We start from the raw sequence: 57,671 nt of genomic DNA, 5'->3' as shown, positions 1-57,671 counted from the left end.
GGCCGGCCCGGCGCCGTGGCCCAGCGGAACGGCCTGCTTGACGAACTCGCCGGCGAGAAACGCCGCCCGGTAGCGGGGGCCGCCGGCGTCGTGGCCGGCGCCACGGACCAGCTGACGGATCGTCTCGCTCCAGCAAAACAGGGCCGCGATGACCGCGACGAACCCGAGCGAGAACACGCCGGCGTCGGCGCCCGCGATGTCCACGAGGACGCGCCGCCAGCCGATCAGCGAGAGGACGGCCCCGAGCACGAAAAGCGCGACGAGGAAGCCGACGGCCATCCGCACCCGGCGGGAACCCACGAGTGACACGACCGGGACGTGGCCCCCATGCCATATAAACACGAGTGACACGCCGGGGCACGATACGGCGTCCCGCCGACGACGGGGCGAGACGCGGGGACGCCACCGCCGGCCGGCGAGTTCCGGGTCGCTTATACGTGTGAGGGGCGTCCGGTTCGGCAAATGACTCGTATCGACGTGGTGGACAACCACGGCCAGTTCACCCACCTCGAACAGCGCGCGTTGCGGGACATGGGCGTCGACGTCGAACTCGTCGACAACGAGACGCCGCCCGAGGAGATTACGGCGGACGGGCTCGTCCTCTCCGGCGGCCCCGACATCGACGACATCGGGCGCTGTCCCGACTACCTCGATCTCGACGTGCCGGTGTTCGGCATCTGTCTCGGGATGCAGCTCATCGCGGACGAACTCGACGGCCGCATCGGCGGCGGCGATTACGGCGGCTACGCCGACGTGACCGTCGATATCACCGAGCCCGAGGACCCCCTCGTGGGCTCTTTGGCCCCCGAGACCCGCGTCTGGGCCAGTCACGCCGACGAAGTCAAGGAAGTCCCGTCGGGCTTCACCCGGACGGCCACATCCGACGTCTGTGGCGTCGAGGCCATGAGCGACACCGACCGGGACCTCTACGGCGTCCAGTGGCACCCCGAGGTCTCACACACTGCCGAGGGCGAGGAGGTCTTCGAGAACTTCCTATCGCTCTGTAGGTGATCGCGCGTGCCACGCGACGCGCGAGCGTCCGACGGCCGGCAGACCGTTATCAACAGTTATAGGCCTGAACAGCCTGGGTATCGGGTACGATGACGGCCACGCAGGGAGACCTGGCGGATCTGTCGAGGTTCATCTTCCGTGCGCCGAACTGGTACTCGAGTCTCGTCTTCGCCCTCGTCATCGGCGCCATCACCGGCGTCGCCGCGTTCGACTCCCAGTTCGTCCTCGGTGACGCCTGGGAGGGGGTGTTCTTCGTCGGCCTCCCGACGGTCGCCGCGAGCGTCCTCACGCCCTACGTCGACCGGCGGCTCGGCGGCCAGCTCACGCCCAACCGGGCCTCGCTGCTCGCGCTCCTCTGTGAGCTCATCACCATCGCCTTCCTCGTCGTCGCCGGCCTGCTCGTGGTCCTGACGACCAGCGGCCAGGACCTGCTGCTCGCCGAGCCGATGGTCGAGCCGCTCGGCCAGCAGTTCGTCTTCGACGCCCTGATCGTCGCGCTGGCGTCCATCTTCGCCTTCCGCCTGTTCGTCATCATGGCCGTCTCCCGGCACTCCGTCACCGTCGCGGCCATCCCGGCCAGCATCCAGACCGTCTCCGCCGCCGTCCTGCTTTTCATCTACAGCGGGACGATGCGCTTTTTCGAGATTCGGGGGCCGCTCCTGCGGTCGTACCTCTCGCGGCCACAGGAGGCCCCGCCGGAGCTGCTGATCATCACGCCCGACGACTTCGTCATCCTCGCGGCCACCTCGCTGCTGTACGCCGGCGCAGTCTGGCTGTTCCTGACCGTCATCGACTACCCCTGGCAACGCAGCCTCGACGTGTCGGTCCTCGATTTCATCCAGGGCTTCATCGGCCACATCGCCGAGGGGACCCGCGAACTGGAGGACTTCTTCGAGGAAATCGGCGAGGACGCGATGGTGCCGGTCACCGTTACCTCCTTTCGCCGGTCCGACGGCTCCGAGAAGGCGCGGTTCGTGCTGCCGATGATCCACCCGGGGCCGATGGGCGAGATCGGCGGCGGGAACCTCCCCGAGCGCGTCGCCGGACAGGCCGAGGGGCTGGCCTTCCCGCCCCACGCCACCGCCGGCCACGACTTCAACCTCGTGACCGAACGCGAGGTCGACACCATCATCGACGCCGCCGAGACCGCACACGAGAACATCGACTTCGGCACGGAGGCGAGCGTCAGCATCCGCACAACCGAGGGTGACGCCAAGCTCCTCGGACAGTTACTCGGCGACGACGCCTTCGTCGTCACCACCTACTCCCCGGGCTTCGCCGACGACGTGGAGTACGCGGTCGGCCTCTCGGCGGCCGCCGAGGCCCGCTCCGCGGGCATCGACGACGTGATGCTCGTCGACGCGCACAACTGCAACAACGGGCTGGAGGGCGACGACCTCGGCCACGTCAGTCCCGGGAGCAAACGATCCTTCGACATGATCCAGGGGGCCCGGAAGCTCGCCGACGAACTCGACGCGGCCGAGCGGGGTCAGTTGCGAATGGGCGTCGCCTGGGAGGAGACGGACTGGGAGCCACAGGACGGCATCGGCCCGCTGGGCGTCCGCGTTGCCGTGTTCGAGGTCGCGGACCAGCGGACCGCCTACGTCCTCGTCGACGGGAACAACATGGAGCCGGGCCTGCGCGAGAAGATCGTCGCCGCCATCCAGGGCGTCGACGAGGCCGAAGTGATGACCACCGACACCCACATCGTCAACACCATCGAAGCCGACAATCAGGTCGGCGCGGCCATCCCCGACGCGGACCTGGTCGCCATCGTCACGGACCTCGCCGACAGGGCCATCGAGGACCTCGAACCCGTCGAGGCGGGCATGGCGAGCGAGCGCGCCGAGGTGACCGTCTTCGGCAACGACCGCACCGAGACGCTGGCCTCCCACGCCAACGCCATGATCTCGATGGGATCGGCGCTCGCGGCCGTGTTCATCCTCGCAGTCTTCGCCGTCTCGATGCTCATCTTCTTCCTCGCGTGAGGACGGGGCCGCGGCCGGCGTCACAGGAGGACGAACAGGGCCCCGCCGAGGACGGCGAAAACCGCGTACAGCGCGACCATGAACTCCCGGATGAACGGCCGGCCGAACGGTCGCCCGAGCAGGTGTCGCGTCGGCGGGAGGATGACGAGGCCAGCCAGCAACAGCGGCACGCCCGCGGGGTCGGTGAGCACGGACAGCGCCAGGACGATGGTCACGAACCCGACGGCGTAGCCCGCACGGTCCCACAGCCGGTCGGTGTCGCCGGTCAGCTGTGCGAGCAGTTTCCCGCGGTCGCCGCCGCCCGGCAGGCCGCTCTCGTCGAGTTCCTCCTGGGCGAGGTCCGCGAACTGCGCCCGCGCCTCGTCGGTCTGGGGCGTGCCACAGTCCGGACAGAACTGTGCGGCGTCGTCGATGGCCGACCCGCACCGCCGACAGTCCTTCATACCCGTGGTGACGCAGGGGGCCGGATAAAAACTTGGCCTCGGATCGACCGCCAGCACCGGTATCGGGTTTGATAACTCGGGCGATGCGTTTTATTGGGCGTCGGGGGTAGGGCCGGCAACGGAGACCGCCAGCGGGCCCGCCGACATCGGCGCCGCGACGGCACCACCGCGACGATGACCGACACTGCCACCCTATCACGGACCGGTTCGACCCGCCCGACAGGCTGGAGTCTGTGCCGTCGGGCCGTGTGGGTCGCGCTCGTCGCGTGCTGTACCGTCGTGGTGTTCGGCGTCGCGGCCGCGGCGCCGGCGAGTGCGGCGCCTGCCCCGAGCGAGAGCACCGGAGCGAACGCCACGGGCGGGAACTGGACGGCGGTCGTCGAGGGCGGCGGGGTGACGGCGACCAACGGGACGACGACGGTGCGCCTCCGCACGCTCCAGGCGAACGACTGTTTCCCGAACGACGCCTACGAGGACGAGGCCGGCGGGCACGTCGAGGTGACGGTCAACTGTGGCGGCTACCTGCTGGTCGGCGGGGACAGACAGGAGGGGGAGACCTCGGTGACGAACTTCGTCGACGTGCTCTCCATCCCCGGAGGCGGGACGACGTTCACAATCAACACGCGGCTGCTCGGGACCGACGCGTCCTCGGGAGCGGTCTTTTCGAGCGGCGTCACGAGCTACGACCACGAACTGGGTGCGGCCAACCCGCCGACGGGCCCGTTCGACGGCCTCCGGTTCGAGGCGGCCAACGGCACCGAGATCGACACGCTCGCCGATCTCCGGGCCGAGATGGATGTCTCGCGGCCGCCCCGTCCGCTCCAGCCGAAACGGTACCGGCTGCTCATGACCAACGGGACCGTCGTCCTCGGTGACGACGGCATCGCCTACGCCGCGGACCCGGTCGACCGCTCGAACCTCCGGTTCGTCCAGCCCGAGATCGACTTCGAGGAACCGTCGACGTACATCGCGCCACGGGACGGTGCCGCGGCGACCGACGAACTCGGCCAGCTCCGGGCGGTCTGGACCGAGCGGGACCGCGTCGCGAAGGGTGACCGCATCATCGTCGGGGGGTTCAGCACCGACGGCCTCCACGGGACCATCGGCTCCCTCACCGAGACCGATGTCGGGACCATCGCCCCCGCAAGGACCGGCCCGGAGTTCCTCCAGGAACTGAACGGCATCGAGGAGGGCGTCAGCCTCACCATCGAGGAGACCGACCCCGGACCGAACACCGAGCCCGCGACGCTGTCGCTCGACGACGCCACCGAGGACGGCCTCTCGGTCGTGTTCTCCGGGGATCGCGACGAGTTCTACCTCGTGATCGACACGCGGAAGGGGTCGACGTTCGACCGGGAGTTCTCGCCCAACGCGACGTTCGAGGTGACCTACACCGTCGAGTCGACCGCGGGGGAGCGCTACGAGTTCGACCTGCCCGACGACGGGAGCGCCCCTGGTCCCTTCGCCGCGGCCCCGACGCCCAACGAGGCGGGGCAGTACCCCTACTTCGGCGTCGACGAGGAGCGGCGGACGGTCTCGACGGAGTTCACCCTCGTCGAACCGCGCATCAGGTACACGCGCCTGAGCCGCGACGGCGAGGTGATCGTCTCGAACGAGGCCGGCGAGCGCATCCCGGGGTACACCAACTACGCGCCCGGGACCGATATCGGCATCCAACTCATCTCCGAGGACGGCGAGCCGCCGACGACCATCGAGATAGAGGACGTCGTCATCGAGTCCGACGGAGTCTTCCGGCCCAGCGTCGACCTCTCGCCGCTCTCCCGGGAGTACCCCGTCGAAATCGAGACGTTCCTGCGCGAGCGGCTCCACGACCGCCGGCCCGTCGTTCTCGCCCGGAACCCCGAGAACCCGGTGCGGTTCGAGGTCGACGACGCCCCGGCGAACGTAACTGTCACCCAGGGCCGCCCGCTGTCGGCCCTGACCGCGACCATCGAAAACACCGGCGTCGACGACGGCGCGCAGTTCGTCACGCTCCGCGCCGGGGAGCGCCTGCTCGGGAACCGCTCGGTGTTCGTCCCGGCCGAGGAAAACCGGACCATCGACTACGAGTCGACCCTCGCGAACGTGCCGGTCGGGGAGTACGAGTACGTCCTCGCGACCGACGACGACGAGGCCAGCGGCTCCCTCGTCGTCCAGGCGACGCCGACGCCCACACCGACGACGACCGCCACGCCGACGCCCACGACGCCGCCGACCACGACAGCCCCACCGACGACGACGGCCCCCACGTCGGCGCCGACCTCACCGACCACGACCGCACCGCCCACGACGCGGGCACCGGCCGGGACGGCGACGGGAACCGCGACCGGGACGCCCGCACCGACCGGGGCCGGCGACGACGCCGGCTTCCTCGGCCAGCCGTTCCTCGGTCTCGGATTCGTCGCGGTCCGGGAAGTCCTCGCCGGGGCGGTCATCGTCGGCGCCGCTTACGTCGGCGGCTACTGGAAGTGAGGGAAAAGCGGCCGGCTACCGGGAAGAGGGCCGTCCCTGAAGCGAGTCCGAAACCGCGTCGCGTCAGGAGTCCGCAAAGAGGTCGTCGACGGCCGCCCGTGCCGCCAGCGCGGCATCGTCGGCCACCTGCTCGGGGTCGTGGCGGTCGTCGGGTGCGTTGAGGTACACGTCGACTTCGAGAACGCCGTCCTCGAACGAGACGGTCACGTCGAGGTCGGTGACCGCGGACTGTTTGTATCGCGAGAAGACCAGGCCTTCGGCGGCCTCGGCCGCGGCCTGTACGACCTCCTCGTCAGTCGGCTCGGACATTTAGTCGCCGGCGCCGGGACCCATCGGGCCGCCACCGCCGCCACCGCCGCCGAGCATCTGCTGGAGCTCCTGCTGGAGGTCCTCGAACTGCTCCTGGACGCGCTCTTCCTGCTTTTCGAGCGTGTCGACGCGCACTTCCAGGCTCTCGACTTTCTCCTCGAGGTCCTCGCGTGCCTCGCCGTAGCCGGTCTTGACGAGCAGTTCGCCGACCTCGCGGTACATCGTGGTGTCCTCGTCGACGTCGTCGAGCTCGTCGAGCGCCGTCTCGGACTCGGTCAGCTGTGTCTCTGCCTGCTGTTTCTGGGCTGCGACCTGCTGGGCCGTCTCCTGAAGGTCCTGCAGTTCCTCGATTTTCTCCTGTGCTTCCGGCGGTAGATTACCCTGCATACCCTGACCGTCGGCATCCGGAGTGAAAAACCCACGCATCTCGTGGGCACACCGGGCTCCCCCACCCGCGATCCAGCGCATGGAGCGGGTGTTGTTCGCGACGCCGGTAGTCGAACCCCGATCCGGGACCGACGACGAGGACTCGTCGGCCCGCGAACCTATGGTTCGGGTTCGGGCCGGTCGTCCACGTGTCGCGTGTGATCCAGCCACTTCTCGACGGTCGGCTGGCCCCAGTACCGCACCGCGTTGCTCCGCGGGTCGTACTCGATCAGGCCGGCCTCGTCCAGTTTCGGCAGGTGGCGGTGGTGGCAGTGGATCGCCAGCCGCTCCCGTTCGGTTTCGTGGTCGGTCAGTGCGTTCGCGATTTCGTCGACCGTCACGACACCGGGCGCCTCCGACACGAGGAAGCGACAGATGTCCCGTCGCTCCTCGTCTGCCAGCACCTCGAACACCGTCTCCAGGGACGGCGTGAGTGCGACCCCACCGTCACCCAGGGGACTCCCTCGGCTCAGTGAGTCCGTCGCTCCGTCTTGGGAGTGATCATCCATGCGTACCCATTGGTACCCGTTCCCCGTTCAAGAGATGTCTACCTACGTGTCTAGGTTCGGGCTACGGCCCCCGTCAATGAAGCTCGCTTCGAGGAGTTTTCGCTGTGCGTGCCGGAGATGCTGGTGGAGCGTCGCGGAGGAGATACCGAGCGCGTCGGCGACCTCCTCGGCAGTGCTGTCCCGGGGCCAGTCGAAGTAACCGCTGAAGTACGCGGCGTTGAGCGCCGCCGACTGCCGGTCGGTGAGACGGTCGGCGACCGCGACCGGCGTCCCGCGCCCGGCCCGCACGTCGGCGTCGATCTCGTGTTTCGCCAGGAGTTCGACCCCACCGTGTGTGGATTCGAGCGTCCCGAGCACCGTCCGAAAGTCGAGGTCCCGTGGCCCGCGAGCGACGAACTCGACGGTGCCGTCCTCGGCGACTGCCTCGGTGGTCTGGACGCCGGACTCCTGAAGTATCTCGGGGACGCTGCCGACAACCCGCGCCTCGACCAGACAGGTGTCCCCGTCGTCGCTGATGAGCCGAACGTCCCCGATTCGGTCCGATTCGGACTCGTTCAGGGCCGCCTCGATCTCGGCGGCCGTCGCCCCCTCGACCGCAACGTAGTGGAGCAGCCCCGGCTCGGCGGTCGATGCGAGTCCGAGCACGCGGTAGCGACAGTCGAGGTGCTCGGTCACGCCGGCCGCGACCGTATCCGATTCGTCGAGCCGGAACTCGAACTCCTGGACCTGGTCGGCCTGGATGAGTCGCCGGTTCTGGATGGCGCTGATCGCGAAGCCGATCATGTCGCCGAGGACGTCGAACGCCCGGAGTTCGCGCCCGCTGAAGGCGTTGGTCTCGTCGGCGTAGACCGCGAGGATGCCGTGGACCGTCTCGCCGTGCCGGAGCGGGACGACCGTGACCGACCAGAGGTCGTGGGCCAGCGCCGCCTCGCGCCAGGGCTCGAACCCCGGGTCCGCCGCGACGTTCTGACAGACCTGCACGTCACCGGTCCTGATCGCGCGGCCGCCCGGGCCCTGACCCGTCGCGTCGTCGGCCGACGTCACCGTCAGCGAGTCCAGGTAGTCGGTGCCGTCGCCGGCCCAGGAACTCGGCTCGACCACGCCGTCGGTGCGGTGGAGGTCGCCCGTCATCGCCAGCCGGTAGAACTCCGAGTCCGCCAGCCGCTCACAGACCGTCGTCTCGATCTCCTCGCGCGTCGCCGCCGATGCGAGCGCGTGAATCGTCTCCTGAATCAGCTCGTTGATGCGATTCAGCCGCGTGAGTTCCTCGTGGCTGCGCTTGAGCTGTTGTTCGCGCCGACGCCGTTCGGTCACGTCACGAACCACGCCGACGGTCCCCTCGCCCGGGAGCAGGGAGAGCCGGTTCTCGATGGGGAGGGAGCGCCCGTCCGCGGTCGCCAGCTCCGCCTCGTGAGTCGCGACCGATATGTCCCCAGAGAGAAGCTGTTCGACGAGGCCGTTCGCCCGCTCGAACGCGTCGGAATCGACGACCAGGTCGGGCGTCTCGCCGACGAGATCGTCACGGTCGTAGCCGAGCATCTCGGCGAGCGTGTCGTTCGCCATCGTGATTACCCCGTCCGTGTCCGTGGTGTAGATGCCGTCGCCCATCGTCTCGACCAGCGTCTCGTACCGTTCGAGTTCGTGTTTGCGCTCGCGCAACCGCCGCTCGCGGTCGAGCCGCTCGAAGGCCGCCTCCACGTCCGCCGCGAACACCCGGCCCAGTTCCAGGTCCGCCTCGTCGAACGCGCCGGGTTCGGTCGCGGCGAGGTTGATCATCCCGTGGCCCGGAATCGGGAGCAGCATCGCGCTCCGGGCGGGCCCGTAGTCGATTTCGGGGTCGAGATCGCGGAGGTCCTCGTAGCGGATCGGCTCCCCCCGCTCGTAGGCCGCGCCGACGAACCCTTCGCCCACCTCGTAGGGCGGGAGCCGTTCGTCGAGGCGCTCGTCGTCCGTCTCGACCGCAACCATCTCCAGTCGGCCGTCGACGAGCAGGCGAACGCCCGCGGTCGCACACTCGAAGTGGTCCTGTGCGATTTCGACCGCCGCGTCGGCGACCGCCTGTTCGCTCTCGGCCCCGAGCAGGACCCGCGACACCCTGTGGAGGTCACGAAGCAGCCCCTCCCGGCCACGCCGGGCCGACACCGCGCGGGCCGTGCCGGTCATCCCCCAGACCCGGCCGTCGTCGTCCGTCAGCGGCGACGCCGTGAACTCGTGGGGAACCCGGTCGCCGTCTGTCGTCACCAGCGGCGCTTCGACCGTGATCTCCCCGCCGTCGGCGACCGCCGCCAGCAGCCGGCGCGCCTCGGATTCGGCCTCGTCGGGGATGATATCGAACTGGTGCAAGTCGGCGATCTCGTCGTCCGTGTAGCCCGTCGCCTCGCGGAACCGCTCGTTCCACTCGACGAACTGCCCGCGCCGGTCGACGATGTAGAAGAGATCGGAAACGGCATCGAGGACGGTGTCGGCTGCGAAGTCCGTGGGCCAGTGGTCGCGGCTCTCCGCGTCTAGGAACCACCCGTCGCTCGATGTCTGCATGTTTCGTGTGACTCCTCAGTGTACCACCGATAGTGGAGACACGAGGAGATAAGCGTGTTGCCGCGGTCAGGCGACCCGTTCGGCGACGGAGACGAGCGTCGACCACGTGTTACATCCCGCGCGGAGCGCCACGAGGTCGCTCGCGGCGACTGCGACCGTGACCGTCCGGGCCGTTCGGTCGACGCTGGCACGGGTCCGGTCGCCGTCGATCTCGTCGACCTCCTGGCGAACGCTCTCGGTGACGATCCGTGCGCGGCGTTCGCTGTCGAACGCGAAGGAGAGTTCCGCGTCGTGGGCGGCCGGCACGCTACCGGACGCCGACTTCCTTGACGTCGCGGCTCCGCTCTTTCAGCAGGACGCGGTGTCCACAGTAGGGACAGCGGACGCCACCGTACTCGTCGAGTTCGACGTCACGCTTGCATCGGGAACACTTGTAGCTCATGTGTGTACGAAAGACGGCGAGTGATTTAGCTCTCGTCCTCTCCGAGCGCGGCCCGGATCGAGCGCCGGACGGTCTTCCCGCCCGGGGTCTCCGGCTTGTACGTGCCGCCGGTGAACTTGTAGCCGCAGTCGTCACACTCCCAGATGCCGGTCCCCTGGCGAGCGACACGCTTCTCGCCACACTCCGGGCACTCGTGGTCCTCGTTCATGTCCGCCTCGATATCGGCGACGCGACGACGGGCGACACGGCCGTAGCGGGCGCCGAATCGGCCCGCGCTACCCGTACTCGCTTTGTCACTGGCCATAGTACCGTACTATCGACACAGCGCGCAGATAAACCCTGCGAGTCGGGACGAGTTCCCCGGGACTGATGCCGACCTCGCCCCTATCGGTCGTCGTGTCCGACCACGGTCCCGTCCGGTCGCGGCTCGCCGCCCTCGCACCGTCCACGAGCGGCCGCCTCGGCAGCAGTGACTTCCTCCGGCTCGGTGCCGTCGTTGGCCTCGTGGGGTGGACTGCGACCGCCGTTCTCGAACTACTGGCACCCGTGGCAGACCTCGCGGCGCCGACGGCCGGCCTCGTCGCACTCGCCGTCTGGACGCCGCTCGTGGGCGTGATGGTCGGTGCGGGCCTGTGGCACGTCCCCGACGCGATGCGGTTCTCGCTGCCCCTGCTCGGCTTCGGGCTCCTGAACGGGCTCGCCACGACGGCGACGCTCTGGGCCGTCATCGTCGGCCTCCCGGCGACCGTCGGCGGCGACCCCTTCGTAACCGTCCCGCTCGGCCCCGTGGCCGACGCGGTGTGGTCGCTGTGGACGGTCGACCTCGCCATCGGCTACGCCTGGACCGCCGACGCCCTCCGTCGTGACGGGCAGCCCGGCCGCGCCGCCGGCTACAGCTACGCCGCCTTCCTCGGGTTCGGCCTCGTCGTCTACCACGCTGCCGGGGTCGACGCGATCAGGACGGTCCGCTACCCCACGCTCGCCGCACTCCACGCGCTCCCGCTCGCGCTCGACGCACGCGCCGACCTCGGCGGTCTCCGCCGGACGGCCGTCCTCTATCTCGTCGTCTTCGCGCTGGTCGGGGTCGGGGCGCTGCTGTGACCGTCCCGGTGCCGGCGGCGCGTGCCGTTACTGTCCGGCCGCGTTCCGGCGCCGCCTGCGGGAGACGAAGACAGCGACGACTGCGACGAGCGCGACCGCGGTGTAGACGGCGCCGGCGACCCAGAAGCCGACCACCGTCCCGAACCAGTAGAGGTACGGCACGACGAGCAGGGCGAGGATGAGGTACTGGCGGCGCTCGATCCTGTCGAGGCGAGCCTGGAGGGCTGACTCGTCCATACGCGACCGTCAGCGCTACCACGCACGAAAGTTTTTGGTGTCAGTCCTGCAGGTCCGCCTCGGTCAGCGCTTCGTTGAGGTCGGCCCGGACCCGCTCGCCGAGTTCGCGGTCGCCGGCGGTCGTGACGACGCGGTTCTCCTGGACGCTGGAGCCGTCCCGGATGAGCAGGCGGACGTTCCCCTTCGCGTCCGCCCGCGTCGCCTTCGCGCGGACGCCCGTCCGTGAGCCCGAACCGCCCGCGTCGATGGGGCCGGGGATGATCTTCTTGACGTGCGGGTGGCCTGCGACGGTCTCGATGGCGCGTTTGCCCGCCCGCTCGCCGATCAGCGTCGTGTGAGACCCACCGAGGATGTCGGCCGTCGACTCCTCGACGACCTCCAGGGCCGGCCGGCCGCGGCGCTCGACGACCGCCGGCACGGGGTCGTCGGCCGCGACCCGGTAGAACTCGTAGTGGAGTTGGCCCCGCACCTCCCTGAGCACATCGCGGTCGCCGGTCGCGTACACCTCCTCCGGGCGCTTGCGGTGGACCTCGTCGGCGATCAGACTCGCGAAGTTCCGGAGTTCGATCACGTCCGATTCGCCGTCGGGGTCCTCGGGCGTCGTCGTGACCGTCCGCTCGCCGATCACGTCGTCGTCGAGCAGCGTCGTCACGGTCGCGCGGTCGCGGTCGAGGTCGAGCACCGCGGTGTCGGCGTTTCGTGTCCGGCAGACCAGACAGTAGTCCCCGGGCCGCTCCAGCGCGGACGCACACTGCCGACACTCCATACCCCACAGTCGGCGACTGCGCCGGATAAGCGGGGCGGTTCGGTGCGGTCTCCGGGGAGTAGTCAGTCCAGCCCGTCCGGGTCGCCCTTCAGGTACTCCCGCAGGAGGACGGTCGCGTAGCTCCCCTTCGGCAGGCGAAACTCGAAGGTGAGCGGGTCACGCGTGACGGCGAGGTCCGTCCGCACGAGCACCGCCCGCCGCGTCCCGGTCGAGTGGAACTCCCCGGGGAGGTCGAAGTCGGCCGGTTCGATTCCGGCCTCGTTCAAGACGGTCCGTTCGATCTCGCCCGGCTCCGTATCCGCGGGCGCGAGCGTCGTCTCCGTCCCCACGAGCGGTGCGGTCACGAACGCCCGCCCGCGCTCGCAGTGGCGCGTGACGGTGTCGACCCGGTCCTCGTCCACGCGCTGTGTCCGGTCGGTGTCCGGCAGTGGGAGGTCGTCAGGGGCGTCCCGGTCGGCGAAACAGACGGCGTCGCCCGCCACCGGGCGGTCGAAGGGCAGGCCCCGCTCCAGTCGCGCCGAGAGCATCCGGTTGAACAGCGCGGACTGGGCGGCGTTGACGAACAGCCGCTGGAGGTTCGTCGGCGCCGTCTCCAGGGCCGCCCGGAAGTCGTCGGCGTCGCTCGACCCCCTCTCGGCGAGTTCGTGGAGCATCGCCCGCTCGTAGCCCAGCCACTCCGGCATCCGGTCGAGACCACCCTGCCAGTCGCGGGTCTCTTCGACGTACTCGCGGGCTTCGCGGGTCTCCGCGGGTTCGCGGTCCGAGGGGTTGCCAACGTAGGCGAGAACCGCGCCCTCCCAGTCGTCGCGGAGGACTGCCAGCCCGATCTCGTGGGTGACCGGGCGGCGACTGCCGAACCGCTGCTGGCCGAAGTAGTTGGGGACGCCGACGGTCGCGGCGTCCGCGGGGTCGTCGGCCCCATCGGCACCGCGCTCGCCCTCGCCCGCCACGCCCGCGAACGCCCGGAGGTCGGCGGTGACGGCGTCGACGTGCTCGGGCGCGTCCGGGTCGCGGACGACGATTTCGAAGGCGTTGCCCGCGAGGTCGCCGAAGAAGATGTCGCGGCCGGTCCGACCGAGGACCTCGATATCCGCGCCGCCGAGGTCCACGGCCGCGACGGCCTCGGGGTCGGCGTCGCGGACGGTGAACAACTGGGTGGTGACCGCTCGCTTGTCCTTGGTGCCGGCCCAGGAGACGCGCTCGCGGCTGGCCCCCAGGGCGTCCGACAGCGCGGCTGCGAAGTCGTTCGTGTCCCAGTCCCGGAGCGTGGCCCGCAGGAGGACGTGGTTGTACGCGCCGGGGTCGGCGTCGACCGGCTCCGACTCGAAGGCCTCGATCTCGGTGACGCGGAAGTCCTCGGGGTCGGCACGCAGGCGACCGCCGATTCCGTCGACGTCGCTGACGTAGTAGGCCATGCCCACGGCCCGCTCGACGGGGTGGGCCGCCCGGCAGTCGCGGTCGGCGTCTGCGTCGGTCATTGCCGACCGGTTCGCGCCGGCGAGTGATAAGCCCCGGCAGTCGCCGCCGCGAAGTCGCCGGGCGTCCGCCGTCCGCTCAGAACAGCGAGAGCTCGCCCGTCACGCGGTCCACGGCATCCTCGTCACCGGGGCCGATGGCCAGCGCCGTGACCGTCCCCGGCTCCAGCTGGGTGTGGCCCGCGTCGCGGACGACGGCGTTGGGCAGCCCCTCGCGCTCGGCTGCGTCCGCGAGCTCGAACAGTTGCTGTTCGCTCTCGCCTTTCAGGACGACCTTCTTCTGTCCCTCGCCCTTCCAGGCGCGTCTGGTCTTCGCGGACGCGTCCTCGTAGGCGGACAGCGAGGCGTGTGCGACCTGTGCGGCGAGTTTGCCCTGCCCCATCCCGATGTCGGTGCGGGCGACGATGGCCTGTTTCATGCCCGAGTCGAGCGGGGCCGCGACAAAAGGGATACCGGACCGCACCGCGCTTCGTCGGCCCATCTCGAAACTGGTCGAACGGGACCCGGGGAACTTTAGACGCGCGGCCCCGCTCGTTGGGATATGATCCTCTCGGACGCGGACATCCTGCGGCGGCTCGGGGACGGTGACCTCGTCATCGAGCCGCTGGAGGACGTCGATCTCCAGGTCCAGCCGGCCAGCGTCGACCTCCGGCTCGGCCGGGAGTTCCTGGAGTTCCAGCACGCCAACATCCCCTGTATCCACCCCAACAGCGAACAGGAAGTCGACGAGTACGTCGCCGAGACCCACGTCGACGAAGGCGGCGAGTTCATCCTCCACCCCGGCGACTTCGTCCTCGGGACGACCGTCGAGCGCGTCGAGATTCCGCCGGACCTCATCGCCCACGTCGAGGGGCGGTCGTCGCTCGGTCGGTTGGCAATCGTGGTGCATGCTACAGCCGGTTTGTGCGATCCCGGTTTTTCAGGCAAAATAACTTTGGAGCTGTCCAACCTCGGCACTGCGCCCGTCGCGCTCACGCCGGGGATGCGCATCTCACAGTTGACGTTCACGGAGCTGAAGACGCCGGCAGACCGGCCATACGGCGAGGAGCGTGGCTCGAAGTACCAGGACCAGTCCGGGCCGCAGGCCTCGAAGATACAGGGCGACCACGAGTTCGGCGGGGACCAGAAGTGAGCGGGGTGGCCTGATGCGATTCATCGAGGAGGTCATCGTCGAGGAGTTCCTGCCCACGTACCGCTCGCTGTTGGCCGAGGCGCTGCGCGAGCGGGGGCTGACACAGAGCGAAGTGGCGGACCTGCTCGGCCTCAGTCAGAGCGCGGTCTCGAAGTACGTCCACGGCGACGTGGCTACGAACGCGCGCCTGGAGACCGACGAGCGGGTGCTCGACCTCGTCGAGCGCCTCGCCGACGGGCTGGTCGACGGCTCGATGACGCCGGTGCAGGCGCTGGTCGAGACGGAGGTCCTCGTCCGCCAGCTCGAAGGGGGGGACGTGCTCGCACAGCTCCACCAGGAGGCGGTGCCGGAACTGGCCGACCACGGCGGCGCGTTCGACGTCCACGACCCGGACAGTTCGGTCCGGACGGCCGAGCGGGCGCTGGCGTCCGTCCGGCGCGGGCTGACGGTCCTGGAGAACACGGGCGGGTTCGCGCGGCACATCCCCGCGGTCGGGTCGAACCTCGTCGAGGCGCTGCCCGGCGCGGACGGCATCGACGACGTGGCGGCGGTCCCGGGGCGGCTCATCGACCTGAAAGGTCGGGTCGAGGTGCCCGCGGAGCCGGAGTTCGGCGCGAGCGAGCACGTCGCGAACGTCCTGCTGGCGGCGCGGGCTGCCGGCAGCGACGCCCGCGGCGCGATCAACGTCAGCTACGACCCGGTGCTGGTCGAGGGGCTCGAATCGGCCGGGCAGGTCGCCGTCGAGTTCGACGCCGAGGCCGACATCGCGGACGGTATCGCCGACGCGCTCTCGGCGCGGCCCGAGGCGACCGTCCTCTACCAGACCGGCGGGTTCGGTATCGAGCCGGTGGCGTACGTCCTCGGCACGGACGCCCACGCCACCGCGGAGTTGCTCCGGGACGTTCTATGAGCGTCGCCGCCGTCCAGTCGTTCTACGGTCGGTGGGCGCGGCTCTACGATCTGCTAGCGACCGCCCCCGGCGTGACCGCGTGGCGCCGCCGCGCCGTCGACGCTCTGGACCTGAAGCCGGGCGACACCGTCGTCGAGATGGGCTGTGGCACCGGCGCGAACCTCCCGTACCTCCGCGAAGCCGTCGGTCCGGAGGGAACCGTCGTCGGCCTCGACCTCGCGCCCGGTGTCCTCGCACGCGCTCGCGGTCGGATCGTCGACCGCGGCTGGCGGAACGTCCACGTCGCTCTCGCCGACGCGACCCGCCCGCCCGTCGACGGCCCCGTCGACGCCGTCCTCGGAACCTTCGTCGTCGGGATGTTCGCGGCCCCGGCGGCCGCCGTCGCCGACTGGCTCGACCGCTGTACCGGTCGGGTCGCGCTGCTGAACTTCCAGCGCAGCGACGCCCCGCTCGCGGCGCCGCTGAACCTCGCGTTCCAGGCGTTCGTCTGGGCCGCCTCCCCGGGACGGGGCATCCCCGCCGAGTCGCCGGCGGCCGCGCTGGAGCGGCGGGTCGCGGCCGCCCGCGAGACCCTGACCGCGCGAACCGCCGACCGACGCTTCGAGATCTTCGCCGGGGGCTACCTGGGACTGCTCAGCGGCCGGGTCGCGGACCGCTGACCCCGACGCTTTTGTCGCCACAGTCCTCAGCCGGGGGCATGAGACTCCGTGTGGCAGGAGTTATCACACTCGTCCTCCTGGCGGGGTGTGGCGCGTCGCCCGGTGGCACCGGGCCGACGACGACCGCTCCCGCGGACACGGCGACTGCCGGCCCGGGAACCGCGACGACAGCGGGACCGCCGACCGCCGACTCGCCGGCGACGACCGCGACGGCGGCGGACGGCACGGTCGCCTCGGCGGCCGTCGCGACCGCGACAGCGACACCGGGCGGCGAGCGGGTCGAAGTCGACGGCGACCTGGACGCCAACGCGACGCGTGTCTTCGAGCGCATCGAGCGGTCGACCGGTGAGGAGGTCGAACCGAGCAGGGTCGTCGTTCGACACGCAGTGTTCGGTGGGGGGCTTGGCTACGACGACCCCGTCAAACGGATATTCCACTTCACGGCGACGCGGCCGTACGTCGACAGCACGCGGGGGATGACACGGCGGGCCGGCAAAGTGTACGTCCACCCCGGCGACGGGACGCCGGACGAAGTCGAGCACACGCTCGCCCACGAGTTCGTCCACGTCGTCCAGTTCCGGACCGGGATGGTACCGTGGATCGACACGTCGCCGCCGCACCGCGACCGGTTCCAGGCCAACGCCATGCTCGCGGAGGGCGGTGCCGTCTACGTCGCCGACCGCTACGCGGAGCGGTACGGGCTGAACTCGACCGGCCACCGGGAGCGGGCACGCCAGCGGTACGAGGCCGGCCCGACCGGGACCCGATACATCTACAGCCTCTATTACTTCGGCGCCCGGTACGCCGCACGGGAGATAGACTCGCCCGACAACCTCTCGGCGCTGTACGAGAACCGACCGACGACGAGCGAGCAGGTCCTCCACGACCTGTCGCCGGCGGCGGAGCCGCCACGGAACCTGACGGTGAGCTACGAGCGACGCGGCTGGCGGGTCCCGCGGACCGACCGGATGGGCGAGCTGTTCGTCCGGGTGGCGCTTCGCGACCAGCTCCCCCGCTCGGTGGCCGCCCCGGCGGCCGCCGGCTGGGGGAACGACGAGATCGCCGTCTTCCGGAACGGGCAGGTGGCCGCCGTCGCGTGGACGCTCCGGTGGGACGACCCCGCGAATGCGACGGCGTTCGCCGACGCCTTCGAGACGTACCGGGAGCGGCGCTCGACCGCCTACGATTTCCGACTCGTCCGCGTCGACGCGGACACGACGGTCGTCTTCGGCGGTGACCCCTCGTTCGTCGCGAACGCGACCGCCAGCGCCGACGACGCCGCGGTCACCGTCACGGCACCGCCCGAGTGAGCGGCAGCCTGGCCCGCGAAGCGGAGACGCCGAGCGGCAAGGAATTAGTGAGACCTGTCAGACGTATCTGACATGCGCGCAGCCGACCGAGTGGCTCCCCTCGCCGTCGCCCTCCTCCTGCTGCTGGCGGGGTGTGGGAGCGGCCCTGGTGGGGGAACGGCGACCGAAGCGCCCGCGACAACGGACGGAGTGAGCCCGGAACCGACGGCCGCCGACGGAACCGGAACGACGACCGCCGACGAGTCCGAGACGGCCGAGTCACCGACGCCCGGGGATGGGACGCCGACGCCGGCGAGTACGGACACTGGCGCACCGAGCTACACCGTGACCGTCGAGAACGGGACGCTCCCAATCAACGCGACCCGGACCTATGCCCGCGTCCAGTCGTTGCTCGACAGCGACGCCGAACCCTGGCCGGTGCGGGTGCGAAACCTCAGCGAGTGGCGCCGGAGCGTCGGACGCGTCGGCGCGTCACCGCTGAACCGCGCGCTCGGCTTCGAGAACGTCTCCGTCGACTGGAGCGAGCCGACCGGCGTCACCCGGTTCGGCGCCGTCTACGTCCACCCCGGCGACGGCTCGGCCGGGAAGACCGAGCGCGTCCTCGCCCACGAGTTCGTCCACCTCGTCCAGTACCGGACGACGCTGCTCCCCTGGGCCGGACGGCTGACACAGCAGCGGCTGACGACCGACCGGCTCAAGACCCGCCGCTCGCTCGTCGAGGGCGGGGCGGTCTACGTCGCCGACGTCTACGCCCACCGGTATCTCGACGTGCAGAACAACTCCGCGTACGTCCGGAACCTCTACGAGTCGGGGTCGGCGACGTACCGCTCCGCGCTCGCCCAGTACCGCTTCGGCGCCCAGTACGTCGCCCACCGCATCGACGACCCCGCGAACCTCTCGCGGGCCTACGACGACCACCCTCGCACGACCGAACAGGTGATCCACAACTACAGCCGAAGCGAGGAGCCACCGGCGAACCTCTCGGTGGTCGTGGGGAACACGACCGACGAGTGGGCGTCGCTGGGGAACAACACGCTCGGTGAGATGACGACCCGGACCGCGCTGGGGACGGAACTCACTCCCGAGCGAGCGGCCGTCGCCGCGACCGGGTGGGGCACCGACCACCTCGCCGTCTTCCAGCACTCAACCAACGACAGCCGCTTCGGCTGGGCGTGGGTCCTGCGCTGGGACACCGCCGCCGAGGCGGGTGAACTCGAAACCGCGCTCGACGACTACGCGACCGCCCGCGACCGCGCCTCGCCCGCCGACTTCCGCGTCGTCTCCCTCGACGACCGGACGGTCGCGCTCGTGTTCGGCGACCCTGCCTTCGTCACCAACGCCACCGTGCGCGCCAACGGGAACGTGACGGTCGCCGTCGGCGAGTGACGGCGCGGCCCCTCACGGTCGGTACCGTTCGGCGTGGTCGGGGCAGAACTCGGGGTCGCGGAGTTGCGCCGCGACGACGCCGGGCTGGCGGTGGGGGTTCGCGAGCCGGCAGTCCCCGTCGTCACAGAAGGCCTCGCCCGTGTCGAGGTAGTGGTAGGCCTGGAGGACGTACCCCCGGAGCGCCTCCGTCGTCCGCGGGTCCGACTCGACGAGGAAGTCGCCCTCGACCTGCTCCTCCAGCACCTCCCGGGGCGGCGAACTCCCGGAGACCATCGCCGACTGCTGTTTCGCCTTGTAGTAGGCCTCCGGCTTCGCGGGCGCCTCGTAGAGGCCGGGCACGGAGACGAGACCCGGCTGACCGAGGACGTTCACGCGCTTGTGCCAGCGGCCGTCGTGGTCGCCCCAGGTCCCCAGCACGCGGTCGAGCAGGGGGACGTGGAGGTGGTCGAGGCCGCGCTCGTCGGCCGGGAGCCGCCGGCGGAGCGCCTCCTGAACCGCGAGGCCGTCGTAGATGACGCCGCCGGCGCGCTCGGGGTGCTCGAGAGCGCGCTCCTCGTAGCGGACGATGCCGAGCATCGTGTTGCCCGTCTCGCGGTCGTACGGCGAGAGGACTCGCGCCGCGGCGAACGCCTCCGCGAGTTCCCCGTCAGCGTAGATATCGAGAAACCAGTCCCGGACCCGAACCTCGGCGGCCACGCGCTCGGCGAGCCAGTCGGCGATGGCGTCGGCGTTGGCTTCCGTCGTCGGCGCGCGATAGAGCGTGACCCGGTCGACCATATTCGTCGGTGGTATCCCCGCGTGAAAACGTCTTGCGGTCGGCGGTGCTGTCGCTGTGCCGGCAAGCGTGTTGCACCGGACGCGAACGAAGTGAGCGTCCGGCTTTTTCGCCCACGTTTTTCGACGAGTGGTGGCCGGAGGCCACCCGAGGAGAAAAAGGTGGTCAGTCGTCCGCGGGCTCGGCGCGCGTCGTCATGTCCACGTCCTCGGCGTCGACGCCGAGTTCGTCGATGGCGGCCTGTGCGGCACGCTTTCCGGAGAGGAGCATGGCGCCGAACGTCGGCCCCATCCGCGGGAGACCGTAGGTCGTCGCGGTAGCCATCCCGGTGACGACGAGGCCGTCGTGGGCGAGACCGGTGTGCTCGACGACGGCGTCTTCGCTCTGACCGACCCACATGGAGTCGTGGCCGGGCGAGTCGTGACCGGGCGCGCCGTAGGAGTCGTCGCCGGTCTGGTCCATGCCGGTGTTGTGCTCGTCGGCGTGCTCGATGCCCGGCGCGTTCAGGACGCCCCGCTCCTGGAGTTTCGAGATGGCGACGGCGTCGTGGCCGGTCGCGTCGATGACGAGGTCCGCCTCGACCGCGATGGGGTCGACGCAGGTGATCTCGCGGGGGAGCGCGTGGACCGGCGTCCAGTTCATCACGATGCCGCCGACGCGGTGGTCCTCGCGGATGACGATGTCCGTGAACTCGGTCATGTTCTGCATCTTCGCGCCCGCGTCACAGGCGGCCTTGATGAGGCCGGAACAGGCCTCGGGCCCGTTGGCGACGTACAGCCCCTCGCTGTCCTGGGACTGCTTGTAGTCCACGTCGAGGTCGTCGAGCACCTGCTGGGCCGGGCTCCGGACGGTGACCTTGTTCATCAGGAAGCCGCCGAGCCAGAAGCCGCCACCGAGGTAGTTGTTCTTCTCGACCACCATCGTCTGAACCCCGCGCTCGGAGAGTTCCTTCGCCGCCATCAGCCCCGAGGGACCCCCACCGACGATGATCACGTCGCTGTCGCTGAAGTCCATGAACTCCTCGGTCCACTCCTGGCCGATGGCACGGGTCACTTCCGCTTCGCCGACGTCGCTGAACTGATCGAAATCGCGTTCGCTCATACCACTGGGTGTTAACACCCCGTGGTGTTATGCGTTGTGTTATAAATTACCGATACAAGCGGCTTATGACTGGCGTCGCGGAGCAGGTGGCGCAGTGAGAAGTGCCGAACCGGGCGGTCAGTCGTCGGCGCCGCTGACGGCGTCGACGAGATCGGCGAGGGCGATTGCGGCGTCCTCGGCGGTCTCGGCGAGGACGTAGGTGATCGGTTCGATGCCCATGGCGCCCTCGTGATAGACGACCGTCGGGACGCGACCGGCCTCGCGGAAGCGGGCTTCGAGGTGCACGGCACGGCCATCGTAGTCGGCATCGAAGGCGACGGGGTCGTAGCCGGCGTCGCGGGCGGCGTCGAGAATGGCGTTGGAGGTAGCGAGGTTGATGCCGCCACGGATCGAGTCGTCGACCCGCATCGCGGTGAGGATCGTCGTCGCGACGTGTTCGGAGGCCCCGAACTCGGGGTTCGAGGGGACGTTGACGCGGCCCCGGAGCGAGTGGATGCGGCCGGGGATCGCCGCCACGTCGAGCTGGTCTTCGGCGTTCGCGAGCGCCATGCCGACGTTCATCCCGACGTTCGGGATGTGATCGACGACGGCCGGCGTGTCGGCGATCCGGCGGGCGGCCTTCCGGACGGAGGCGAGCACCGCGCGCTCCTCGCTCACGTCGGCGTCGAGCCCGCGGATACAGAGGTCACAGCCCGTCCCCTGGAGGGCGGGCATCTCCTCCTCGTGGACCGCACAGATGGGACCGCGGTCCTCGAACTCCCGGACCAGCGCGAGGAGTTCGCCCAGCGCCTCGTAGTCGTCCATCGAGCCGTCGGCGAAGCCCGCGGCGATGCGCTCGACCGTGGCCTGCATCCGGGCGTCCTCCACGAAGCGGTCCTCGGTCGGAACGTCCTCGTTGAGGTACTTGCTCACCGCGGCCTGCGTGACGCCGAGACGGTCCGCGACGGCCTGCTGTGTGAACCCGCGGGCGTCGAGTTCCGCCGCGAGCATCGCCCGCGCCGTCGGCAGGAACCGCTCGACGACGATCTCGCTCGGTAACTGGAGTGCCATTGGCCCTGCGGGGGGTTCGGCGGTCCGGCGTTTAATTCCCCCGCCCCGTCCGGGACCGTCGCGGGGACCGTCCCGGGTTCGGCCGAGGGAAACGACGGAACCGCCAGCGGTTGCCCGTTTCGACTGCGAAGAAAAGCGAAAACTGATAAGTCGCGCTATTGAGAACCGTTGGGAAACGCCCGTATGGTCTGGCAGAACACCCCGTTTACTGCGCCGCTGCTCGTCGCCGCAGCGGCGGTGCTGCTCGCGGCGCTGTACGTCGTCCGCCAGCAGCGCGCCTACGAGCCGGTTCCCGGGGGCTATCTCTCGGTCTGTCTCTCGATTGCCGCCGCGACCGCACTGCTCGTCACCGCGGTCAGGGTCGGGGTCGTCGGGACCGACGCCGCGACGCTGTGGCTGAAAGCGACCTACGCCGTCGCCGCGCCGATACCCGGCCTGCTGTTCCTGTTCGCGCTCCGGTACACCGGGACCGACGACTATCTCACGCTCCCGACCGCCGCCGCGACGATGGCCGTCCCGGTGGCGTTCGCCGGCCTCTCGGCGACGAACGGGTTCCACCGGCTCGCCTGGACCGACGTGGCGGCCGCGACCAGCGGCTACGAGACGCTCATCGTCGAATACGGTCCGTTCACGGCCGTGTTCGCGCTCTACAGCGGCGTCGTCCTGCTGGTCAGCGTCGCCCTGCTTGGGCGACACGTCCTCGACTCGGAGGGCATCTACCGCAGACAGGCGACGATACTCGTGATGGGCGCCACGACCGCGCTGGCGGGCCTGGGCGTCGAGGCGGCCGCGCTCAACCCCGTCCCCGCGGTGAACGTCTCGCTGGTAGGCGCCGGCGTCGCCGCGTTCACCATCTCCTGGGGCATCGCCCGCCACGGCCTGTTCACGCTCGTCCCCGTCGCCTCCCAGACCGCCGTCCAGCAGATGGACGAGGCCGTCGTCGTGATCGACGTGCGCGGCCTCGTCGTCAACGTCAATCCGCAGGCCGAGCCGTTTCTCACCGTCCCCCTCGACGAGGCCACGGGCCAGTCGGTCGGCGACGTGCTCCGTCCCTTCGCCGTCCCGCCCGCGCCCGTCGACGCCTCCATGAGCCACCGCGAGGCCGTCACCGACGAGGAGACCGGGCGCCACTACCAGCGCGTCGGCACGCCCCTGACCGACGACGACGACATCCTGCTCGGCGAACTCATCGTCCTCCGGGACATCACCGAGCGAACCCGCCGGGAGGAGCGGCTCCGCCAGCAGAACGAACAGTTAGAGGAGTTCGCCAGCGTCGTCTCCCACGATCTGCGCAATCCGCTGAACGTCATCAGCGCCCGGACCCAACTGGCCCGCGAGACCGGCGATGCCGAACACTTCGACGCGCTCGAGGACGCCGCCGACCGCATGGACCGGCTCATCGACGACCTCCTCCAGCTCGCCCGGCAGGGCCAGACCGTCGGCGAGACCGAGGAGGTGCTCGTCCGCGAAGTCGCCGAAGACGCCTGGGCCACCGTCGAGGCACCCGCGGCCGACTTCGAGATCGTCGGCGACGAGGCCGTCGAGGCCGACCGCGACCGCCTCCAGCAGGCCTTCGAGAACCTCTTTCGGAACGCCATCGACCACGTCGGCGAGGACGTCGCCATCCGCGTCGAGACGATGGCGGACGGCTTCGCCGTCGAGGACGACGGCCCCGGCATCCCTCCCGAGGAGCGCGACGAGGTATTCGAGTACGGCCACACCACCGCCGACGACGGCACGGGGTTCGGCCTCTCCATCGTCTCCGAGATCGTCGACGCCCACGACTGGGACATCGGCGTCACCGACGGCGAACGGGGTGGCGCTCGCTTCGAGATCACCGGCATCGACACCGCTCGGCAGGTCTCGCTCGAAGCCGCCGAGAGCCCCTTCGAGTTCGAGTGAGCCGCTCTCAGCGCGCGCCGACCCAGTCGGCGATGCTCGATTCGGTCCCCGAGACGGCCCGTTTCAGGTGCGTCTGCTCGATGTCCGTGTCCTCGCGCATCGCCTGTCGGGCGGCGTTCTCCGCCAGCAGTTCGAGGTCGCTCGCCGCGTAGCCCTCGGTTGCATCGACGACCGGCCCCCAGTCGATGTCGTCGGCGACCGGCCGTCCCCGGAGGTGGATTTCGAGGATGGCCCGCCGCGCGTCGGCGTCCGGCGGCGGCACCTCCACGCGCTCGTCGAACCGGCCCGACCGCCGGATGGCACCGTCGATGTCCTCGACGAGGTTCGTCGCGGCCGCGACGACCACCTCCTCGCCCACGTCCTCCAGTTCGGCGAGCAGTTGGTTGACCATCTGCTGTTCGCTGGTGTTCATGCCGCCGGTCCGCGAACCGGCGATGGCGTCGATCTCGTCGATGAACAGCACACAGGGAGCGTTCGCCTCCGCGACGGCGAACAGGTCCGCGACGTTCTGTGCCGGCTGGCCCATCCACTTGCTCGTCAGATCGGCGGGGGTCGCTTCGAGAAAACCGTGGCCGAGTTCGCCCGCCAGCGCCCCCGCGAGGTACGTCTTCCCACACCCCGGCGGGCCGTAGAGCAGGAGGCCATTGAGCACGTCCAGCCCGTACTCGTCGTAGTCCTCGGGGTTCTCCAGCGGATCGATGACCGTCTCGCGAAGGCGGGCTTTCAGGTCGGCCATCCCGCCCACGTCGTCGAAGTCGCGGCTCGGGTCCGGTTCGACCAGCGACCGCGCTTCGAGGTCGACGCCGGCCGGCTGTTCGACGTGGTCGTCCTCGTCGGCCGGACCGTCCCACCCCGGGATCGAGGAGTCGGCCTCCTCGGCGGCCGCCACGAGGTGGTCGGTCCCGATGTCGACGCCCTCCCGCAGGGCCTTGCGGGCGGCGTTCTCAGCGATCAGTTCGAGATCGCTGGCCGCGTAGCCCACCGTCTCCTCGACGACGGGTTCGAGGTCGATGTCGTCGGCGACCGGCCGGCCGGCGAGATGGATGTCGACGATTTCGCGGCGTGCGTCGGCGTCCGGCGGCGGCACCTCCACGCGCTCGTCGAACCGGCCCGACCGCCTGATCGCCGGGTCCACGTCCGCGACGAGGTTCGTCGCCCCCATCACGACCACGTCGTCGTCCGTCGACTCCTCCAGTTCCGTCAGCAGTTGGTTGACCATCTGCTGTTCGCTTGAGTTCATGTTACTCTCGCCGTCGCGGGCGCCCGCGACCGCGTCGATCTCGTCGAGAAAGAGCAGGCAGGGCTGGTTCGCGCGGGCGATCTCGAACAGTTCCTGCACCTTCTGGGCGGGTTCGCCCATGTACTTGCTCGTCAGGTCCGCCGGGGACACCTCGACGAAGTCGTGGCCGACCTCGCCGGCCAGCGCCTCCGCGATGTAGGTCTTCCCACAGCCCGGCGGCCCGTGGAGGAGGACGCCGTTGACGACGCCGACGCCGTACTCCGCGAACGTCTCGGGGTCCTCCAGCGGGCGGACGACCTTGTGGCGCAGCGTCTCCTTCAGGTCGCCCATGCCGCCCACGTCACCGAAGCCGCGCTCGACGCGTGCCTCGACGAGCGTGTCGGCGTCCATCTCCACGTCGTCGGGCTGGACGATTTCGTCGTCGGTGGGGTCACCGCCGGGGCTGACGCCGCGCTCGACCGGGCGGTCCGTCCCGTCGGAGCGGCGACCAGTCCGGTCGCCGTTTTCCCCCCCGTCGTCCTTCGAGAGCTGTTCTTGCACGCGGTCGAGGGTGACCTCGTGGCCGTACTCCGCGAGCCGGGTCGGGTCCTCGGAGACGAAATCCGACAGCCAGCCGTGGTCCACGATCTCGGCTTTGCTCACGTCGGCGTCCCGGAACGTGAGCAGGATGGCGTTGTCCTCGTCGGGGTCCTCGCTGCGGTACTCCGCGAGCCAGAAGGGGAGATAGAGCCGGGTCACGTCCGTCACCTGGCGAAATCCCTCGGGGTCGAAGTCCCCGGGCAGGCCGTAGTGGTCACGGAGCTTCCGCAAGAAGAGGTCGGCGGTGTCCGACTGTCCGTGGCTGCGCTGGTCCTCGTAGTCGGCGACCCGCTCGGGCAGCAGCGACGCCGCGCGCTCGTTCGCCACCTGGAACTCGAGCAGGATGCTCCGGCCCAGTCCCGAGCGGTCGCGGCCGAAGTCGTAATCGCTCGTGGGGAGGTTCGTCAGCGACTCGGTCTCGGCGGCGTACTGGCCGACGTGTTCGTCGTTGTCGGCCCACAGCCCGTCCAGAAACGCCGTCTCCGATTTCTCCTCGCTGCCGATCAGCGTCCCCTTGCTCGTCTCGTACTCGAAGTCGACCCGGAAAACCGGGTAGAAGACGCGGTGCAGGCGTTCGAGCCGCTCCTCGTCCCCGAACGGCGTCAGCGTCCGGGACTCGAGGTGTGTCCGCACGATCTCGGCCGTCGGCAACTGCCGGTCGACGTACACGTATGGCGGCAGCGACACCTCAGTCACCCCCCGACCGGATGCGGTCCTCGGCGGCTTCGAGGGCCGCCTCGGCGTCGAAGTCGTCGCGTATCTGCGCCAGTTCGGCGTCGCTCGCGTCGGCCAGTTCGCGGGCGTGGGCGGTCACGTTCGGGACCGCGCGGATGATGTTGTCGACGATGGGGACCGTCGCGGCCTGGGCCGACCGCGAGAGGGGGTTCAGGTCGATGACGAGCTCCGTTTTGCCCATCTCCGCCAGGGCCTCTGCGCGGTCGCCGTCCTCCAGCGGGACGAGCACCACGTCCGCGGCGCCGATGCCGTCGGCGTCGACCTTCGCCCGCTCGTGGTCCAGCCCGGGGATGCGCCCGTCGGCGGTCAGGCCCTTCACGTCCTCTGCGCCGTGGTCCTGGAGGTGCTCGACGATGGCCCGCATCCGCTCGTCGGTGCGGTTGAAGAGGTTCACCTCGATGTCCGCACCAGTCGCGGCCGCGAGGTCGACGATCTCGCCGGGGACGAGGGCGGCGACGTTGCCGTTGACCGAGAGGACCGCGTGGTCGGCCGCGAGGAGGTGGGCGGCGGCGGCGCGGGCGGCGTCGTCGGCGCTCGGAATGGTCTCCTCCCCGAGCAGGTAGTCGTAGGCCTCACCGCGCCCCTGTGCGATGAGTCCCTGCCGGGAGGTGATCCCCGCCTCGACCCCCGCCTCGATGCGGTGGCGAGTCAACAGCGACTCGTACCGCGGGTGGCTCTCCGGTATCTCGATGTCGTCCATAGAGGGAGCGGGCGGGCCCGGACCAAAAATCACGCGTTCCCTCAGCGAGCGTGAGAGTCAGGCCTCGACCGCGGTCGCGGCGTCGCCGCCGAACGACCGAAGCGAGTCCAGCGCCTCGCGTGCCTCACGCCGCGTCGGGTAGGTCCGCATGCTCTCCGCGAGCGTCGAGCCGTCGGTGTCGACCAGCCGCCACCGCCAGCCGCCGCCAGAGGGCTCAAGCGGCGCGTCGGCAGTCGTGTCCTCGCCGTCTCCGCCGTCGTCCTCGTGGAGCTCGAAGGCCGGCGAGTCGATGTCGAGCAGGCTCGCATCCGAGAGGCTGGCCCGGAGGTGGCCGAGCGCGCGCTGGGCCTCGCGCCGGCTGCCGAAGGTCGACCCACTCCTGCCGATGACGGTCCCGGCGGTGTCGATGAACCGCCAGCGCCAGCCGTGGCCGTCCTCGACGATCTCGAAGGCCGCCACGTCGAAATCGAGCAGGTCCGCGTCGGTCGCCAGCTCCTGCACCCGCTCGAGGTCCGCCCGGACGTCCGCGCGCTCGTCGTGCGTCCGGGTCCCGACGGCCAGCGTGTTCCGGTCGAAGTCCACCAGCCGCCAGTGCCACCCACCGTCGGACGAGTCCGACGAGGCGTCACTCGCTCCGCTCGCGACACCCCCCGAGCCCTCCTCCAGCCGGAAAGCGACGGGGTCGGCCCGGAAGACGCTGGCCGCCCCGGCGTGGTCGCGGAACAGCCGGCCCCGCTCGGCGACCCCGTCGCGGGAGTCGAAGACCTCGGTTCCGGTCGCGAGTCGACTCCGGTCGCCGTCGACGACCTCCCAGTTCCACTCGGTGACGGTCGTCCCCTCGTCGTCGACCGTCCGCTCTCTGGTCCCGAACCGGACCGCGATGTCCTCGATGGTGTGGACCGTCGCGTCGGCAGCGAAGGCCGCGACGGACTCGGCGGCCGCCTCGGCGTCCTCCCTGGACGCGAACCCGTCCTCGCTCCGGGCGACGATGGTTCCGTCGGGGTGGATGAGTCGCCAGCGCCACCGGCGGTCCTCGCCCGCGCCGGTGTACACCTGGAACGCCGCGGCGTCCATCGTCCGCCCGTCGGCGTTGGGCGCGAGCAGTTCGAGGGTCTCCATCCCCTCCCGGGCCGCGTCGGCCGACCCGTACCGGCCGGGGCTGGTCGCCAGCGTCTCCCCGTCGGCACCGACCAGCCGCCAGTGCCACGCACCGTGGGCCCCGTCCGACGATCCTCCGCCGTTCCCGTCGGCCTCGTACAGTTCGAGCGTCGCCGTCTCGATCTCGACGAGGTCGGCGTCCGGCGCGTGTTCTTTCATCGTGTTCATCGCCGCCGCGGCGTCCTCCTTCGAGGCGTGTTCCTGACCGCTGTCGGAGACGACGCTCCCGTCGCCGTCGACCAGCCGCCAGTTCCACCCGCCGTCGGGGGCCTCGTAGAGATGAAACGCCGACGAGTCGAACTCGATACGGTCGGCCCGCTCGATCTCCTCGCGGACGCGCTCGACGGCCGCCTGTGCCGCGGCCTCCGCCTCGTAGCCCGTCTGTGGGCACTCCGCGACCGTTTCACGGTCCTCGGTCACCAGCCGCCAGGCCCAGCGGTCCCCCTCGGGGTAGACCTCGAACGCCGCGTCGTCGAGGTCGATCACCGACGCGTCCGCAACGACGTCTTTGATGCGGCCGACGACCGTGCGCCCGCTCTCCGCGGACGGGACCGGCTCCTCGCAGGTCGCGACGACCGACGCGTCGTCGTCGACCAGTCGCCAACCCCAGCCGCCGTCCTCGTGGGCGACCACCTCGTAGGCCGGCGACCCCGTTTCGAGGAAGGGCGCGTCGATGGCCCCCTCCGCGAGCCGGGCGACCGACGCCTCGGCGGCCTCGCGGTCGGGGAATGTCGCCGCGCTCTCCAGGATCGGGTCGTCGGCCGCATCGACCAGCCGCCAGCGCCACTCCCCGTCGGCGTCAGCCGGCGAGCTGGCGCTCCCACCGTCGACCTTGATCAACTCGAATCCGACGTACTCGACGTCCATCAGCGGCGCCGACGGGATCCGTTGGCGGGCGGCCGCCAGCGCCTCCTCGGCGGCTGCGCGCTCGTCGTACCCGCCCGGGCCGGCGGCGAGCGTCCCGCGGTCCTCGTCGACGAGGCGCCAGCGCCACACACGCTCGCCGTCGTCCGCAGAAGCGCCGCTCGCGTCGCCGGCGTTGCTCCCGTACAGCTCGAACGCGCCGTCGTTCACGTCCAGCCGGGCCGCGTTGGGACCGTGTTCCTTCAGGAGGTTCACGGCGTTTTCGGCGCGGCCGCGGGTGTCGTAGGGGCCGTCGCTGTCGGCGAGCGCGATCCCGTCCTCGTCGACCAGCCGCCAGCGGTACGCGCCGTCGGTTCCGTCCGCCGAGCCGTCGGCCCTGTACAGCCGGAACGCGGCGTGAGTGATCTCGAGCAGGCTCGCCGCCTCGACCTTCTCCTTGATGCCGTCGAGGGCGAGTTCCGCCTTCGTCTGTGTCTCGTAGTCGCGGACGCTGTCGGCGACCGCCGCCTGTTCGACGAACCACCAGCGCCAGCCCCCATCGCTCGGGAAGACGGCGAACACGCCGTCACGGGTGGCCTCGCCGAGCATGACCGCCGACGCCGATCCCGACGCCGTCGCCTCCTCGTCGACCATCCAGGACAGCGTCTCGGCCGGCTCCTCGTCGAGCAGGAGGCTCCGGCGGCCGGTCACCACGGGGATGAGCGCCGCGACGACCGCGACGACGCCCAGCCCGCCGACGTAGGCCGCCGCGACGGCCCGACTCGGCGTGGTCGCGAGGTTCCAGCTACGGGGATAGAGCCGGAAGAAGAAGCCGACGGCCGCGAGCGACGCGACCGAACCGAGCACGGCGACGTAGATCGCCCGCCGTCGCAGGGGGAGTTGCAGGACGGCACCGAGCAACAGACCGATGCCGGCACAGCCCCCGAGAACGACGACGATCTCCTCGAGGGCGAGCGGCGCGAGCCCGAGGTCGACGGCGGTTCCGACCGCGAGGACGCCGCCAGCGGCGATGGCCGAGAGCAGCCCCAGCACGAACACCCAGTACCCGTACACCTGGGGCTTCGTGCGCGCTTCCCCCACGTACTTGTCGTACACCCCGTAGAACACGCTGTCGGGGCGGGATCCGGTTGCCATTCTGTCACCTACCCCGTCGGTAAGCGAGGTGGTGACGTTAAATGTGGGGTCCGTTCGCGGGGTCAGACCGGGTCGGGGCTCTCGTCGTCCGGCGTCGCCATGCGTGCGCCCGTCGGGTCGATCCAGCAGGTCGCCGGGTCGTACCCCGCGTCGGAGAGGCCGTGGCCCAGCGCGAACACCGTCTTCCCCAGCATCGCCATCGACGACTGGCCGTCGGCCTCGTTCACGTCGAGGATCACGTCCCGGATTTCGGGCGTCAGCAACTCCGCCTCGCGGGCGAACTGCCGGGAGGCGCGCATGAACGAGGCCAGCGTCGGCTCCTCGACGAGCCGCGAGAGCGCCCGCTTGCCCGCGTGGTTCAACAGCTCCGAGTCCCCGGAGATGACCTCCTCGGTCGGGAGTTCGCCCATCGTGTGGTACTCGACGCGGGCGCGCTCGGGCACGCCGTCGAGCTGGTTGTCGTGTGGCCCGCCGGGTTCCAGTCGAATGGGGGCGCCGCCCCGGGCCTGCGCGACCACGTCACCGAGCCCCGTCCCCGCCTGCACCTCCGCGCCGTGGGCGATGGTCACGAGTTCGTTCTCCGAGAGCCCACGATCGAAGGCGGCGTTGACCGCCAAGGCCGTCCCGAGCGTCGTCGCGCCCGAGACGCCGAACCCGGAGCCGACCGGCAGCGGCGTCTCGGCCTCTACGCGGGCGGACGCCTGCAGCGTATCGAGAACCGTCTCGACGGCGTCCATCTCGACCGCGACGCCGTTGAGTGCCACCGACGGCTCCGCGGCCCGTTCGACCGTGACCGTCACGCCGTCGGTCAGTGCCAGCCCCGCACCGCGGGACCCGGTCTTCGTCGGGTCGGCCTCGTTGCGGTGAATGGAGAAGAAACCGGTCACGTGCCCCGGCACGAACGCCTCCGCGTCAGTCATGCCTCCCCGTCGGGTCCCCGGGCACGTAAATGGTGGTCGTTATGTGGCCGGCGGCGGGATTGCCGAGCGAATGCCGACCGATGCAGACGGCACCGACCCGACGCTCCTCGCCCCCGACCACTGTCTGCTCGACGAACGGTTCGCGGTTCGACTCCGCGACTTCCCGCCGCGGCGGACGGTGACCGTCCGCGCACGGTTCCCGCTCGACGGCGCGATGTGGGCGTCCCACGCCGTCGTCCGGACCGACACCGACGGCCGCGCGGACCTCGGCGAGCAGGCACCGCTCGCGGGCACCTACGGACGGGCCGACGCGATGGGACTCGTCTGGTCCGCCCGCCGCGTCGGCGACCGCCCCGCCGCCAGCGACCGGGTCGAGTCGGACGGGAACGTCTCGCTGACCGCCTCGCTGGACGGCCGGACCCTCGCCACCGCAACCGTCGAGCGCCGCTTCGCCAGCTCCGGCGTCACGCGCCGGCGCGTGGCCGACAGCGACCTCGTCGCCGAACTGTTCGAGCCACCGGGAACGGGACCGCATCCGGGCGTCCTCCTGCTCGGCGGGTCTAGCGGCGGCTTCCCGTCGCGCCGGGCGGCCTCGCTACTGGCCTCCCGCGGGTTCGCCGTCCTCGCGCTCGCGTACTTCGGCGTCGACGGGCGCCCCTCCCGGCTGGTCGAGGTCCCCCTCGAATACATCGACGGGGCCGTCGGGTGGCTGGCCGACGCCGGCGCGGTCGCGGACCCGCCGCTGGGCGTCGTGGGCTGGTCGCGCGGCGGCGAACTCGCCCTGCTGACCGGCGCACGGTGTGACCGCGTCCGAGCCGTCGTCGCCTACGTCCCCTCGTCGGTCGTCTTCCAGGGCAACGCCGTGACCGAGGACCCCGGCTCGGCCTGGGCGGTCGACGGCGACCCCTACCCGTACGTCCCGCTCTCGCCGCCGCCGGCGTTCCGACTGCGGGCCGGCTACCACTGGCTCCGGCGAACCCCGCTCGCGCTCCGCCCCCTGTTCGAGCGCGGCCTCCGCGAGACGCCCGACGCGACCCTCGACGCGGCTACCATCCCCGTCGAGGAGATCGGCGGGCCCGTCCAGTTCGTCACCGGCGGCGACGACCGGGTCTGGCCCGCCCCCGACCTCGCCACGCGGGCGATGGCCCGTCTCGACGCCACCGAGTACCCCCACCGCTACGGCCACCTGCGGGTCCCGGGTGCCGGCCACGACATCAAGGTTCCCTCCCACCCCACCACCGAGCGCGCGACCCGCGGGATGGCCCTGCCCGGCTTCCCTCTCCTGCTCGCGATGGGGGGCACCCCCGCCGGCTACGCCCGCGCCGACCGCCTCGCCTGGGACCGGACCCTCGATACCCTCCGGCACGGCCTCGTCGAGGAGTGAGGAACGGCGAACGGACCGAGACGCCCCGGTCGAGCGAGCGAGGAGGAACGACCCGCGAGCCCAGCGAGACCGCGGCGGTGACCGACCGTGTCCGCTTTCGCGGCCCGAATCGCCCCCGACCTTCTTGTTTGCGCTCGAAGACGACGCATACATGCCGACAATCAGCGCGCGCATCGACGACGAGGCGTTCGCGGAACTGGAGCGAGTCGCGGAGCTACTGGACGGGGACCGCAGTACGACCATCCGGAAGGCCCTCGAAGAGGGACTGACGGAACTCCGGGTCCGGGAGGCCGTCGGCCGCTACCAGCAGGGCGACGTCTCCAGCAACGAGGCCGCACGCATCGCCGGCGTCTCGGTCGCCGAGTGGCTCGAGATCGCCCGCGAGCGCAATCTCACGACGCAACTGACCGCCGAGGACCTCCGGCGCGACGCCGAGGCCGCCCAGGAGCTATGAGCCGCGTCTTCGTCGGCGCCACCACGCTCGTCGCGCTCGGGCAGGTGGGCGAACTGCAACTGCTCGATTCCTTCGCCGGCCGGCTCGCCATCCCCGAGTCGGTACGTGCCGAGGTCACTGCCGAACCCGCCCGGACGAATCTCGACCGCTTCCGCTCGGAGAACGGGGTAGACGAGGGCCCCGTCGACACCGGGTGGCACGACGAGGCGCTCCAGGTCCTCGGCGAGTCCGAGCGAAACAGCGATACGGATCTCATCGAGGGCGTTCTCGCGACCGTCGAGGAGCGCGACGACACCGACCGCGACTCCCCCGTCGGCCTGATTTCCGATGACCGCCGCCTGCGGACCGTCGCGGAAGGGCTCGGCGCGACCGTCACCGGGACGTTCGGCGTCGTCGTTCGCGCCGCCGCCGTCGACCGCTACTTCTCGGCCAGCCAGGCCAAACGCGTCGTCCGTCGCATCGACAGCCACGGGACCCACCTCACCGGAGAAATGCGCGAACAGGCCGTGGGAGCCACTGAGTAATCACTGGCTTTCAGATTCCCGCTCGACGGACAGCGGCGTCGCCTATGGCGGCAGCCGCTGCCGGTCCTGCGAGACGCTCGCGTTGCTCGCGACTCGTTGGCTCCCAGAGACTTCGCCCTACGGGCTCAGTCTCTGACGATCTCGCGGGAAGATCACAGCCTCACGGATGTTCCCAAGCCCGAGCATCGTCATGATGAGGCGTTCGCCGCCGAGCCCCCAACCGGCGTGGGGCGGCATCCCGTACTTGAACATCTTGGTGTAGTACTCGAAGGCCTCGGGGTCGAGCCCCTGCTGCTCGAAGCCCTCGACGAGGCGGTCGTAGCGGTGTTCACGCTGGCCGCCGGAGACCAGTTCCATCGACGGATGCATCATGTCGAAGCCCGTCGAGGTCTCCTCGTCGTCGTCGTGGTCCTTGATGTAGAACGGCTTGATCTCGCTGGGCCAGTCCGTGATGAAGTAGTGCTCGCCCACGTCCTGTCCGAGGGCGTGCTCCGCTTCGGTCGGGAGGTCGTCGCCCCACACCAGCGGCTCGTCGAGTTCGCCCGTCGCGTTGATGCGGTCCAGCGCCTCCTCGTAGGTCAGGCGCGGGAAGTCGCCGTCGGGGGTCTCGAAGTCGTCCTGCAGGTCCAGGGCCTCGAGCTGTGCCTGACAGTTCTCCGCGACGCCCTCGTACGCGGCTTTCACGACGGCTTCGCAGGCGTCCATCGCCTCGGAGTGGTCGTAGAAGGCCGACTCGAAGTCGATGGAGGTCGCCTCGTTGAGGTGCCGGGGCGTGTTGTGCTCCTCGGCGCGGAAGATCGGACCGATCTCGAACACACGTTCGAGGCCGGAGCCGACCATCAGCTGCTTGAACAGCTGCGGGCTCTGGTTCATGAACGCCTCGCGCCCGAAGTACGTGATCGGGAACAGCTCGGTCCCGCCCTCGGTCCCGGTGGCGACGATCTTCGGCGTGTTGATCTCCGTACAGCCGAGGTCGCGGAACTGCTCGCGCACGGCACGGAGGACCTCGGCGCGAATCTCGAAGATGGCCTTGACCTCGTCCTTCCGCAGGTCGAGCGTGCGGTTGTCCAGCCGCGTCGGGAGTTCGGCGTCGACCTTCCCGGAGGGGTCGAGCGGGAGTTCGGGGTCGGCCTCGGCGACCACGTCGAGGCTGTCCGGCGTGATCTCGACGCCGGTCGGCGCGCGCTCCTCTTCCTCGACGTCGCCGGTGACGGCGACGACGCTCTCGCGCTGGACGTCGAGTCCGGTCTCGACCAGCTCGTCGTCCATCTCGTCTTTCTCGAACTTGATCTGTATCTTGCCGGTGGTGTCCCGGAGGATCAGGAACGCAATCCCGCCCAGATCGCGAATCTCGTGGACCCAGCCGGCGACAGTGACGGTGTCGCCCGGCTCGGCCTCTGCAGTGTAGGTTCGGTCGTCCATGCTCATCGGTCCGGGTGGACGGGACTTAAGCCCCGTCCATTCACCTCGCCGGAACGGCCGAGTCGTCTCGCTCGTGAGCAGGAGGCAGGGTGGCGTCCCCGATCACTCGTGGGCGTCGTGGGCGCCCTCGACGGTCTCCCGGACCGCGTCGACGCCCTCGTCGTGGACGAGGTCGCCGACGACGATCACGTCCGCGTTGCTCGCCATCCGGTGTGCGGAGTCGTAGTCGTGGATGCCGCCGCCGTAGAAGAGCGTCGCGTCGTCGAGTTCGTCGTGGGCGGCCGCCACCTTCTCGGGGTCGCCCAGGCGTCCGGAGTACTCGACGTAGACGATCTCCTGGCCGAACATCTGTTCGGCGACCTCCGCGTAGGCGGCGACCTCGTCGGCGTCGAGGTCACAGTCGGCAGACGTGTACTCCGCGACGGTGGCGTCGGGGTTCATGACGATGTACGCCTCCGTCCAGGTCCGGGCCCAGTCGATATCGTCGTCCAGCCGCGCCCACTCCTTGTGTGCGCCCGTGATCCAGGCGACGTCGCCGGCGTTGAACACGATGGGGACGAGATAGCCCGCCAGCGCGTCGCTGTGGACGACCGCCTCCGAGTGGCTCGGCTCGATGTACACCGGCACGTCGTACTTCCCGGTGGCGTCGATCACCCGCTCCATCTTCTCCTCCGTCATGCCGGTCGTGCCACCGACCGCGATGGCGTCCGTCCCGGTCTCGCAGACGTCCTCGAAGGTCTCCCCGTCGACCAGCGTCTTGTCCGGGTCGATCTTCAGGACGTGGTCCCACTCGGTCCAGGGGCCACTCATACCCGTGCCATTCCCATCGGGGGGCAAAACGCTTTGGAAACCCGGTCGGGGGAAGGGCGTTCGGCGGATCCGCACGCGGCAACGGCACCGGCGGTGGCGCCCGCTCAGTCGCCGGCGGCTTCCTCGGCCGCCCCGACCTCGGCCTGCCACTCGCGAATCTGTGCCGCGCTGACCCCCTGGATCTCCGTCGCCACCTCGTCGGCGTCGACCGTCCGGAGGTCGTCGAGCGACTCGACGGCGGCGTCGGCGAGTTTCTCCGCCGTCTTCTCGCCCAGTCCGTCGAGGTCGACGAGGGCCGAAAGGGACTGCTCGGCCTTGTACTCCGCGTAGTTGCAGATCGGACAGCCCAGTTCCCACGGCTCGTCGCCGTCGTGAACCACCAGTTCGGGCAGGTCGTGGTCCTCGCAGTACTCCTCGACCACCTCGATATCGCCCCGCCGGGGGAGCGGCAGCGAGTACTCGCAGTCGGGATAGCGCGTACAGCCCACGAGCCGCGACCCGCTCCGGAGGTGCTTGATGGCGAGTTCGCCGCCCGCTCCGGCGGTTTCACCGCCTTCGCCTCGCGTCGCCTCCGGCGTCGCGCCCTCCCCGCACTCGGGACACGCGCCGATGATCTCGTCGTCGCTCTCGTCGGCCTCGTCGGCCCGGCACTGCGGACAGCCGTGGACGAACGTGTCGCGGCCGTCGAGCATCTTCACGTGCGAGAGATCGTGCTCCTCGCAGGTCTCGTCGAGGACGAGCGGTTCGCCCGAACTCGGCAGCGGGAGCGTGTAGGTACAGTCCGGGTAGCCGTCACAGCCGACGAAGAAAGAGCCGTGGCGGCTCTGCCGGATCAGCAGGTCGTGGTCGCTCTCCGGACAGGGACCGAGCGTCCGGTCGGCCTTCAGCGACTCCTGGAGGTAGTCGCCGATCTCCTCGTGGGACTCCCGGAGTTCGTCGAAGACCCGCTCCAGCATCTCCCGGGACTCGTCGGTCACCTCCTCCAGGGTCGCCTCGCCGTTGGCGATGGCCGCCATGTCGGCCTCCAGTTCCGCCGTCATCTCCTCGCTGACGATGTGGTCCGCGAACTCCTCGGCAGCCGAGACGACCGCCTTCGCCAGCGCCGTCGGCTGTGGCGGGTCCCCCTCGATGTAGCCGCGGTCGTACAGTTTTTCGATCACGTTGTGGCGAGTCGCCTTCGTGCCGACCCCCATATCCTCCATGGTCTCGATCAGCCGCGACTGGCCGTACCGGCGGGGCGGCTGGGTCTGTTTGGCCGCCAGTTCGACGTCCGAGACCGCCAGTTCCTCGCCCTCCTCGACCTCGGGCACGAAGTTCTCGCTCGCGCTGGAGTAGGGGTAGACCGCGTGATAGCCCGGTTCCACGAGGCGCTTGCCGTTCGCCTTCAGTTGACGGCCGTTTGCCTCGGCGACGACCCGGAGGTGTGCCCACGTCGCCGGCTCCGCGACGGTTGCGAAAAAGCGGCGGACGACGAGTTCGTAGATTTCCCACTCGTCGTCGTCGAGCTCCGAGCGGTTCGGCAGTTCACCCGTGGGGTGAATCGGCGGGTGGTCGGTCGTCTCCTCGTCGCCCTCGGTCGGCTCGATGTCGTCCAGCGCGAGCAGCGACTCGGCGTCCTCGCCGAACGTCCGGTGGTCGGTGAACGCGTCGAGGAGGTCGTCCGGGTCGAGGTCGTCGGGATAGACCGTGTTGTCCGTCCGCGGGTACGTGATGTAGCCGGCGGTGTACAGCTCCTCGGCGAGGCTCATCGCGCGCTGTGCGGAGTGGCCCAGCGACCCGGCGGCAGAGATGAACTGTGTGGTGTTGAACGGCGCGGGCGGCTCGTCGGTCCGGGTGCGCCGGCGGACCTCCGTGACCGTCGCCGCCTCCGCGTCGAGCAGGGCCTCGTGAGCCGCGTCGGCGCTGTCCTCGTCCCAGACGCGCTCGGCCTCGCTGCCGTCGTCGTCGTAGAAGTACTGCGCCTCGAAGGCCTCCTCCCCTTTGTGCAGGTCGGCGAACAGCTCCCAGTAGTCCTCGGGGTCGAAGGCCTCGATCTCGCGCTCGCGGTCGACGATGAGCTTCAGCGTCGGCGACTGGACCCGGCCGACGGAGATGAAGTCGTCGCCCAGTTGCCGGGCCGAGAGGGAGAGAAAGCGGGTCAGCGCCGCGCCCCAGATGAGGTCGATGATCTGACGCGCCTCGCCGGCCGCCGCGAGGTCGAAGTCGATGTCGTCGGGGTCGGCGAAGGCGTCCCGGACCTCACGTTCGGTGATCGAGGAGAACCGGACCCGTTTGATCGGCGCGTCGGTCTCCTCGCGGATGATCTCGTAGGCTTCCTTCCCGATGAGCTCGCCCTCGCGGTCGTAGTCCGTCGCGATGACGGCCTCGTCGGCCCGCTGCGACAACTCGCGGAGGGTTGCGACGATGTTCTCTTTCGTCGGCGACTTCGTGATCTCGGCGTCGATGAGTTCGACCGGCTCCACGTCCCGCCAGTCGTTGTACTCCGGCGGGAAGTCGACGCCGACGACGTGCCCCGAGAGGCCGACGACCCGTTTCTGCCCCCAGCGGTAGACGTTGACGCCGTTCCGGCGCTCGGTCTCGGCGGTGCCCTCGCTGAGAATCTCGGCGATGCGCCGCGCGGCGTTGTCCTTCTCCGTGATGATTAGCTCCACGGCGACCCACCTCCCGGTACGCAGGTGCTCATTGTACCCCCCTAAGCGGAGCCACGTTCTAAAGGTTTCGTAGCGGAAAACCGCCGGAAGGGGCGGCTCCAGGCGCGTGCGAGTCACGCGTCGCTCGCGCGCGTGCGAACGACGTATACCCCGCAGGAGTACGACGAGTGGGAGCGCGACGAGGAGCGCCAGCGCGCCGTACAGCGTCGGAAGTGCCGGCGCGACGATGCCGCCAACCGACCACGCGGCGAGAGCTGCGAGCAGCGCCAGCCCGTAGACGACCCACTCGCGGCGCGCCGCCGCAGCCGCCGGCACGAGGGTCGCGACGGGCCGCGCGACGCCGACCGTGACCGCGAGCGCCACGCCGAGCGCCACCGCCGACCGCGTCGTCGGGTCGCCACCGACCCCGCTTCTGACCGCCACGTCGACCGCCAGCAGCGCCGGGCCGGCGAGGAGGCCGACCATCCCCGCGCGAGTCGAGGAAACCGGCGGCACGAGCGGGGACAGCACGAGCAAGGCCCCGGTCAGATACAGCACGAACAGCACGATGGCGCTGGCCCCGCCGACCGCGGTGAGGAGTTCGAACCCGCTACGGGAGACGAAGGGGAGGGCGGCGAGGCCGGCGGCGATGCCGGCGACGCCGACCAGCAGAACCCCCCCGCGCCTGAGATTGCGACGCGTCCGGTCGTCGAACGCCGGCGGCGGGAGGAGCGGCCGTCTCGCCGGCCCGCCGATTCCGAGCGCGAGTGCCAGCAGGCCGGCCGCGAAGTGGCCCGCGAGCACCGCCGCGACGAGAAAGAGCGGCCCGACGACGCCCTCCGGCGGCGCGTTCAGCGTCGCCAGCAGGCCGTCCGGGACCGTCCCACCCGCGTCCTCGATCAGGTCCGTCGCGCGAACCGCCAGCCAGCCCGTCGCGCCGTATCCCGCCAGCGCGAACAGACACAGGACTGTGCGGACGACGCCGCCGCGGGACGCCGTGATACCGCGCGCTCCCGTTTCCGCGTTCTCCGACTCCCACCCCATTTCCGTTCGGGGTTCGACAACGGGAATGAAAAGACTGTCTTCGAGACAGACGCTACGAAACCAGGACCGTCAACCGTCCAACTCCGCCCGCAACAGCTCGTTCACGTCGCCGGGGTCCGCAGAGCCGCCGGTCTTCTGCATCACCTGACCGACGAGGAAGTTGATGGCGCCGCCCTCGCCGTCGTGGTAGTCCGCGACCGCGTCGGGGTTCTCGTCGATGGCTTCGGTGACAGCCGCGGCGATCTCGTCCTCACCGGTCTTGCCGAGGCCCTCGGCCTCGACGATGGCGTCCGGGTCGTTGCCCTCGTCGAGCATCCGCCGGAGGACGGTCTCGTGGGCGTTTTTCGCCGTGATCTCGTCGGCCGCGACGAGTTCGATCAACCGCGTCACCTCGTCGAGTCGGCCCTCGATCTCGGTGATCTCGATGTCGCGGTAGTTGAGTTCGCCGAGGAGGTTGTCCGCCACCCACGTCGCCGCGAGGGCCGGGTCGTAGGCCTCGGCCACGTCCTCGAAGAAGTCCGCCACCTGCTTCGTGGAGGTGAGCTTCGAGGCCGCCTCCTCGCTCAGGTCGTACTCGCGCTGGAACCGCTCGCGGCGTGCGTCCGGCAGTTCCGGGATGGCGATCTCGTCTTTCCAGCCGGCCACCTGCAGGGGCGGGAGGTCCGCCTCCTGGAAGTAGCGGTAGTCCTTCTCCTCCTCCTTCGAGCGCATCGAGACGGTGTTCCCGTGGGTCTCGTTGAAGTGGCGCGTCTCCTGTTCGACGGCCTGACCCGACTCGATGAGCTTCTTCTGTCGCGAGCGCTCGAAGGAGAGGGCCTTCTCCGCGCCCTTGTGACTGGAGATGTTCTTGACCTCCGTCCGGTTCGCGTCCTCGAGGACGGCCTCGTCGATGTCGCCGTCGTCGCCGACCTCCTCGGCGGGGACCATCGAGAGGTTGGCGTCGATGCGGAGCGACCCGTCGCGGGTGGGATCGAACACGCCGAGGTACTCGAGGACCTCCTCCAGTTTTTCGAGGAAGGCCCGGACCTCCTCGGGGTCGCGGAAGTCCGGCTCGGTGACGACCTCCATCAGCGGCGTCCCCGCGCGGTTGTAGTCGACGAGGGTGTAGTCGGCGCGGTCGATGGAGCAGGTCCGGGTCTCGATGTCCTCCCGGCCCTTGCGGACGTGTTTGATGCTCCCGGGGTCCTCTTCGAGGTGCGCCCGGCGGATGGCGACGGTACGGCGGTCGCCGCCGACGCTGAACTCGAGTTCGCCGTCCTGGCAGATGGGCGCGTCGTACTGGGTGATCTGGAAGTTCTTGGGCAGGTCAGGGTAGTAGTAGTTCTTCCGGTGGAACCGGGTGTCCTCGGGAATCGTCGCGTCGATGGCCTTCCCGACCTTGACCGCCGCCTCGACGGCCCCCTCGTTGAGCACCGGGAGCGCGCCGGGGAGCCCGAGACACACCGGACAGGTGTTGGTGTTTGGCTCCTCGGCGGCGTCGGTCGAACAGCCACAGAAGATCTTCGTGGCCGTCTCCAGTTGGACGTGGACCTCCAGCCCGATGACGGCGACGAGGTCCCCCGTTTCGACAGCCTGTGCAGTCATTACCCGCGATTCGAGAGCCGCCGGCTAAAGGCTAACGCTACGCGCGATGGCGGCAATCGCGGTCCGGAGCGGGCCGGCGGCCGCCCGCCACCGTTCCCGCCGCCCGGGAGCGGACGAGGGGTTCTTGTCGACCCGCGCCGTATCGCCGTCGTGTTCACCCCGAAACTCCGCAAGCTGAGCTACGCGTGGCTACTGGTACAGGGACTGTTCGCGGCGGTCGCGCCGAAGCGGAACCTCGACCTCAACGTCCGGCTCTGGGGGTTCCCCTTCGAGAACGCGGGCGAGCTCGAACCGAGCGACTGGTACGTCCGGACCGTCCGGGCCGCCGGCGTCGGCATGCTCGCGGCCGGCGGCGTCGGCCTCCTGCTGGAGGACCGCGCCGAGTCGACCGCCGCGGAGAGCGACGAAGAAGTCGAGGTCGATGACGAACCGGAGACGGTGAGCGTCGACGGCTGACGGTCACTCCCGGACGATCTGCCCGTCGAGGTAGGCGTCGATCTTGTCGTTGGTCGCGCGCGTCTCCTTGACGAACGTGACGACGCGCTCGCCGTCGGCCTCGCGGTCCTCGTCGATCCGCAGGTGCAGCCCCATCCCCTCCAGATGGGCGAGCAAGTCGTCGATCACGTCCGACGGCGCGCGCACGGTGTGTTCCTCGCCGACGGTCTCGCCGCCCTGGACGTCCTCGATGGTGTCGAGCATCGGCAACAGGATCGACTCCCCGAGGTCGTGAGCGCGCTCCCGACGGGTCGCTTCGTCCTCCTCCCACTCGATGGCCTGGAACCCCTCGCGGATGATGCGGCGAAAGAGGAACGCCTGACCGTAGTCGAACGGGAGGTCGAACGCGTGAGCCAGGTCGTCCTGGTTGGCCGCCGAGGTGGTGTACTTCAGGTACTGAGTGTCGTCGAGCGCCTTCATCACGATGCCTTCCCGACCCTCGGCGTCGAGTTCGTCGAGCAGGTCGGGCAGCGCATCGACGGCCTCCTCGGGCGTGAAAACGCCGTGGAACGGGACCTCCGGGAAGTCGTACTGGCGACAGAGGTCCTTCCGCTTCGCGATGGGCAGGGGGTCGCCGGACGCCCGGTCCCGGACGTCGAAAGCGGCAAAGGCGAGCGAGTCCACGTCGGGATACTCGTGGTCGGTGTAGGGGTTCTCCGGGCCGTAGATCTCCCCACAGAGCTGGAGTTCGGGGTGGTCGTCGAAGAACGCGTCGAGGCCGTCGAGCATCGCTTTCACCTTGTGGGTGGTGAACGGGCAGACGATCCCGCTCCGGGTGAACGCCAGGATGCGGTCGTCGGCGACGCTGGCGACGCGGACGTTGTAGCCGTTGAGTTTCTCCTCGACGGCGAGTTCGCCGTCGAAGTAGCGGGGCACCCCCTCGGCGAGGATCAGCGTCCGCGGAATCTTGGGAAACCCGGCGACCACGTCCCCTTCGATCAACACCGTGCCGCGGTCGAGCGAACTCCGATAGTCCGGGAGATGGCGGTACTCCAGGTCCCGAAACTCCCGGTGCTCGAAGCCGTCGAGCAGGCTCTCGAACTGGGGACGGGACACACCCAGTTGCCGGTGGTACTCCATGCGTACGTCCACGCCGCCCGACGGAAAAACCGTAACGGGAATTCCCGGCGACTACGACCCGGCAGGTGGCTATTTGACTATCGAGTGACTACTGTCGGGTGATGGCCGACTACCCGCTCAAACAGCGGTTCGTCGTCGACACGTCGACGGTGTTGACCGAGGAGATACGAGCGGACGACGAGAGCCTCAACGACGCCGCTCACCGCCTGCTCGATCTGATCGCGGAGGCGAAACTCGGCCTCGACATCTCCTGTTATATGCCGCCGTCGATCTACGAGGAGCTCAGGCTGATGCTCGAGGACCGCGAGGTCGACGACGAGGTGTTCTCGAAGCTCAACACCTGGATCATCAAGAAAAACCCCGCGCGATTCGAGGTGATGATCCCAGCCGAGATCGTCTACGAGTTCATCGACGAGATGTCCGACCGCGTCGACCGTGGCCTCCGGGTGTCGGAGAAGGCCGTCCGGAAGGCCGAGGAGTCCAGGGCCGAGGAGGTCACCGAACACGAGTACATGAGCCACGTCGACCAGGTCATCTCGGACCTGCGCGACGAGTACCGCACGACGCTCCGTCAGGGCGTACTCGACTCGCGGGAGGATTTCGACCTCCTGATCCTCGCCAGGGAACTCGACGCCGGCGTCGTCACCGAGGACCAGGGTATCATCAACTGGGCCGAGGACTTCGGCCTGCGATACATGAAAGGGCGGGACTTCCCCGTCCTGCTCGAGGAGTACCTCCAGGCGTCCGACCGGACGGAGTACTGACTGGGACCCCCCACACGGAGGGTGCACTCGCGTTCCAGTCCACGACCCGTGAGTGTGGTGGCGACGGTCTCAAATAGGGCTACTCGTCGTCTCCCCGTTCGCTGGTGAGCCGCCGATAGAACAGGTATCCGACTCCGCCCACGCTTGCGAGCGTGCTGGACAGTCCGAAGCCAGGGCCGTCACCGGTGGTGGTGTCGGCATCGGATTCGGGTGACTCGTCCTCGCTCGTGGCAGACTCCGACCCGGTCGTGGCGGTCGCGTCACCGGCGACTGGGGTCGGTGACTGCGTCGCCGTGGAGGCCTCCGGCTCCGGATCACCGGGGAGGCCAGGCGGACCGATCGGGTTGTCCTCGCCTGTGCTTCCGTCGGCATTGGCCGGCCCCGAGGTCGCCGTGGTGGTCCCCGAGTCCGGTTCGCCAGCGGAACTGGGCGGTCCGGGCGGTTCGAACGGACCGTCTTCGACCGGCCCCGCTGACGGCGTCGGCGTGGAAGGTTCCGCGTCCGAATCACCAGACGAATCGGGCGGCTCGAACGGACTGTCCTCGCCCGTATCGCCGCCATCCGCGTCGCTCGGCGTGTCGATCTCGTCGACCGCTTGGAGCGTCGTCCCGAACGACGGTTCGGCGGCCGCCAGTTCAGCCAGGCTCGTCCGAGCTGCGTCGACGTGCTCGGCGAGAAGTCCCTGCTCAGCGAGTTCCTCGTGTGCGTCCGTGACCGAAGCAGCGAGCGTCAGCGCGGCGACGCGGGTGAACTGTGTCGTCCCAGATTCACTGATCAGACCGGTGAACGTCTCTTTCTGCCCGGTTTCGTAGCCTCTCGACTCGGCATACCGTCGTTTCGTTTCTTCGACGGTCCTCCGTTCGTTCGCTCGGCGCTCGTCGTACGCCTCCTCCAGGTCGGTTATCAGCCCCTCGGCCCGGTCGAACTCCCGGTTTTCCAGTGCTGACGAGAGGTCTGCGACCAGCGACTCGATGTGGTCGCTCATCCGGAGACCCCCGGAGCCGAATCGAGATCGATGTCCCAGCGATCGTCGACCTCCGAAATCGCAGCCGAAACGTCGTCCTGTCGTCGCAAGGCGTCGACGACATCGTCGAGTGTAACCGGCTCACCGCGCTGTACGCCCGCAATCCCGCGGGCATGGATCGTCATCAGCGCCTGAATCGTGAATTTACCGACGAAAGACCCGATGGCTCGCACAGTTGCGACCGCCAGTCCGGCCTGTGTAAAGACGGTCCCGACCAGGCCTGCGATCCGCCAGATCTCTTCGTCGTTCCGGACCCCGGTGCTCAGTTTGTAGACGTTTTCCAGAATGTTTACGAACTCCAATCGGGCGTCTAGCTCGTTCAGAAACGTTTCTGCTGTCGAGGCGACCCGGTCCAGTTGGTTCGTCGCAGCGACCGACGCTTCTTGCATCCCCTCGTCCGTTCCGGCGAGCCCGTTACGGCGGACGGTCGCGGACGAGAACCTCTCGTTGAGCGAGGAGAGCCCGGCCTCTGCATTGGTGAGTCGGCTGGCGAGCGTCGCCGGAAGTTGTGTACCGAACGGTCCGAACCCGTCGCCGATTTCGACCGTTCGCTGGAGCGTGAGGTTAGCGGCCGTCTCGGAGACGCGGTCCTCGAAGACGGCGGCGAACTCTTCGGCCGATCCGTACTCGTCGGCCAGCGAATCGGCGTAGGGATCGTCGACTATCTCAGTGATAGCAGTCGCCGCTTCCGTCTGGCGTGCCTCCGAAAAGCCGAGGCTGAGGAGATCCTCGAACGCCCCGTCGAGGAGTGCTCGCAGGAGATCGCCGTTGGGGACTAACCCGGACAGTCTAGGATCAGCCAGGAGTTCGGTGATCGAGACCTGCAACAGGGCGACCGAGACGCCGAGTTTGATCATGAATTCGGTGGTGGTGACGGCCACCTGCTGTTGGTTCCCCACACCGTCCGTCGCGGTCGTCGTTTCGAGGAGGCGTTTCGAGATGCGTTCGCCGAAAATGAGCCGTCTGACAGCGTCCCTCGGGAGTTGCTCGTCGTCGAACGCGCCGGCTTCGAGATCGTCGGTGTACGTCGAGAGGAGCGCTTCGACCCGCTCCCGTTCGGAGACGTACACAGCGAGTTCGTCGATGTCGGCCGCCAGCGACCGTTTACTGTCGGCCGCTTCGACGAACGACTCGGGAAGGGACTCTTGCCTGCCGTCACCTGACGAGGGTGTCCCCTCCGTGCGAGGCTGTTCGTGATGACCAAGCGTCCGCAGAGTCACCCGCGATCCGTCCGACGACCCCGAGATCTCCGCATCCAGCGCGTAGACGTTCCCGCCGTAGGTCCCGACGTAGACGGTCCCGTCCGCGACCGTCGGGGACGAGAACACGGGCGATCCCGATTCGAAGAACCACTGTTCGGTCCCGTCGCCCGCATCGATCGCGTAGAGGTGAGTGTCCCCACTCCCGACGTAGACGACGCCGTCCGCTACTGTCGGCGACGATTGGACGCCATCGTCCGTCTGGAAACGCCACCGTTCAGTGCCATCGCTCACCGAGACCGCGTACACAGCGCCGTCCAGACTGCCGACGTAGACAGTGCCGTCCGCCACTGTCGGTGACGAACCGACGCCGGGGGGCCCACCACCACTCTCGTACGCCACGAAGCGCCACTGTTCGGCTCCATCGCTCGCCGCAAGCGCGAACACCCGACTGTCCGCGTTCCCGGCGTAGACAGTCCCGTCCGCTACCGTCGGCGACGAAATCACCTCGTCGATCGTCTCGAAGCGCCACTGTTCGGTCCCATCGGGCGCTGAGAGCGCGTACACGTTCCCGTCTTCACTCCCGACGTACACGGTGCCATCCGCTACAGTCGGCGACGACCCCACACGACCGTCCGTCTCGAAGCGCCACCGTTCGGTCCCATCGGGCGCTGAGAGCGCGTACACGTTCCCGTCTTCACCCCCGACGTACACGGTGCCATCCGCTACAGTCGGCGACGACCCCACACGACCGTCCGTCTCGAAGCGCCACCGTTCGGTCCCATCGGGCGCTGAGAGCGCGTACACGTTCTCGTCCCCACCTCCGATGTACACGGTGCCGTCCGTCACCATCGGCGACGACGCGACAGGTCTGCCCGTCTGGAAGCGCCACCGTTCGGTGCCATCGCTCGCATCCAGCGCGTACACGTTGCCGTCGTAACTTCCGACGTACACGGTGCCGCCAACCACTGTCGGCGACGAGTACACCCGCTCGCCCGTCGAGAACGACCACCGCATTCGGTCCTCGCCTCGTCGCTGCGCACTGGCGGACGGACTCACAGTCAGGCCAGCCAGGCTGGCCCCTGCCAAGGTCCCGGTCTTCAGGAGCGTCCGCCTGTCGAACCGCTCGCTAGCCCTTCCCCACGTTCCACCCGACTGTTCATTCATTAGTTATACGTTACAATGAATTTCAACCGGATTAAATATTGCCACTTGTTAATCAAACTATCATAAATTGGCTATCGAAGTAGTGTTTTGATCGATTGTCCCGACACTCGCGGTCGAGCACAGTTCTTGATCGGTCGAGGGTCAGGACCACCGCTTTCGACCGCGCCGGACGTATCAGAAAGGATGTGAATGTCTGACGTAACTTTATGCGGACGGAGTCGGGGTGTAGTGGTATGGCGAGTGGTAATCGAGTCGAAGAACTCGAATCGCGGGTCAAAGAACTGGAAGCGACCGTCGACGGGCTCACCGACGAGCTCGTCGAGTGCAAGGTACGCATTCGGGAGCTAGAGAACGCGGTCGACAGCGAAGACCCGCTCACGCGTGCGGACAAGGCGAACGCGGAGACGCCGCCACAGGAGCCGGACGCAACGGCCGACCCGGACGCGGTCGAGGCGGAGACCGCCGACGCGGCCGCCGACGCGACGGCGGAGCCGGCCGACACGTCTAAATCCGAGGGGCCCGACGCTGACGAAAACGAGTCCGACGAGAGCGAAAGCGACATCATCATCGCCTGACGGTCGGGCTCGTCCACGAGCACCCCCATGCACATCAAAGAGCTCGTCCTCGACGATTTCAAGAGCTTCGGCCGGAAGACACGAATCCCCTTCTACGAGGACTTCACGACGATCAGCGGCCCGAACGGCTCGGGCAAATCCAACATCATCGACGCCATCCTCTTCGCGCTCGGACTCGCCCGCACGTCGGGCATCCGCGCGGAGAAACTGACCGACCTCATCTACAACCCCGGCCACCAGGACGGCGAGGGCGGCGGCGACGGCGAACGAGAGGCCCAGGTCGAGGTCATCCTCGACAACGCCGACGGCACGCTCGACCGCTCGCAGGTCGTCAACGCCGCCGGCACCGAGGACGTCGGCGGCGTCGAGGAGATCTCCATCAAGCGCCGGGTCAAGGAGACCGAGGACAACTACTACTCGTACTACTACATCAACGGCCGCTCGGTCAATCTCGGCGATATCAAGGACCTGCTGGCCCAGGCCGGCGTCGCGCCCGAGGGGTACAACGTCGTCATGCAGGGCGACGTGACCGAGATCATCAACATGACCGCCGCCTCCCGGCGTGAGATCATCGACGAGATCGCCGGCGTCGCCGAGTTCGACGCCAAGAAGGAGGACGCCTTCGAGGAACTCGAAACCGTCCAGGAGCGCATCGAGGAGGCCGAACTCCGGATCGAGGAGAAGCGGACTCGCCTCGACCAGCTCGAAGACGAACGCGAGACGGCCCTGGAGTACCAGGAACTCAGAGAGGAGAAAGAGGAGTACGAGTCCTACCGGAAGGCCGCAGAGCTGGAGGACAAACGCGAGGAACGCGACGAGATCGAAGCCGAGGTCGACGAACTGGAGGCCGAACTCGAAGCCCTCCAGCGCGAACTCGACGAGCGCGAGGGGAAGGTCGTTCGACTGGAGGAGGACCTCGAAGACCTCAACGCCGAGATCGAGCGCAAGGGCGAGGACGAGCAGCTCGCGATCAAACGCGAGATGGAGGAGATCAAAGGCGAGATCGCCCGGCTCGAGGACGCCGTCGAGTCGGCCGAGGCGGGGATCGAGGACGCGGAAAACGAGCGCCGCGAGGCGTTCGTCGCCATCGACCGCAAGCAGGAGCGCATCGACGAACTGGAGGACGACATCCGCGAGACGAAGGTCGCGAAATCCGGTATCAAAGCCGACATCCAGGAGGAGGAAGGCGAACTCGCCGACCTCGAAGCGAAGATCGACGACCTCGGCGAGGAGTTCGAGGAAGTCAAGGCGGAACTCGACGAGAAGCGGGCCGCGCTGGAGGATGCCAAATCCGAAAAAAACGACCTCCAGCGCGAGCAGGACCGGCTGCTCGACGAGGCGCGCCGGCGCTCGAACCAGCAACGCGAGACGGAAGCGGAGATCGAGGACGCGGAGGCCCGCATCCCCGAGATCGAGGCCGAGATCGGCGACCTGGAGACCGAACTCGAAAAGGCCGAACAGAACCGCGAGACCATCTCCGGCGTCGTCGAGGACCTCAAGCGGGAGAAACGCGAGTTGCAGTCGAACCTCGACGAGATCGAGGACGAGATTTCGGCCAAACAGCAGGAGTACGCGGAACTGGAGGCCAAGGCGGGCAAGGACGGCGACTCCTCGTACGGCCGCGCGGTGACGACCATCCTCAACGCCGACAAAGAGGGCGTCCACGGGACGGTCGGACAGCTCGGCGGCGTGAACCCCGAGTACGCGACCGCCTGTGAGACCGCCGCCGGCGGCCGCCTGGCCCACGTCGTCGTCGACGACGACGGTATCGGTCAGCACTGTATCGAGTACCTCAAGTCCCGGAACGCCGGGCGAGCGACCTTCCTGCCGCTGACGGAGATGCACCAGCGGTCCCTGCCTTCCCTCCCCGACCGCGCGGGCGTGGTCGATTTCGCGTACAACCTCGTCGATTTCGACGAGCAGTACGCCGGCATCTTCGCGTACGTGCTCGGCGACACGGTCGTCGTCGAGGACATGGACACCGCCCGCGACCTGATGGGCGACTACCGGATGGTCACGCTGGAGGGCGACCTCGTGGAGAAGTCCGGTGCGATGACCGGCGGCTCCTCGAAGGGGACGCGCTATTCGTTCTCCGGCGGACAGGGCCAACTGGAACGGGTCGCCCAGCGGATCAACGACCTCGAAGACGAGCGCCAGTCCATCCGCACGGACCTGCGTGACGTGGAGGAACGGCTCGACGACGCCCGCGACCGCAAATCCGACGCGACCGACCAGGTCCGCGAGATCGAGAGCGAGATCGAGAGCCTGGCGGCCGAACGCGAGGAGGTCGAGGAGCGCATCGAGCGGCTCGAGTCCGAACTCGACGAGATCGAAGCCGAACGCGAGGAGGTCTCCGACCGGATGGACGAACTGGAGGCCGAGATCGGCGAGCGGACCGACGAGATCGAGGAGATCGAAGCCGAGATCGCGACACTGGAGGCCGAGATCGAGGACTCGGAGCTGCCCGACCTCACCAGCCGGGCCGACGAGGTCCGGGCCGAGATCGACGACCTCGAGGACGAACTGGACGACCTCGACGCCGACCTGAACGAGCTCCAACTGGAGAAACAGTACGCCGAGGAGGCCATCGAGGAGCTCCACGACGACATCGAGGACGCCCAGAACCGCAAGGCCGAAAAGCAGGAGCGCATCGCCGACCTCGAAGCCGAGATCGACGAGCAGGAAGCCCTGCTCGAAGAGAAGGAGGCAGCGGTCGCGGAACTCGAAGAAGAACTCGCGGACCTCAAGGCCGACCGGGAGGACCTGAAAGACGACCTGAAAGCCGCTCGCGAGGCTCGCGACGAGCAGGAGCGGCAGGTGAACGCGGTCGAGAGCGACCTCGACGAGTACGGCGAGGAACTCGACCGGCTGGCGTGGGAGATCGACGAACTCGACTCCCAGGTCGGCGACTACGACCCCGAAGAGGTCCCCGACCACCACGAGGTGAAATCGCGCATCGGCCGCCTCGAGAGCGAGATGGAGAAACTGGAGCCGGTGAACATGCTCGCCATCGAGGAGTACGACGAGGTGCAGGCCGACCTCGACGACCTGACGGACAAGAAGGGGACGCTCGTCGAGGAGGCGGAGGGGATCCGCGAGCGCATCGAATCCTACGAGGCAAAGAAGAAGGCGACGTTCATGGACGCCTACGAGAGCATCAACGGCCACTTCGAGGACATCTTCGAGCAGCTCTCTGACGGCACCGGGACGCTGCACCTCGAAGACGAGGACGACCCCTTCGAGGGCGGGCTGACGATGAAGGCCCAGCCAGGGGACAAGCCGATCCAGCGGCTGGCGGCGATGTCCGGCGGCGAGAAGTCCCTGACCGCGCTCGCGTTCATCTTCGCCATCCAGCGGCACAACCCCGCGCCCTTCTACGCGCTGGACGAGGTCGACGCCTTCCTCGACGCCGCGAACGCGGAGATGGTCGGGGAGATGGTCGACGACCTCGCGGGCGACGCGCAGTTCGTCGTCGTCTCCCACCGCTCGGCGATGCTCGAACGCTCCGAGCGGGCCATCGGCGTGATGATGCAGGCCGACGAGAACGTGTCGGCGGTGACGGGGATCGACCTCTCGGGCGACGGCGACCCCGAGGAGGAGGTGCCTGCCGATGACTGACGGTGGCGAGGACCCCGAGGAGATGCTGAACATCTCCGGCCACGAGGAGCGCGAGCCGCCAGGCTCGGACGGCGCGAGCGGGGAGCGAAGCGACCCGGGAGCGAGCGAGCGGCCGGGCGACGCGAAGTCGATGCTCGGCAGTGAGGGCGAAGACGCCGACGAGGAGTCGGCGGACGACCGGGCCGACACGTCGGACGGCGAAGACGAGGCGGAGGTCCAGCCCGTCGAGGTGCTGGTCGCGCTCGCCAAGGACGGCGAGATCGAGCCGTGGGACATCGACATCGTGACGGTGACGGACAAGTTCCTCGACCGGCTCGACGAGGCGGACCTGCGGACCTCGGGCCGGGCGCTGTTCTACGCGAGCGTCCTCCTGCGGATGAAAAGCGACGTCATGCTGAACGACGACGAGCCCGTGGAGCCCGACCCGGAACCGTGGGAAGCAGCTGCACGGGGCGAGGAGACGCCCATCGACCCGGACGCGGACCCCTTCGCCGAACTCGACGCCGAGATGGAGCGACGGCTCGAACGGAAACGGGCCCGCGGGATGCCACAGACGCTCGACGAACTCGTCCGCGACCTCCGGGAGGCCGAACGGGACACCTGGTGGAAGGAATCCCGGGAGTACGACACCAGCGACTCGCCACAGGGCTTCTCGCGGGGGACACAGGAACTCGACTACCGCGCCGGCGACGACTTCCGGATGGACGACGAGCCGACCGTCGCGGACGTGACCGGGACGGCCCACGCCGAGGACATCGACACCATCATCGACGACGTGTACGGTGCCTGCCTCGAACGGTGGGAGGCCGGCCGCGACGAGGTCCTGTACGCCGAGATCGCCGAGTCCGGCGGCACCCGCGTCGAGACGTTCCTCGGCCTGCTCTTTCTCGCGCACCGCGGCCAGGTCCGCCTCCAGCAGGACGACCTCTTCGGCGACCTCTGGGTGCAGGACCCCAACGCCGCCCAGGGCTCGGAAGAAGCCGTCGCGGACTGATACGTCCGTTTTCCCGCCGCGAGCCGACCGCCGAAAGAGCTAAGCACTCTCGTGGCGTATGGTAACAGTGAACATGACTCCGACGACACTCCAGGAGCGCCTTGAGGCGAGCGAGGGGCGGATCGACGTCGAGGCGTACCTGGAAGCGGTGGCGTACGTCAGGGACGACGGCCGGCACTGAGGGACTGGCCGCGGACGGTCGTCGGTTCTCGGGACTGGTCGGCACCGATAGCCGACGCTGTTTTGTGAGTGACACTCGCAGGGCAGGGCATGGCACCCGCCGACCGACGGACCCTCCTGCGAGCGCTCGCGAGCGGCGGCGCCGTCCTGCTCGCCGGCTGTGAGGGGGACGAGACGGCCCCGACGACGGACGACGTAACGACGCGGCCGCCGACGGACGCGACCGCGGCACCGACGAGCGCGGCGACCACGACGGGGGCGACACCGGACGAGGGGACACCGACCGACGGGGAGACGCCGGACGACGCGGCGTTGCGGGAGACGGCCGAGGCGGTCGTCTCGCGGATGGCCGACGGCGAGTTCGAGGCCGCTCGGGAGTCCTTCGATACGACGATGCGCGAGCAGGTCGCGGCCGCCGACCTCGCGGACATCTGGACGGCGTTCCGCGGCGAGAAGGGGCCGTTCGTCGGGATCGTCGACACCGAGGTCACGACGGTCTCGGGGTACCGGACGGTCCTCGTCACGGTCAGGTACACGGACGGACGCACGCGATTCGGGCTGTTGTTCGACGACCGGGGACAGGTCGACGGCATCCGCCCGGCACCGGCCGAGACCGCGTGGTCGCCGCCGGCCTACGCCGACGAGTCGGCGTTCACCGAGTCGGAGCGGTCGATCCGCGCGACCGACGGCTGTACGCCGGGGGCGACGCTGACGATGCCGACGGGCGAGGAGTTCGTGCCAGGCGTCGTACTCGTCCACGGTTCGGGCCCGAGCGACCGCGACGGGACCGTCGGCCCGAAAAGCCCTACAAGGACCTCGCGTGGGGGCTGGCGAGCCGCGGGATAGCCGCGTTGCGCTACGAGAAGCGAACCGCGGCCTGCCGGATCGAAGGCACGCTGAACATCAACGAGGAGGTGACGGACGACGCGCTGGCGGCCGCGGAACTGCTGCGCGACGAGGATCTCGTCTCCGACGGCGACGTGATAGTGGCCGGCCACAGCCTCGGCGGGGCCCTGGCGCCCCGCATCGCGACCGAGGACCGCGGACTGGCGGGGCTCGCCATGCTCGCCGCGCCCGCACGCCCGCTCACGGAGGTACTCGTCGACCAGTACGAGTACCTCGCGAACCTCGACGGGACGGTCACGGAGATGGAGGGGGAACGCCTCGATGAGGTACGCACGGCCGTCGACCGCATCGAATCCGGCGACGTGGGACAGGAGGAGACCGTCCTCGGCGCCAGCGGCGCGTACTGGAACAGTCTCCTGGCATACGACCCGACCGCGACCGCCGACGCCCTGGGCCGGCCGGCGTTCGTCCTGCAGGGCGAACGGGACTACCAGGTCACCGTCGAGGGCGACCTCACGGAGTGGCGCGTTGCGTTCGCCGACAACGCCGACGCGCGAATCGAGCAGTACCCCTCGCTGAACCACCTGTTCATGCCCGGCGAGGGCCAGCCGACGCCCGCGGAGTACTACGAACCGAGCCACGTCGCCGAGTCGGTCGTCGCCGACCTCGCCTCGTGGGTCCGCGATACGGTCGACGTGGGCCAGTGACCGGGCGATGACGGTCGCGTGTGGGTGGCGACTGTTCCGGCCGGTCACCGCCTGGCGCGTCAGACGCTGGCGGTGGATTCATCCGGCAGGTCACCGAAAGCGGGCGTATGGACACACGGCAGGCCCTGCTGGTCGACGCGTTCACGGAGGAGCCGATGACGGGGAACCCCGCCGGGGTCGTCCCCGACGCCGACGGCCTCGACGACGAGCAACTGGGCGCCATCGCGAGCGAACTCGGCGCGAGCGAGACCGCCTTCCTCACCGACTCGGACGCGGCCGACCGGCGCGTGCGCTATTTCACGCCGGCCAACGAGGTCGACCTCTGCGGGCACGCGACGGTCGCGAGCCACGCCTACCTCTTCGAGCGCGGCCACATCGACGCCGGCGAGCACACCCTCGAAACGAACGTCGGCGAACTGACGATCACCGTCGACGACACCGGGTTAGTCTGGATGACGCAGGACCAGCCCGACATCCGCCGGGTCGACGTGGACTACGACGAGGTGGCCGCGGCGCTCGGACTGGACATCGCCGCGCTCGAAGACGTTGGCGCGGACCTGCCGCTTGCCCGCGCGACGACCGGCCTCCCCTTCCTGCTGGTGCCGGTCAACTTCATCGACCACCTGCGGGCGCTGGAGCCGGACATGCGCGCCATCGAGGAGATCAGCGACGAGGCCGAGACCGCCGGCATCTACGCGTTCACGTTCGACACGCTCGACGGCGACGCGACGCTGCACGCGCGGATGTTCGCGCCCGGCGAGGGCGTTCCCGAGGACCCCGTGACCGGGACGGCCAGCGGCGCCTGCGGGGCCTACCTCCGGGAGTACGACGCGTTCGACTCGATACCCGAGGAGATGGTCTTCGAGCAGGGTCACTTCGTCGACCGCCCGGGCCGCGTCCACGTGAAGGTGGGGGCCGAAATCGAGGTCGGCGGCCGGGCCGTGACGACGCTCGACGGGGACCTGGTCGTCCCCGAGTCCGAGGACGACGAGATCATCGAGGTGTAGGGGTCGTCGTGGTGTCGCGGCGAGGGCAGGACCGGGCGTGAGTCGGCGGGAGCGAGGCAGGGCAGCGACCGCGTGTACGAGGAGCGAACCCGGTGAATGACCGGGAGACAGCGGCTGAACGGGAGCGAAACGGGCGACCGGCGGAGAACGGGCGCGACCGCTGGCGCGGTTCGGAACCTTCTTTATCGGTGTTGGTCACGTCACAGGTGAGGACATGGCTGTACTCTGGCTGGACGAAATCGGGGCGGACGACCTCGAGTCGGTCGGCGGGAAGGCGGCCTCGCTGGGGGAACTGACGGCCGCCGGTCTGCCGGTCCCCCCCGGGTTCGTCGTCACGGCGGGGACATACCGACGGTTCATCGAGGAGACGGGTATCGACGAGGAGCTGTTCGAGGCCGTCGACGTCGACGCCGAGGACTCGAAGGCACTGGCCGAAGCCGAATCGCGCGCCAAGGAACTGATCCTCGAAACCGACCTCCCCGAGGGACTCCGCGAGGAGATGCTCGGGACCTACGCGGAGATCGGCGACGGCGAGGCGTTCGTCGCCGTCCGCTCGTCGGCGACCGCCGAGGACCTCCCGGACGCCTCCTTCGCGGGCCAGCAGGAGACGTTCCTGAACGTCACCGCCGACGACCTGGTCGACCGGATCAAGCGCTGCTGGGCCTCCCTCTTTACCCAGCGGGCGACCTACTACCGCCAGGAACAGGGCTTCGCCCACGACAAGGTCGACATCGCCGTCGTGGTCCAGCAGATGGTCGCCGCCGAGAAGTCGGGCGTGATGTTCACGTCGCACCCGTCGACCGGCGAACCGAAGATCATCATCGAGGCCGCCTGGGGTCTCGGCGAGGGCGTCGTCTCCGGCTCCGTGACGCCGGACAACTACGTCATCGACCGCACCACTGGCGAGGTGACCGACGTGGAGGTCGCCGACAAGAAGACGATGTACGACAAGGACGCGGAGACGGGCGAGACCGGGGAACGGCCCGTCCCCGAGGAGAAACGGACCGAACAGGTCCTCTCCGAGGCCGAGATCGACCGGCTCTGTGAACTCGGCGAGGAGGTCGAGGACCACTACGACACCCCACAGGACGTGGAGTGGGCGATCTTCGAGGGCGAAGTGTATATGCTCCAGTCCCGCCCCATCACGACGATCTCCGAGGGCGAGGGCAGCGCCGCCACCGCCGACGGGAGCGGCACGGCCGTCGAGGAGGGCGGCGAGGCGCTACTCTCCGGGCTCGGCGCCAGCCCCGGTATCGCCTCCGGCGCCGTCCGCACCGTCGACAAGCTCGACCAGCTCGACAAGGTCGGCGAGGGCGACATCATCGTCACCGAGATGACGACGCCGGACATGGTGCCCGCGATGAAACGCGCCGCCGGAATCATCACCGACGAAGGCGGGATGACGTCCCACGCCGCCATCGTCGCCCGCGAACTCGGCGCGCCCGCCGTCGTCGGCACCGGGACCGGCTCCGAGGTGCTCGAAGACGACCAGGTCGTCACCATCGACGGCGACAAGGGGACCATCCGCGAGGGGCGTCAGGCCGAGGAAGAGACCGAACCCGTCGAGGAGGCCAAACCGAAGACGCCGGTCAAGCCGATGACCGCGACCGAGGTGAAGGTCAACGTCTCCATCCCGGAGGCCGCCGAACGCGCGGCCGCGACCGGCGCCGACGGCGTTGGCCTGCTCCGCATCGAGCACATGATCCTCTCGACGAACAAGACGCCCACCCGCTACATCGAGGACCACGGCGAGCGGGCCTACATCGAGGAGATCATCGACGGCGTCCGGACCGTCGCCGACGAGTTCTACCCCCGGCCGGTCCGGACCCGGACGCTCGATTCCCCCACCGACGAGTTCCGCCAGCTCGAGGGCGGCGACGACGAACCCGTCGAACACAACCCGATGCTCGGCTACCGCGGCATCCGCCGGAGCCTCGACACGCCCGGCGTGTTCAAACACGAGCTCGAGGCCTTCCGCCAGCTGTTCGAGATGGGCTACGACAACGTCGAGATCATGTTCCCGCTGGTCAACGACGCCGAGGACGTGATGCGCGCCAAGGCGCTCATGGAGGAGGTCGGCATCGACCCCCAGAAGCGCCGCTGGGGCGTCATGATCGAGACGCCCGCCGCCGCGCTGGGCGTCGAGGAGATGGCCCAGCAGGGCATCGACTTCGCCTCCTTCGGGACGAACGACCTCACACAGTACACGCTGGCCGTCGACCGCAACAACGAGAACGTCGCCGACCGCTTCGACGAACTTCACCCCAGCGTCCTCGAACTCATCAGCCAGACCATCGAGACCTGCCGTGAATACGGCGTCGACACCTCGATCTGTGGGCAGGCCGGCTCCAAGCCACGGATGGTCAGACACCTCGTCAACGAGGGCGCCACCTCCATCTCGGCCAACATCGACGCCGTCCGCGACGTACAACACGAGGTCAAACGCATCGAGCAGAAGCTCATACTCGACTCGGTGCGCTGAGCGGTCCGCCCGGAGACAGCCACCGGCCACGACCCGAACCGGTTTGGACGCGCTTTTTTCATGGTGTGGACCGAACGAGAGAACATGGTATCCGACGGCGACACCGCACCGACGTTCACGGCGACAATCGGCACGAGCGACCACGAGCCGTTCGACCTCGACGACCACCTCGGGGACGGCCCCGTCGTGCTGGCTTTCTTCCCCGGCGCGTTCACGCCGCCCTGCACCAACGAGATGGTCGCCCTCCAGGACCACCTCGCCGACTTCGAGGCCGCGGGCGCGACGATCCTCGGGGTCAGCGCCGACTCGCCGTTCTCACAGGGCGCCTTCCGCGAGGAACACGGCATCGAGTTCGACCTCGTGAGCGACATGAGCGGCGAGGCGATCCGGGCGTACGGCCTGGAGATCGACA

50 protein-coding genes (2 of these 50 only partly in view) are annotated in these 57,671 nt (G+C 69.2%); 23 read left to right on the top strand and 27 right to left on the bottom strand.

The genetic code is table 11. The annotated features are described in order from the left end of the window. Positions 1-309 carry the 5' end (the start) of a lysylphosphatidylglycerol synthase transmembrane domain-containing protein gene (locus tag MUG96_RS05050; RefSeq protein ID WP_246987097.1) on the bottom strand. 747 nt of this gene lie to the left of the window's left edge, so only the first 309 of its 1,056 coding nucleotides appear in the window; the start codon lies at positions 307-309; its stop codon lies off the left edge, out of view. Between the two features lie 153 nt (positions 310-462). Between MUG96_RS05050 and MUG96_RS05045 the strand changes: the two genes are divergently transcribed. Next, complete coding sequence (locus MUG96_RS05045; protein ID WP_246987095.1) at positions 463-1,011, top strand: GMP synthase subunit A; 549 nt, start codon at positions 463-465, stop codon at positions 1,009-1,011. An 89-nt stretch (positions 1,012-1,100) separates the two neighbouring features. Beyond that, a complete protein-coding gene (locus MUG96_RS05040; protein ID WP_246987093.1) occupies positions 1,101-2,999 on the top strand; it encodes a DUF2070 family protein in 1,899 nt (632 codons plus the stop codon). A gap of 20 nt (positions 3,000-3,019) precedes the next feature. Here the strand turns inward: MUG96_RS05040 and MUG96_RS05035 are convergent, their stop codons facing one another. Next, positions 3,020-3,442: a zinc-ribbon domain-containing protein gene (locus MUG96_RS05035; protein WP_246987091.1), complete on the bottom strand. Its 423-nt coding sequence runs from the start codon at positions 3,440-3,442 to the stop codon at positions 3,020-3,022. 246 nt (positions 3,443-3,688) lie between these two features. Between MUG96_RS05035 and MUG96_RS05030 the strand changes: the two genes are divergently transcribed. Beyond that, the gene (locus tag MUG96_RS05030) at positions 3,689-5,914 is read left to right on the top strand and encodes a hypothetical protein (RefSeq protein WP_246987089.1); all 2,226 of its coding nucleotides are present in this window, start codon (positions 3,689-3,691) and stop codon (positions 5,912-5,914) included. A 63-nt stretch (positions 5,915-5,977) separates the two neighbouring features. Here MUG96_RS05030 and MUG96_RS05025 read toward each other — a convergent pair whose 3' ends face one another. The 7 genes from MUG96_RS05025 to MUG96_RS04995 form a co-directional block, all read right to left on the bottom strand. Beyond that, the gene (locus tag MUG96_RS05025) at positions 5,978-6,223 is read right to left on the bottom strand and encodes a DUF3194 domain-containing protein (protein WP_246987087.1); all 246 of its coding nucleotides are present in this window, start codon (positions 6,221-6,223) and stop codon (positions 5,978-5,980) included. After that, on the bottom strand, positions 6,224-6,610 hold the full coding sequence (locus MUG96_RS05020; RefSeq protein ID WP_246987085.1) for a prefoldin subunit beta: 387 nt from the start codon (positions 6,608-6,610) through the stop codon (positions 6,224-6,226). 158 nt (positions 6,611-6,768) lie between these two features. Further along, positions 6,769-7,158 carry a winged helix-turn-helix domain-containing protein gene (locus MUG96_RS05015; protein WP_246987083.1) on the bottom strand — a complete coding sequence of 130 codons (390 nt, stop codon included), beginning with the start codon at positions 7,156-7,158 and terminating at the stop codon, positions 6,769-6,771. Between the two features lie 42 nt (positions 7,159-7,200). Further along, positions 7,201-9,693 carry a PAS domain S-box protein gene (locus tag MUG96_RS05010; protein WP_246987081.1) on the bottom strand — a complete coding sequence of 831 codons (2,493 nt, stop codon included), beginning with the start codon at positions 9,691-9,693 and terminating at the stop codon, positions 7,201-7,203. A gap of 66 nt (positions 9,694-9,759) precedes the next feature. Beyond that, a complete protein-coding gene (locus MUG96_RS05005) occupies positions 9,760-9,999 on the bottom strand; it encodes a KEOPS complex subunit Pcc1 (RefSeq protein WP_246987079.1) in 240 nt (79 codons plus the stop codon). Position 10,000: 1 nt separating this feature from the next. Next, positions 10,001-10,135 carry a DNA-directed RNA polymerase subunit P gene (locus tag MUG96_RS05000; protein WP_135827932.1) on the bottom strand — a complete coding sequence of 45 codons (135 nt, stop codon included), beginning with the start codon at positions 10,133-10,135 and terminating at the stop codon, positions 10,001-10,003. A 25-nt stretch (positions 10,136-10,160) separates the two neighbouring features. Continuing rightward, complete coding sequence (locus tag MUG96_RS04995; protein ID WP_246987077.1) at positions 10,161-10,439, bottom strand: 50S ribosomal protein L37ae; 279 nt, start codon at positions 10,437-10,439, stop codon at positions 10,161-10,163. A gap of 65 nt (positions 10,440-10,504) precedes the next feature. On the opposite strand from MUG96_RS04995, the gene MUG96_RS04990 reads away from it, so the two are divergent. Beyond that, positions 10,505-11,236 carry a hypothetical protein gene (locus tag MUG96_RS04990; RefSeq protein ID WP_246987075.1) on the top strand — a complete coding sequence of 244 codons (732 nt, stop codon included), beginning with the start codon at positions 10,505-10,507 and terminating at the stop codon, positions 11,234-11,236. Positions 11,237-11,263: 27 nt separating this feature from the next. Here MUG96_RS04990 and MUG96_RS04985 read toward each other — a convergent pair whose 3' ends face one another. The 4 genes from MUG96_RS04985 to pth2 form a co-directional block, all read right to left on the bottom strand. Continuing rightward, positions 11,264-11,473 carry a hypothetical protein gene (locus MUG96_RS04985; protein ID WP_246987073.1) on the bottom strand — a complete coding sequence of 70 codons (210 nt, stop codon included), beginning with the start codon at positions 11,471-11,473 and terminating at the stop codon, positions 11,264-11,266. 40 nt (positions 11,474-11,513) lie between these two features. Next, entirely contained in the window at positions 11,514-12,239 is a 726-nt protein-coding gene (locus tag MUG96_RS04980) for a DUF2103 domain-containing protein (RefSeq protein ID WP_246987071.1), read from the bottom strand. Between the two features lie 62 nt (positions 12,240-12,301). After that, positions 12,302-13,717, bottom strand: a complete 1,416-nt coding sequence (gene truD, locus MUG96_RS04975; protein WP_246987069.1) for a tRNA pseudouridine(13) synthase TruD — start codon at positions 13,715-13,717, stop codon at positions 12,302-12,304. Between the two features lie 76 nt (positions 13,718-13,793). Further along, entirely contained in the window at positions 13,794-14,132 is a 339-nt protein-coding gene (pth2, locus tag MUG96_RS04970) for a peptidyl-tRNA hydrolase Pth2 (protein WP_246987067.1), read from the bottom strand. Positions 14,133-14,255: 123 nt separating this feature from the next. Between pth2 and dcd the strand changes: the two genes are divergently transcribed. From dcd to MUG96_RS04945, 5 genes are all read left to right on the top strand, one after another. After that, entirely contained in the window at positions 14,256-14,846 is a 591-nt protein-coding gene (gene dcd, locus MUG96_RS04965) for a dCTP deaminase (RefSeq protein WP_246987066.1), read from the top strand. Positions 14,847-14,859: 13 nt separating this feature from the next. After that, a complete protein-coding gene (locus MUG96_RS04960) occupies positions 14,860-15,756 on the top strand; it encodes a thiamine-phosphate synthase family protein (protein WP_246987064.1) in 897 nt (298 codons plus the stop codon). Beyond that, positions 15,753-16,415 carry a class I SAM-dependent methyltransferase gene (locus MUG96_RS04955; protein ID WP_246987062.1) on the top strand — a complete coding sequence of 221 codons (663 nt, stop codon included), beginning with the start codon at positions 15,753-15,755 and terminating at the stop codon, positions 16,413-16,415. Before MUG96_RS04960 ends, MUG96_RS04955 begins: the two co-directional genes overlap by 4 nt. Positions 16,416-16,453: 38 nt before the next feature. Further along, positions 16,454-17,725, top strand: coding sequence for a hypothetical protein (locus MUG96_RS04950; RefSeq protein WP_246987060.1), 1,272 nt, complete (start codon positions 16,454-16,456; stop codon positions 17,723-17,725). Positions 17,726-17,797: 72 nt separating this feature from the next. After that, positions 17,798-19,111, top strand: coding sequence for a hypothetical protein (locus MUG96_RS04945; RefSeq protein WP_246987059.1), 1,314 nt, complete (start codon positions 17,798-17,800; stop codon positions 19,109-19,111). 12 nt (positions 19,112-19,123) lie between these two features. On the opposite strand, the gene MUG96_RS04940 is transcribed toward MUG96_RS04945, so the two are convergent. The 3 genes from MUG96_RS04940 to MUG96_RS04930 all read right to left on the bottom strand — a co-directional run bounded on the left by MUG96_RS04940 (position 19,124) and on the right by MUG96_RS04930 (position 22,037). Continuing rightward, positions 19,124-19,888, bottom strand: coding sequence for a DUF7001 family protein (locus MUG96_RS04940; RefSeq protein WP_246987057.1), 765 nt, complete (start codon positions 19,886-19,888; stop codon positions 19,124-19,126). Positions 19,889-20,051: 163 nt separating this feature from the next. After that, positions 20,052-20,987 carry a sulfide-dependent adenosine diphosphate thiazole synthase gene (locus tag MUG96_RS04935; protein ID WP_246987056.1) on the bottom strand — a complete coding sequence of 312 codons (936 nt, stop codon included), beginning with the start codon at positions 20,985-20,987 and terminating at the stop codon, positions 20,052-20,054. Between the two features lie 117 nt (positions 20,988-21,104). Then, positions 21,105-22,037: a thiamine-phosphate synthase family protein gene (locus MUG96_RS04930; protein WP_246987054.1), complete on the bottom strand. Its 933-nt coding sequence runs from the start codon at positions 22,035-22,037 to the stop codon at positions 21,105-21,107. A 183-nt stretch (positions 22,038-22,220) separates the two neighbouring features. On the opposite strand from MUG96_RS04930, the gene MUG96_RS04925 reads away from it, so the two are divergent. Then, on the top strand, positions 22,221-23,939 hold the full coding sequence (locus MUG96_RS04925) for a sensor histidine kinase (protein WP_246987051.1): 1,719 nt from the start codon (positions 22,221-22,223) through the stop codon (positions 23,937-23,939). Positions 23,940-23,946: 7 nt separating this feature from the next. Here the strand turns inward: MUG96_RS04925 and MUG96_RS04920 are convergent, their stop codons facing one another. The 4 genes from MUG96_RS04920 to MUG96_RS04905 form a co-directional block, all read right to left on the bottom strand. After that, positions 23,947-26,445: an AAA family ATPase gene (locus tag MUG96_RS04920; protein ID WP_246987049.1), complete on the bottom strand. Its 2,499-nt coding sequence runs from the start codon at positions 26,443-26,445 to the stop codon at positions 23,947-23,949. 1 nt (position 26,446) lies between these two features. Then, the gene (locus MUG96_RS04915) at positions 26,447-27,193 is read right to left on the bottom strand and encodes a 4-phosphopantoate--beta-alanine ligase (protein WP_246987047.1); all 747 of its coding nucleotides are present in this window, start codon (positions 27,191-27,193) and stop codon (positions 26,447-26,449) included. A gap of 57 nt (positions 27,194-27,250) precedes the next feature. Beyond that, positions 27,251-30,349, bottom strand: a complete 3,099-nt coding sequence (locus MUG96_RS04910) for a YegP family protein (protein ID WP_246987045.1) — start codon at positions 30,347-30,349, stop codon at positions 27,251-27,253. 62 nt (positions 30,350-30,411) lie between these two features. After that, the gene (locus tag MUG96_RS04905) at positions 30,412-31,269 is read right to left on the bottom strand and encodes a pantoate kinase (protein WP_246987043.1); all 858 of its coding nucleotides are present in this window, start codon (positions 31,267-31,269) and stop codon (positions 30,412-30,414) included. A gap of 70 nt (positions 31,270-31,339) precedes the next feature. On the opposite strand from MUG96_RS04905, the gene MUG96_RS04900 reads away from it, so the two are divergent. The 3 genes from MUG96_RS04900 to MUG96_RS04890 all read left to right on the top strand — a co-directional run bounded on the left by MUG96_RS04900 (position 31,340) and on the right by MUG96_RS04890 (position 33,631). Then, a complete protein-coding gene (locus tag MUG96_RS04900; RefSeq protein ID WP_246987041.1) occupies positions 31,340-32,653 on the top strand; it encodes an acyl-CoA thioester hydrolase/BAAT C-terminal domain-containing protein in 1,314 nt (437 codons plus the stop codon). 151 nt (positions 32,654-32,804) lie between these two features. Then, on the top strand, positions 32,805-33,107 hold the full coding sequence (locus tag MUG96_RS04895; RefSeq protein ID WP_246987039.1) for a UPF0175 family protein: 303 nt from the start codon (positions 32,805-32,807) through the stop codon (positions 33,105-33,107). Further along, a complete protein-coding gene (locus tag MUG96_RS04890) occupies positions 33,104-33,631 on the top strand; it encodes a PIN domain-containing protein (protein ID WP_246987037.1) in 528 nt (175 codons plus the stop codon). Before MUG96_RS04895 ends, MUG96_RS04890 begins: the two co-directional genes overlap by 4 nt. Before the next feature lie 117 nt (positions 33,632-33,748). Here MUG96_RS04890 and aspS read toward each other — a convergent pair whose 3' ends face one another. The 4 genes from aspS to gatB form a co-directional block, all read right to left on the bottom strand. Then, complete coding sequence (gene aspS, locus MUG96_RS04885) at positions 33,749-35,053, bottom strand: aspartate--tRNA(Asn) ligase (protein WP_246987035.1); 1,305 nt, start codon at positions 35,051-35,053, stop codon at positions 33,749-33,751. Between the two features lie 102 nt (positions 35,054-35,155). Then, a complete protein-coding gene (locus MUG96_RS04880) occupies positions 35,156-35,863 on the bottom strand; it encodes a phosphoglycerol geranylgeranyltransferase (protein ID WP_246987033.1) in 708 nt (235 codons plus the stop codon). Between the two features lie 104 nt (positions 35,864-35,967). Next, complete coding sequence (locus tag MUG96_RS04875) at positions 35,968-38,514, bottom strand: DNA topoisomerase I (RefSeq protein ID WP_246988623.1); 2,547 nt, start codon at positions 38,512-38,514, stop codon at positions 35,968-35,970. Between the two features lie 1,092 nt (positions 38,515-39,606). Continuing rightward, complete coding sequence (gene gatB / locus MUG96_RS04870; protein WP_246987031.1) at positions 39,607-41,121, bottom strand: Asp-tRNA(Asn)/Glu-tRNA(Gln) amidotransferase subunit GatB; 1,515 nt, start codon at positions 41,119-41,121, stop codon at positions 39,607-39,609. A gap of 150 nt (positions 41,122-41,271) precedes the next feature. Here gatB and MUG96_RS04865 point away from each other — a divergent pair, with 150 nt between their 5' ends. Then, positions 41,272-41,577, top strand: a complete 306-nt coding sequence (locus MUG96_RS04865) for a DUF6199 family natural product biosynthesis protein (protein ID WP_246987029.1) — start codon at positions 41,272-41,274, stop codon at positions 41,575-41,577. Positions 41,578-41,580: 3 nt separating this feature from the next. Here MUG96_RS04865 and MUG96_RS04860 read toward each other — a convergent pair whose 3' ends face one another. After that, positions 41,581-42,696 (bottom strand): RNA ligase, encoded by a 1,116-nt coding sequence (locus tag MUG96_RS04860; protein WP_246987027.1) that lies wholly within the window; start codon positions 42,694-42,696, stop codon positions 41,581-41,583. A gap of 101 nt (positions 42,697-42,797) precedes the next feature. On the opposite strand from MUG96_RS04860, the gene MUG96_RS04855 reads away from it, so the two are divergent. Continuing rightward, complete coding sequence (locus MUG96_RS04855; protein WP_246987025.1) at positions 42,798-43,460, top strand: RNA ligase partner protein; 663 nt, start codon at positions 42,798-42,800, stop codon at positions 43,458-43,460. Positions 43,461-43,539: 79 nt separating this feature from the next. On the opposite strand, the gene MUG96_RS04850 is transcribed toward MUG96_RS04855, so the two are convergent. Both MUG96_RS04850 and MUG96_RS04845 read right to left on the bottom strand, forming a co-directional pair. Next, entirely contained in the window at positions 43,540-44,445 is a 906-nt protein-coding gene (locus MUG96_RS04850; protein ID WP_246987023.1) for a hypothetical protein, read from the bottom strand. Further along, positions 44,442-46,850, bottom strand: coding sequence for an outer membrane protein assembly factor BamB family protein (locus MUG96_RS04845; protein ID WP_246987021.1), 2,409 nt, complete (start codon positions 46,848-46,850; stop codon positions 44,442-44,444). Before MUG96_RS04845 ends, MUG96_RS04850 begins: the two co-directional genes overlap by 4 nt. A 233-nt stretch (positions 46,851-47,083) precedes the next feature. Between MUG96_RS04845 and MUG96_RS04840 the strand changes: the two genes are divergently transcribed. The 8 genes from MUG96_RS04840 to MUG96_RS04805 all read left to right on the top strand — a co-directional run. Then, a complete protein-coding gene (locus MUG96_RS04840; RefSeq protein ID WP_246987019.1) occupies positions 47,084-47,425 on the top strand; it encodes a DUF7518 family protein in 342 nt (113 codons plus the stop codon). Positions 47,426-47,452: 27 nt separating this feature from the next. Next, positions 47,453-51,043, top strand: coding sequence for a chromosome segregation protein SMC (gene smc, locus MUG96_RS04835; protein WP_246987017.1), 3,591 nt, complete (start codon positions 47,453-47,455; stop codon positions 51,041-51,043). Continuing rightward, on the top strand, positions 51,036-52,037 hold the full coding sequence (locus tag MUG96_RS04830; RefSeq protein WP_246987016.1) for a segregation/condensation protein A: 1,002 nt from the start codon (positions 51,036-51,038) through the stop codon (positions 52,035-52,037). The genes smc and MUG96_RS04830 overlap by 8 nt, the downstream gene beginning before the upstream one ends. Before the next feature lie 270 nt (positions 52,038-52,307). Further along, complete coding sequence (locus MUG96_RS04825; protein WP_246987014.1) at positions 52,308-53,063, top strand: DUF3887 domain-containing protein; 756 nt, start codon at positions 52,308-52,310, stop codon at positions 53,061-53,063. Between the two features lie 5 nt (positions 53,064-53,068). Then, positions 53,069-53,770: an alpha/beta hydrolase family protein gene (locus MUG96_RS04820; protein ID WP_246987012.1), complete on the top strand. Its 702-nt coding sequence runs from the start codon at positions 53,069-53,071 to the stop codon at positions 53,768-53,770. A 107-nt stretch (positions 53,771-53,877) separates the two neighbouring features. Further along, entirely contained in the window at positions 53,878-54,777 is a 900-nt protein-coding gene (locus MUG96_RS04815) for a PhzF family phenazine biosynthesis protein (protein WP_246987010.1), read from the top strand. A gap of 214 nt (positions 54,778-54,991) precedes the next feature. Next, positions 54,992-57,259, top strand: coding sequence for a phosphoenolpyruvate synthase (gene ppsA / locus MUG96_RS04810; RefSeq protein WP_246987008.1), 2,268 nt, complete (start codon positions 54,992-54,994; stop codon positions 57,257-57,259). An 84-nt stretch (positions 57,260-57,343) separates the two neighbouring features. Further along, positions 57,344-57,671: the 5' portion of a redoxin domain-containing protein gene (locus MUG96_RS04805; RefSeq protein ID WP_246987006.1), read on the top strand. Its footprint extends 146 nt past the window's final position; the window shows 328 of its 474 coding nt (coding positions 1-328); it begins with the start codon at positions 57,344-57,346; the stop codon falls past the right edge of the window.

This window comes from Halorientalis marina (assembly GCF_023028345.1).
GTDB classification, from domain to species: Archaea; Halobacteriota; Halobacteria; order Halobacteriales; family Haloarculaceae; genus Halorientalis; species Halorientalis marina.
Note: the sequence above shows the minus strand (reverse complement) of the source record. Positions and strands in the feature narration are given on the sequence as shown.

Coding starts and splice junctions, on each gene's coding strand:
- MUG96_RS05045 (WP_246987095.1), top strand. CDS start 463: ATGACTCGTATCGACGTGGTGGACAACCACGGCCAGTTCACCCACCTC.
- MUG96_RS05040 (WP_246987093.1), top strand. CDS start 1,101: ATGACGGCCACGCAGGGAGACCTGGCGGATCTGTCGAGGTTCATCTTC.
- MUG96_RS05035 (WP_246987091.1), bottom strand. CDS start 3,442: ATGAAGGACTGTCGGCGGTGCGGGTCGGCCATCGACGACGCCGCACAG.
- MUG96_RS05025 (WP_246987087.1), bottom strand. CDS start 6,223: ATGTCCGAGCCGACTGACGAGGAGGTCGTACAGGCCGCGGCCGAGGCC.
- MUG96_RS05020 (WP_246987085.1), bottom strand. CDS start 6,610: ATGCAGGGTAATCTACCGCCGGAAGCACAGGAGAAAATCGAGGAACTG.
- MUG96_RS05015 (WP_246987083.1), bottom strand. CDS start 7,158: ATGGATGATCACTCCCAAGACGGAGCGACGGACTCACTGAGCCGAGGG.
- MUG96_RS05010 (WP_246987081.1), bottom strand. CDS start 9,693: ATGCAGACATCGAGCGACGGGTGGTTCCTAGACGCGGAGAGCCGCGAC.
- MUG96_RS05000 (WP_135827932.1), bottom strand. CDS start 10,135: ATGAGCTACAAGTGTTCCCGATGCAAGCGTGACGTCGAACTCGACGAG.
- MUG96_RS04995 (WP_246987077.1), bottom strand. CDS start 10,439: ATGGCCAGTGACAAAGCGAGTACGGGTAGCGCGGGCCGATTCGGCGCC.
- MUG96_RS04990 (WP_246987075.1), top strand. CDS start 10,505: ATGCCGACCTCGCCCCTATCGGTCGTCGTGTCCGACCACGGTCCCGTC.
- MUG96_RS04985 (WP_246987073.1), bottom strand. CDS start 11,473: ATGGACGAGTCAGCCCTCCAGGCTCGCCTCGACAGGATCGAGCGCCGC.
- MUG96_RS04980 (WP_246987071.1), bottom strand. CDS start 12,239: ATGGAGTGTCGGCAGTGTGCGTCCGCGCTGGAGCGGCCCGGGGACTAC.
- truD (WP_246987069.1), bottom strand. CDS start 13,717: ATGACCGACGCAGACGCCGACCGCGACTGCCGGGCGGCCCACCCCGTC.
- pth2 (WP_246987067.1), bottom strand. CDS start 14,132: ATGAAACAGGCCATCGTCGCCCGCACCGACATCGGGATGGGGCAGGGC.
- dcd (WP_246987066.1), top strand. CDS start 14,256: ATGATCCTCTCGGACGCGGACATCCTGCGGCGGCTCGGGGACGGTGAC.
- MUG96_RS04960 (WP_246987064.1), top strand. CDS start 14,860: ATGCGATTCATCGAGGAGGTCATCGTCGAGGAGTTCCTGCCCACGTAC.
- MUG96_RS04955 (WP_246987062.1), top strand. CDS start 15,753: ATGAGCGTCGCCGCCGTCCAGTCGTTCTACGGTCGGTGGGCGCGGCTC.
- MUG96_RS04950 (WP_246987060.1), top strand. CDS start 16,454: ATGAGACTCCGTGTGGCAGGAGTTATCACACTCGTCCTCCTGGCGGGG.
- MUG96_RS04945 (WP_246987059.1), top strand. CDS start 17,798: ATGCGCGCAGCCGACCGAGTGGCTCCCCTCGCCGTCGCCCTCCTCCTG.
- MUG96_RS04940 (WP_246987057.1), bottom strand. CDS start 19,888: ATGGTCGACCGGGTCACGCTCTATCGCGCGCCGACGACGGAAGCCAAC.
- MUG96_RS04935 (WP_246987056.1), bottom strand. CDS start 20,987: ATGAGCGAACGCGATTTCGATCAGTTCAGCGACGTCGGCGAAGCGGAA.
- MUG96_RS04930 (WP_246987054.1), bottom strand. CDS start 22,037: ATGGCACTCCAGTTACCGAGCGAGATCGTCGTCGAGCGGTTCCTGCCG.
- MUG96_RS04925 (WP_246987051.1), top strand. CDS start 22,221: ATGGTCTGGCAGAACACCCCGTTTACTGCGCCGCTGCTCGTCGCCGCA.
- MUG96_RS04915 (WP_246987047.1), bottom strand. CDS start 27,193: ATGGACGACATCGAGATACCGGAGAGCCACCCGCGGTACGAGTCGCTG.
- MUG96_RS04910 (WP_246987045.1), bottom strand. CDS start 30,349: ATGGCAACCGGATCCCGCCCCGACAGCGTGTTCTACGGGGTGTACGAC.
- MUG96_RS04905 (WP_246987043.1), bottom strand. CDS start 31,269: ATGACTGACGCGGAGGCGTTCGTGCCGGGGCACGTGACCGGTTTCTTC.
- MUG96_RS04900 (WP_246987041.1), top strand. CDS start 31,340: ATGCCGACCGATGCAGACGGCACCGACCCGACGCTCCTCGCCCCCGAC.
- MUG96_RS04895 (WP_246987039.1), top strand. CDS start 32,805: ATGCCGACAATCAGCGCGCGCATCGACGACGAGGCGTTCGCGGAACTG.
- MUG96_RS04890 (WP_246987037.1), top strand. CDS start 33,104: ATGAGCCGCGTCTTCGTCGGCGCCACCACGCTCGTCGCGCTCGGGCAG.
- aspS (WP_246987035.1), bottom strand. CDS start 35,053: ATGGACGACCGAACCTACACTGCAGAGGCCGAGCCGGGCGACACCGTC.
- MUG96_RS04880 (WP_246987033.1), bottom strand. CDS start 35,863: ATGAGTGGCCCCTGGACCGAGTGGGACCACGTCCTGAAGATCGACCCG.
- gatB (WP_246987031.1), bottom strand. CDS start 41,121: ATGACTGCACAGGCTGTCGAAACGGGGGACCTCGTCGCCGTCATCGGG.
- MUG96_RS04860 (WP_246987027.1), bottom strand. CDS start 42,696: ATGGAGTACCACCGGCAACTGGGTGTGTCCCGTCCCCAGTTCGAGAGC.
- MUG96_RS04855 (WP_246987025.1), top strand. CDS start 42,798: ATGGCCGACTACCCGCTCAAACAGCGGTTCGTCGTCGACACGTCGACG.
- MUG96_RS04850 (WP_246987023.1), bottom strand. CDS start 44,445: ATGAGCGACCACATCGAGTCGCTGGTCGCAGACCTCTCGTCAGCACTG.
- MUG96_RS04845 (WP_246987021.1), bottom strand. CDS start 46,850: ATGAATGAACAGTCGGGTGGAACGTGGGGAAGGGCTAGCGAGCGGTTC.
- MUG96_RS04840 (WP_246987019.1), top strand. CDS start 47,084: ATGGCGAGTGGTAATCGAGTCGAAGAACTCGAATCGCGGGTCAAAGAA.
- smc (WP_246987017.1), top strand. CDS start 47,453: ATGCACATCAAAGAGCTCGTCCTCGACGATTTCAAGAGCTTCGGCCGG.
- MUG96_RS04830 (WP_246987016.1), top strand. CDS start 51,036: ATGACTGACGGTGGCGAGGACCCCGAGGAGATGCTGAACATCTCCGGC.
- MUG96_RS04825 (WP_246987014.1), top strand. CDS start 52,308: ATGGCACCCGCCGACCGACGGACCCTCCTGCGAGCGCTCGCGAGCGGC.
- MUG96_RS04815 (WP_246987010.1), top strand. CDS start 53,878: ATGGACACACGGCAGGCCCTGCTGGTCGACGCGTTCACGGAGGAGCCG.
- ppsA (WP_246987008.1), top strand. CDS start 54,992: ATGGCTGTACTCTGGCTGGACGAAATCGGGGCGGACGACCTCGAGTCG.